Origin of the sequence: Kibdelosporangium persicum, from assembly GCF_013280595.1 — a bacterium.
Classification (GTDB): Bacteria; Actinomycetota; Actinomycetes; order Mycobacteriales; family Pseudonocardiaceae; genus Kibdelosporangium; species Kibdelosporangium persicum.
Map to the genome: position 1 here is coordinate 1 of NZ_JAAATY010000023.1, position 57671 is coordinate 57671.

The 57671-nt window shown below is 69.1% G+C and carries 52 protein-coding genes, 1 tRNA gene and 1 pseudogene (1 of these 54 running past the window's edge); 21 read left to right on the forward strand and 33 right to left on the reverse strand.

Annotated features, from left to right (window positions below; all coding sequences use genetic code 11):
* Positions 1–220: 220 nt before the first annotated feature.
* Positions 221–625 carry a LapA family protein gene (locus tag GC106_RS32175; protein ID WP_246367350.1) on the forward strand — a complete coding sequence of 135 codons (405 nt, stop codon included), beginning with the start codon at positions 221–223 and terminating at the stop codon, positions 623–625.
* Positions 626–644: 19 nt separating this feature from the next.
* Here GC106_RS32175 and GC106_RS32180 read toward each other — a convergent pair.
* Positions 645–2336: pseudogene (locus tag GC106_RS32180) on the reverse strand (glycoside hydrolase family 2 protein); the annotation flags it as partial.
* Positions 2337–2518: 182 nt separating this feature from the next.
* On the opposite strand from GC106_RS32180, the gene GC106_RS32185 reads away from it, so the two are divergent.
* From GC106_RS32185 to GC106_RS32195, 3 genes are all read left to right on the forward strand, one after another.
* Positions 2519–3178: a CPBP family intramembrane glutamic endopeptidase gene (locus GC106_RS32185; protein ID WP_173138417.1), complete on the forward strand. Its 660-nt coding sequence runs from the start codon at positions 2519–2521 to the stop codon at positions 3176–3178.
* Between the two features lie 67 nt (positions 3179–3245).
* A complete protein-coding gene (locus tag GC106_RS32190) occupies positions 3246–4118 on the forward strand; it encodes an alpha/beta fold hydrolase (RefSeq protein WP_217281257.1) in 873 nt (290 codons plus the stop codon).
* A 44-nt stretch (positions 4119–4162) separates the two neighbouring features.
* The gene (locus GC106_RS32195) at positions 4163–5245 is read left to right on the forward strand and encodes an aldo/keto reductase (RefSeq protein WP_173138419.1); all 1083 of its coding nucleotides are present in this window, start codon (positions 4163–4165) and stop codon (positions 5243–5245) included.
* Here the strand turns inward: GC106_RS32195 and GC106_RS32200 are convergent.
* Both GC106_RS32200 and GC106_RS32205 read right to left on the reverse strand, forming a co-directional pair.
* The gene (locus tag GC106_RS32200; protein ID WP_173138421.1) at positions 5238–6239 is read right to left on the reverse strand and encodes an LCP family protein; all 1002 of its coding nucleotides are present in this window, start codon (positions 6237–6239) and stop codon (positions 5238–5240) included. The genes GC106_RS32195 and GC106_RS32200 overlap by 8 nt on opposite strands.
* A complete protein-coding gene (locus tag GC106_RS32205; RefSeq protein ID WP_173138423.1) occupies positions 6236–6736 on the reverse strand; it encodes a SigE family RNA polymerase sigma factor in 501 nt (166 codons plus the stop codon). Before GC106_RS32205 ends, GC106_RS32200 begins: the two co-directional genes overlap by 4 nt.
* A gap of 108 nt (positions 6737–6844) precedes the next feature.
* On the opposite strand from GC106_RS32205, the gene GC106_RS32210 reads away from it, so the two are divergent.
* Positions 6845–7465, forward strand: a complete 621-nt coding sequence (locus GC106_RS32210; protein WP_173138425.1) for an AAA family ATPase — start codon at positions 6845–6847, stop codon at positions 7463–7465.
* A gap of 247 nt (positions 7466–7712) precedes the next feature.
* Here the strand turns inward: GC106_RS32210 and GC106_RS32215 are convergent, their stop codons facing one another.
* Entirely contained in the window at positions 7713–8468 is a 756-nt protein-coding gene (locus GC106_RS32215) for an AfsR/SARP family transcriptional regulator (protein ID WP_173138427.1), read from the reverse strand.
* A 145-nt stretch (positions 8469–8613) separates the two neighbouring features.
* Here GC106_RS32215 and GC106_RS49505 point away from each other — a divergent pair, with 145 nt between their 5' ends.
* Positions 8614–10482, forward strand: coding sequence for an N-6 DNA methylase (locus GC106_RS49505; RefSeq protein ID WP_312873037.1), 1869 nt, complete (start codon positions 8614–8616; stop codon positions 10480–10482).
* A gap of 4 nt (positions 10483–10486) precedes the next feature.
* Positions 10487–11971 (forward strand): serine/threonine-protein kinase, encoded by a 1485-nt coding sequence (locus GC106_RS32225; protein WP_173138431.1) that lies wholly within the window; start codon positions 10487–10489, stop codon positions 11969–11971.
* Between the two features lie 32 nt (positions 11972–12003).
* On the opposite strand, the gene pdxR is transcribed toward GC106_RS32225, so the two are convergent.
* Entirely contained in the window at positions 12004–13374 is a 1371-nt protein-coding gene (gene pdxR / locus GC106_RS32230) for a MocR-like pyridoxine biosynthesis transcription factor PdxR (RefSeq protein ID WP_173138434.1), read from the reverse strand.
* On the opposite strand from pdxR, the gene GC106_RS32235 reads away from it, so the two are divergent.
* Both GC106_RS32235 and GC106_RS48220 read left to right on the forward strand, forming a co-directional pair.
* Positions 13373–13864, forward strand: coding sequence for a hypothetical protein (locus tag GC106_RS32235; protein ID WP_173138436.1), 492 nt, complete (start codon positions 13373–13375; stop codon positions 13862–13864). The two genes, pdxR and GC106_RS32235, sit on opposite strands and share 2 nt — an antisense overlap.
* Positions 13865–13878: 14 nt before the next feature.
* On the forward strand, positions 13879–14544 hold the full coding sequence (locus GC106_RS48220; RefSeq protein WP_173138438.1) for a hypothetical protein: 666 nt from the start codon (positions 13879–13881) through the stop codon (positions 14542–14544).
* On the opposite strand, the gene GC106_RS32245 is transcribed toward GC106_RS48220, so the two are convergent.
* From GC106_RS32245 to GC106_RS32255, 3 genes are all read right to left on the reverse strand, one after another.
* Positions 14545–16566 carry an ABC transporter ATP-binding protein gene (locus tag GC106_RS32245; RefSeq protein ID WP_173138440.1) on the reverse strand — a complete coding sequence of 674 codons (2022 nt, stop codon included), beginning with the start codon at positions 16564–16566 and terminating at the stop codon, positions 14545–14547. It abuts the gene before it with no gap.
* On the reverse strand, positions 16563–17105 hold the full coding sequence (locus GC106_RS32250; RefSeq protein ID WP_173138682.1) for a TetR/AcrR family transcriptional regulator: 543 nt from the start codon (positions 17103–17105) through the stop codon (positions 16563–16565). The genes GC106_RS32245 and GC106_RS32250 overlap by 4 nt, the downstream gene beginning before the upstream one ends.
* A gap of 328 nt (positions 17106–17433) precedes the next feature.
* Positions 17434–18246 carry an SAM-dependent methyltransferase gene (locus tag GC106_RS32255; protein ID WP_173138442.1) on the reverse strand — a complete coding sequence of 271 codons (813 nt, stop codon included), beginning with the start codon at positions 18244–18246 and terminating at the stop codon, positions 17434–17436.
* Positions 18247–18320: 74 nt separating this feature from the next.
* Here GC106_RS32255 and GC106_RS32260 point away from each other — a divergent pair, with 74 nt between their 5' ends.
* The 5 genes from GC106_RS32260 to GC106_RS32280 all read left to right on the forward strand — a co-directional run bounded on the left by GC106_RS32260 (position 18321) and on the right by GC106_RS32280 (position 21909).
* Positions 18321–19265, forward strand: a complete 945-nt coding sequence (locus GC106_RS32260) for a phosphotransferase (RefSeq protein WP_173138444.1) — start codon at positions 18321–18323, stop codon at positions 19263–19265.
* Positions 19262–20200 carry a DNA polymerase domain-containing protein gene (locus GC106_RS32265; RefSeq protein ID WP_173138446.1) on the forward strand — a complete coding sequence of 313 codons (939 nt, stop codon included), beginning with the start codon at positions 19262–19264 and terminating at the stop codon, positions 20198–20200. Before GC106_RS32260 ends, GC106_RS32265 begins: the two co-directional genes overlap by 4 nt.
* 212 nt (positions 20201–20412) lie before the next feature.
* Positions 20413–21042: a nucleotidyltransferase family protein gene (locus GC106_RS32270; protein ID WP_312873040.1), complete on the forward strand. Its 630-nt coding sequence runs from the start codon at positions 20413–20415 to the stop codon at positions 21040–21042.
* Complete coding sequence (locus tag GC106_RS32275; RefSeq protein ID WP_312873041.1) at positions 21026–21193, forward strand: hypothetical protein; 168 nt, start codon at positions 21026–21028, stop codon at positions 21191–21193. Before GC106_RS32270 ends, GC106_RS32275 begins: the two co-directional genes overlap by 17 nt.
* Entirely contained in the window at positions 21190–21909 is a 720-nt protein-coding gene (locus GC106_RS32280; protein ID WP_173138453.1) for a metallophosphoesterase family protein, read from the forward strand. The genes GC106_RS32275 and GC106_RS32280 overlap by 4 nt, the downstream gene beginning before the upstream one ends.
* Here the strand turns inward: GC106_RS32280 and GC106_RS32285 are convergent.
* Complete coding sequence (locus tag GC106_RS32285; protein ID WP_173138455.1) at positions 21871–22845, reverse strand: TIGR03557 family F420-dependent LLM class oxidoreductase; 975 nt, start codon at positions 22843–22845, stop codon at positions 21871–21873. The two genes, GC106_RS32280 and GC106_RS32285, sit on opposite strands and share 39 nt — an antisense overlap.
* 54 nt (positions 22846–22899) lie before the next feature.
* Here GC106_RS32285 and GC106_RS32290 point away from each other — a divergent pair, with 54 nt between their 5' ends.
* On the forward strand, positions 22900–23319 hold the full coding sequence (locus tag GC106_RS32290) for a CBS domain-containing protein (protein ID WP_173138457.1): 420 nt from the start codon (positions 22900–22902) through the stop codon (positions 23317–23319).
* Entirely contained in the window at positions 23319–25100 is a 1782-nt protein-coding gene (locus tag GC106_RS32295) for a thiamine pyrophosphate-requiring protein (RefSeq protein ID WP_173138459.1), read from the forward strand. Before GC106_RS32290 ends, GC106_RS32295 begins: the two co-directional genes overlap by 1 nt.
* Here GC106_RS32295 and nrfD read toward each other — a convergent pair.
* The 6 genes from nrfD to GC106_RS32325 all read right to left on the reverse strand — a co-directional run bounded on the left by nrfD (position 25092) and on the right by GC106_RS32325 (position 32925).
* Positions 25092–25862 (reverse strand): NrfD/PsrC family molybdoenzyme membrane anchor subunit, encoded by a 771-nt coding sequence (gene nrfD / locus GC106_RS32300; RefSeq protein WP_312873042.1) that lies wholly within the window; start codon positions 25860–25862, stop codon positions 25092–25094. The genes GC106_RS32295 and nrfD overlap by 9 nt on opposite strands.
* Positions 25863–25897: 35 nt before the next feature.
* Positions 25898–26656, reverse strand: a complete 759-nt coding sequence (locus GC106_RS32305) for a 4Fe-4S dicluster domain-containing protein (protein ID WP_173138463.1) — start codon at positions 26654–26656, stop codon at positions 25898–25900.
* Positions 26653–29841 carry a formate dehydrogenase gene (gene fdh, locus GC106_RS32310; RefSeq protein WP_173138465.1) on the reverse strand — a complete coding sequence of 1063 codons (3189 nt, stop codon included), beginning with the start codon at positions 29839–29841 and terminating at the stop codon, positions 26653–26655. Before fdh ends, GC106_RS32305 begins: the two co-directional genes overlap by 4 nt.
* A 14-nt stretch (positions 29842–29855) precedes the next feature.
* Positions 29856–31553 carry a SelB domain-containing protein gene (locus GC106_RS32315; protein WP_173138467.1) on the reverse strand — a complete coding sequence of 566 codons (1698 nt, stop codon included), beginning with the start codon at positions 31551–31553 and terminating at the stop codon, positions 29856–29858.
* Positions 31544–32815, reverse strand: coding sequence for an L-seryl-tRNA(Sec) selenium transferase (selA, locus tag GC106_RS32320; protein ID WP_173138469.1), 1272 nt, complete (start codon positions 32813–32815; stop codon positions 31544–31546). Before selA ends, GC106_RS32315 begins: the two co-directional genes overlap by 10 nt.
* Before the next feature lie 15 nt (positions 32816–32830).
* Positions 32831–32925 (reverse strand) — tRNA-Sec (locus GC106_RS32325).
* Between the two features lie 53 nt (positions 32926–32978).
* Between GC106_RS32325 and selD the strand changes: the two genes are divergently transcribed.
* On the forward strand, positions 32979–33974 hold the full coding sequence (gene selD / locus GC106_RS32330) for a selenide, water dikinase SelD (protein WP_376777779.1): 996 nt from the start codon (positions 32979–32981) through the stop codon (positions 33972–33974).
* Between the two features lie 45 nt (positions 33975–34019).
* Here selD and GC106_RS32335 read toward each other — a convergent pair whose 3' ends face one another.
* A complete protein-coding gene (locus GC106_RS32335) occupies positions 34020–34391 on the reverse strand; it encodes a winged helix-turn-helix transcriptional regulator (RefSeq protein WP_312873043.1) in 372 nt (123 codons plus the stop codon).
* 93 nt (positions 34392–34484) lie between these two features.
* Between GC106_RS32335 and GC106_RS32340 the strand changes: the two genes are divergently transcribed.
* Positions 34485–35255: an SDR family NAD(P)-dependent oxidoreductase gene (locus GC106_RS32340; protein WP_217281259.1), complete on the forward strand. Its 771-nt coding sequence runs from the start codon at positions 34485–34487 to the stop codon at positions 35253–35255.
* On the opposite strand, the gene GC106_RS32345 is transcribed toward GC106_RS32340, so the two are convergent.
* The 4 genes from GC106_RS32345 to GC106_RS32360 all read right to left on the reverse strand — a co-directional run bounded on the left by GC106_RS32345 (position 35143) and on the right by GC106_RS32360 (position 38018).
* On the reverse strand, positions 35143–36384 hold the full coding sequence (locus GC106_RS32345; protein ID WP_173138473.1) for an MFS transporter: 1242 nt from the start codon (positions 36382–36384) through the stop codon (positions 35143–35145). The two genes, GC106_RS32340 and GC106_RS32345, sit on opposite strands and share 113 nt — an antisense overlap.
* Positions 36381–36968, reverse strand: coding sequence for an ArsR/SmtB family transcription factor (locus GC106_RS32350; protein WP_173138475.1), 588 nt, complete (start codon positions 36966–36968; stop codon positions 36381–36383). The genes GC106_RS32345 and GC106_RS32350 overlap by 4 nt, the downstream gene beginning before the upstream one ends.
* A 61-nt stretch (positions 36969–37029) precedes the next feature.
* Positions 37030–37341: an AzlD domain-containing protein gene (locus tag GC106_RS32355; protein WP_173138477.1), complete on the reverse strand. Its 312-nt coding sequence runs from the start codon at positions 37339–37341 to the stop codon at positions 37030–37032.
* The gene (locus tag GC106_RS32360; RefSeq protein WP_173138479.1) at positions 37338–38018 is read right to left on the reverse strand and encodes an AzlC family ABC transporter permease; all 681 of its coding nucleotides are present in this window, start codon (positions 38016–38018) and stop codon (positions 37338–37340) included. The genes GC106_RS32355 and GC106_RS32360 overlap by 4 nt, the downstream gene beginning before the upstream one ends.
* A gap of 67 nt (positions 38019–38085) precedes the next feature.
* Here GC106_RS32360 and GC106_RS32365 point away from each other — a divergent pair, with 67 nt between their 5' ends.
* A complete protein-coding gene (locus GC106_RS32365) occupies positions 38086–38652 on the forward strand; it encodes a helix-turn-helix domain-containing protein (protein WP_173138481.1) in 567 nt (188 codons plus the stop codon).
* A 54-nt stretch (positions 38653–38706) separates the two neighbouring features.
* Complete coding sequence (locus GC106_RS32370) at positions 38707–39504, forward strand: TetR/AcrR family transcriptional regulator (RefSeq protein ID WP_173138483.1); 798 nt, start codon at positions 38707–38709, stop codon at positions 39502–39504.
* A 52-nt stretch (positions 39505–39556) separates the two neighbouring features.
* On the opposite strand, the gene GC106_RS32375 is transcribed toward GC106_RS32370, so the two are convergent.
* From GC106_RS32375 to GC106_RS32400, 6 genes are all read right to left on the reverse strand, one after another.
* Positions 39557–43378 (reverse strand): ThuA domain-containing protein, encoded by a 3822-nt coding sequence (locus GC106_RS32375; RefSeq protein ID WP_173138485.1) that lies wholly within the window; start codon positions 43376–43378, stop codon positions 39557–39559.
* A 10-nt stretch (positions 43379–43388) separates the two neighbouring features.
* Positions 43389–44246 (reverse strand): sugar phosphate isomerase/epimerase family protein, encoded by an 858-nt coding sequence (locus tag GC106_RS32380; protein ID WP_173138487.1) that lies wholly within the window; start codon positions 44244–44246, stop codon positions 43389–43391.
* 5 nt (positions 44247–44251) lie between these two features.
* Complete coding sequence (locus tag GC106_RS32385; protein ID WP_173138688.1) at positions 44252–45400, reverse strand: substrate-binding domain-containing protein; 1149 nt, start codon at positions 45398–45400, stop codon at positions 44252–44254.
* A gap of 8 nt (positions 45401–45408) precedes the next feature.
* Positions 45409–46392 (reverse strand): ABC transporter permease, encoded by a 984-nt coding sequence (locus GC106_RS32390; RefSeq protein WP_173138489.1) that lies wholly within the window; start codon positions 46390–46392, stop codon positions 45409–45411.
* Entirely contained in the window at positions 46389–47321 is a 933-nt protein-coding gene (locus GC106_RS32395; RefSeq protein ID WP_246367381.1) for an ABC transporter permease, read from the reverse strand. The genes GC106_RS32390 and GC106_RS32395 overlap by 4 nt, the downstream gene beginning before the upstream one ends.
* A 65-nt stretch (positions 47322–47386) precedes the next feature.
* Positions 47387–48847 (reverse strand): sugar ABC transporter ATP-binding protein, encoded by a 1461-nt coding sequence (locus GC106_RS32400; RefSeq protein WP_173138493.1) that lies wholly within the window; start codon positions 48845–48847, stop codon positions 47387–47389.
* A 312-nt stretch (positions 48848–49159) separates the two neighbouring features.
* Between GC106_RS32400 and GC106_RS32405 the strand changes: the two genes are divergently transcribed.
* Positions 49160–52144 carry an AfsR/SARP family transcriptional regulator gene (locus GC106_RS32405; protein WP_173138495.1) on the forward strand — a complete coding sequence of 995 codons (2985 nt, stop codon included), beginning with the start codon at positions 49160–49162 and terminating at the stop codon, positions 52142–52144.
* On the opposite strand, the gene GC106_RS32410 is transcribed toward GC106_RS32405, so the two are convergent.
* From GC106_RS32410 to GC106_RS32440, 7 genes are all read right to left on the reverse strand, one after another.
* Positions 52141–52539: a hypothetical protein gene (locus GC106_RS32410; RefSeq protein WP_173138497.1), complete on the reverse strand. Its 399-nt coding sequence runs from the start codon at positions 52537–52539 to the stop codon at positions 52141–52143. The two genes, GC106_RS32405 and GC106_RS32410, sit on opposite strands and share 4 nt — an antisense overlap.
* Positions 52536–53432, reverse strand: coding sequence for an STM4011 family radical SAM protein (locus GC106_RS32415; RefSeq protein ID WP_173138499.1), 897 nt, complete (start codon positions 53430–53432; stop codon positions 52536–52538). Before GC106_RS32415 ends, GC106_RS32410 begins: the two co-directional genes overlap by 4 nt.
* A 2-nt stretch (positions 53433–53434) precedes the next feature.
* On the reverse strand, positions 53435–54718 hold the full coding sequence (locus GC106_RS32420; protein ID WP_173138501.1) for an STM4012 family radical SAM protein: 1284 nt from the start codon (positions 54716–54718) through the stop codon (positions 53435–53437).
* Complete coding sequence (locus tag GC106_RS32425; RefSeq protein ID WP_173138503.1) at positions 54715–55515, reverse strand: STM4013/SEN3800 family hydrolase; 801 nt, start codon at positions 55513–55515, stop codon at positions 54715–54717. The genes GC106_RS32420 and GC106_RS32425 overlap by 4 nt, the downstream gene beginning before the upstream one ends.
* Complete coding sequence (locus GC106_RS32430) at positions 55512–56585, reverse strand: STM4014 family protein (RefSeq protein ID WP_173138506.1); 1074 nt, start codon at positions 56583–56585, stop codon at positions 55512–55514. The genes GC106_RS32425 and GC106_RS32430 overlap by 4 nt, the downstream gene beginning before the upstream one ends.
* Positions 56582–57508 (reverse strand): STM4015 family protein, encoded by a 927-nt coding sequence (locus tag GC106_RS32435; RefSeq protein ID WP_173138508.1) that lies wholly within the window; start codon positions 57506–57508, stop codon positions 56582–56584. The genes GC106_RS32430 and GC106_RS32435 overlap by 4 nt, the downstream gene beginning before the upstream one ends.
* Before the next feature lie 150 nt (positions 57509–57658).
* Positions 57659–57671: the 3' portion of a metallophosphoesterase gene (locus tag GC106_RS32440; protein WP_173138690.1), read on the reverse strand. The gene runs 1064 nt beyond the window's last position; 13 of the gene's 1077 nt are visible here — the last part of the coding sequence; its start codon lies off the right edge, out of view — the gene reads right to left on this strand; it ends in the stop codon at positions 57659–57661.

The window sequence follows — 57671 nt, forward strand, 5'->3', positions numbered from 1 at the left end:
TCGTGTTTCGAATGTCCCGGTCGATGAGAGTCGGGATCGGGGCGGTTCCTGGCGTCGCCGCGGGATCGCCGCGAATACTGGTTGTCTTTGGGCGGTCCCGCGGTGGCGTCAGGGGCCGCATCCGGCCCGGCTATCGCGATCGGGCATTTGAAACACGGCCTAACCCGAACGAGTGAACCGCGACCTGCGATCACTCCGGTCAAGCGGGATGATTCCGGGCATGACGAACCCCGAAACCCCGCCGACCGACGAGTTCCCGGTGCAGCAACCCCACCCGACCGGCACGGACAGCCCCGTGCGGGTGACCAAGGCGACCAGGACCAGCGGGACGTGGATCGCGGTCATCGTCGCCACGGTCCTGCTCGTCTTCCTGTTGATCTTCATCCTGGAGAACCTGACCACGGTCACGGTCAGTTTCCTCGGCATGTCCGGCGGGCTGCCGCTCGGCGTGGCGCTGCTGTTCGCCGCGATCTCCGGCGCGTTGCTCGTCGCCCTGATCGGGGGCGCGCGGATCATGCAGCTCAGGCACCGCGTCCGGCGGGCGGCCAGGGTTTCCGCGACGCGGCCCGCCGAGCGGCCGACCGGCCCTGCCGGGCCCGCTGGATCTGCCGGGCCCGTGACGTAACGGCTGGTCAGCCGCGGTCGCGGACGATCTCGTCGTTGATCGCGCGCACCTCCGCGAAGTCCATCTTGGCCACCTGGCGGTCGTAGGTGAAGAAGCCGTTCAGCTCGTGCTCCACGTCGGTGATCTGGGTGTAGATCGCGCCGCTGAGCCCGTTGCTCCTGGCCACTTCCAGCACGTCCCGCTGGTTCTCGACGTAGCGCTTGGTCAGCGTGGGGATGTCCGGGGCCATCTCGTACGCGTCGCCCTTGCCGAACCACATGTGGCCGTCGACTTCGAGGCCGATGCCGCCGTGCTCGCCGTCGATCGCGATCCGGGTGTCGTCGGGCACGGGCTTGGCGGGGCCGACGTAGTCGTGCAGGTCGATCACGTCACCGCGGCCGGAGTCGCCGAACGAGTCGGTCAGGTTGTAGCCGCTGTGCGCGTTGACAAGGCGCGTCGGGTCGAGGGCCTTGACGTCGTCGGCGATCCGGCCGGTGTCCTCCAGCGACCATTCGCCCCAGCCCTCGTTGAACGGAATCCAGCCGACGACACACGTCCAGTTCTTCTTCTGCGCCACCATTTCGTGCAGTTCGGCCTCGAACTGGCGCTGAGCGTCGGCGGGTGGTCGGCCCAGTCTGGTCGACGGCATGTCCTGCCAGACGAGCAGGCCCAGCCGGTCGGCGTGGTGGTACCAGCGGTCCGGCTCGGTCTTGATGTGCTTGCGGACGGTGTTGAAGCCCAGCACCTTGTGCTGCTCCAGGTCGAACCGCAGCGCCTCGTCGGTCGGCGCGGTGTAGATGCCGTCCGGCCAGTAGCCCTGGTCGAGCGTGGACAGCAGGAACAGGAACTCGCCGTTCAGGGTGAACCGCAGCCTGCCGTCCTCGTCCGGCTTCATGCCGAACTCCCGCATCCCGAAGTACGACGTGACGCGGTCACCCTCGTCGAGGATCACTTCGAGGTCGTACAGGAAAGGCGAGGTTGGCGACCAGAGCTTCGGCGCCGGCACCGGGACGTCCACAGTGCCCTGGCCGGACTGGCGGCTGACGATCGTGTCGCCGTCCCGCACGATGGCCTCGAAGGACCCGGCGCTGTGGACGGTGAGGCGCAGCGACTCGTCGCGCACGGAGGGAACCATGTCCAGCGCCGCGATGTGCGTTTCGGGCACCGGCTCGATCCACACGGTCTGCCAGATGCCGGACGCGCCTTCGTAGAAGATGCCGCGGTCGGGAACCAGACGCTGCTTGCCGATCGGCTGCCACGTGGCGTCGGCACGGTCTTCGACCCCGACGATGATCTCCTGTGGCCCGTCGGCGTTCAGCGCGTCGGTGACGTCGAACGAGAAGGACCCGTAACCGCCCTGGTGCCCGCCGACCTCCCGGCCGTTGACGTACACGGTCGCGCGGTAGTCGACGGCCCCGAAGTGCAGCAGGACGTGCTCGTCCCAGCCGGGCGGCACGTCGAACATGCGGCGATACCACATGAAGTCCTCATGCCGGGCGATCCCGGACAAAGCGGACTCGATGGGGTAGGGGACAAGCACACGCTCGGGTAACGTCCGGCCGAACGGAGGCTGGTCGCCGGGTGTCGCGGGGCTGAACTCCCAGACACCGTTGAGGGAGAGCCAGTCCGGCCGGACCAGTTGTGGTCTGGGGTACTCGGGCAGGGCGTTGGCGGGGGAGACCGAGTCGGTCCAGGGAGTGGGCAGCTTGGGTTCGGCCATTGTCCAGTCCATCACGCCCGAAGTTACCAGTGATCACCCCGCCCCCCACCCCACCGGCCCCCCTCGTGAGTGTTTATCGGTGTTCTAACCCTGATAAACACTCACGAGGGGGACCGGGGGTGGAGTGGGGCTGAGAAGATCGTCAGGCTGGCGTTCGTAGGTTTGACGATGTGGCTGTGCGGACGGTGCCGAAGATGACGGTAGGTGCGGAGATCACCACCGGCCGGCGGGCTTACCTGCTCGCCGAGTTCGTCGTGCTGTTCTTCGGCACGATCGCGGCCTTCGCCGCGTTCGCCCAAGGGGTGAGCCCGATCCCTTTCCTCGTCGTGCTCGGCGTCGTCTCGGTGCTGTACCTGGTGCGGCAGAAGTCGTTCGACCGTAAGGACTTCCTGCGGCCTGAGGCGGTACGCGGCCAGTTGCGCCCGATGCTGGCGCTGTGGGTGCTCGCCGCCGTTGTCGCGGTCGCCGCGGTCGCGATCCTGCTGCCGGACGACCTGTTCGGGCTGCCCGCGAGTAATCCGTGGCTGTGGCTGGCGATCGCCATCGGTTATCCGTTGCTGAGCGTGTACCCGCAGGAACTGATCTACCGGGCGTTCATGTTCCACCGCTATTCGGCCGTGTTCGGCACGGGTGCGGGCATGGTGGTGGCGAGCGCGGCCGCGTTCGGGTTCGCGCACATCATCTTCGGCAACTGGTTCGCCGTGGTCGCGACCACTGTGGGCGGTCTGCTGTTCGCCTCGCGGTACGCCCGCAGCCGGTCGCTGCTCGCGGTGTCCATCGAGCACGGGCTCTACGGCGTGCTCATCTTCACCGTCGGCCTCGGGCAGTTCGTGTACCACGGAGCAGGTTCCTGACGCACCCCACAGCTTGTTGATCAACTAGCCACGGTTCGCTCGCGCGCTGTCTGGGTACATGCGTCGCATGGGGATATTCGCCGGATTCGACCTCGACCGGATCGAAGGCGCTGGGGTGAAGCTGAGGGTCCGTCACGGCGGTTCCGGCTCGCCTGTGGTGCTGCTGCACGGTCATCCGCGCACACACACGACGTGGTACCAAGTGGCGCCCGAGCTGGCTCGTGACCATTACGTCGTCTGCCCTGACCTGCGGGGATACGGCCAGTCGGACAAGCCGGCGAGCACTGAGGACCACGTGCCCTACGCCAAGCGCGCGATGGCCGCGGACATCGTCGCGGTCATGCGGGAACTCGGGCACTCGCAGTTCGCCGTCGTCGGGCACGACCGTGGCGCGGGCGTGGCGTACCGAACCGCGCTCGACCACCCGGACGTCGTGACCAAGCTGGTCGTGATCGACGCCGTTCCCACGGTCGAAGCGCTCGAACGGTGTGACGCCACCTTCGCGCGCGAGTGGTGGCACTGGTTCTTCTTCGGCCAGACCGCCAAGCCGGCCGAGCGGGTGATCACCGCGGACCCGGAGACCTGGTACAACGCGTGGACGGTGAACTCGCCGGACCGGCTCGGGCCGGAGAACCACGCCGACTTCCTCGCCGCGATCCGCGATCCCGCCACGGTCCACGCGATGGTCGAGGACTACCGCGCCAACCTCGGTGTCGACCGCGTCCACGACGAGGTGGACCGTGCCTCGGGCAGGCAGATCACCTGTCCGACGATGATGCTGTGGTCGCTGCGTGACGACATGGAACAGCTCTACGGCGATCCGCTGGAGATCTGGAAGCCGTGGTGCCCGCACATCGTCGGGCACGGCATCGACTCCGGCCACCACGTCGCCGAGGAGGCCCCCGCGGAACTCGCTCAGGCCCTGGGCGACTTCCTCTGAAGTCTGGACTTGCTGGTCCATTTTTGGCTCGGCACCCTGGGCTCATGGCACTTGACCAGTACTACCTGCTCGGCAAGTCGGGTCTGCGGGTCAGCAGGCTCGCGCTGGGCACGATGAACTTCGGCACGGCCGGATTCCACGCGGCCTACGGCAAGACGCGGGACGAAGCCCGGCCGATCCTGCGCGCCTACCTCGACGCGGGCGGCAACTTCGTCGACACGGCCGACTTCTACACCGCGGGCCAGAGCGAGATCATCATCGGCGATCTGCTGGCGGAAGCCGGTGTACGGGACCGCGTCGTGCTGACGACCAAGTTCACGAACACCCTCGACCCCAGTGATCCCAACGCGGGCGGCAACGGCCGCAAGCACATGATCAAGGCAGTCGAGGATTCACTGCGGCGGCTGCGCACCGACTACATCGACCTGTTCCTGCTGCACATCTGGGACCGGATGACCCCGGCTGAGGAAGTCGTCCGCACCTTCGACGATCTCGTGCGAGCGGGCAAGATCCGGTACGCGGGCCTGTCGGATGTGCCCAGTTGGTACGCCGCGCGTGCGCAGACGTACGCCGAGGCGCACAACCTGACGCCGATGATCGGGTTGCAGCTGCCGTATTCCTTGGTGGCACGCGAGATCGAGCTCGAATACGTCTCACTGGCACGGAACCTGGGCATGGGCATCACCGGCTTCGGGCCGGTCGCGGGCGGCCTGCTGTCCGGCAAGTACCGGCCGTCGGAGAACGGGCTGAGCGGCGACGGACGCCTGATCGACAGTCCTGGCTACCGGCCGGTCGGCGAGCGCGAGTGGCAGATCATCGCCGCTGTCGAGAAGGTCGCCGACGGACTCGGCCGCAGCATGGCGCAGGTCGCGATCAACTGGGTGGCCACCCGGCCCGGCGTCGCGGCGGCACTGATCGGGGCGAGCGGCGCCACCCAGGTGACGAGCAACATCGGCGCGCTGGACTTCGAGATCCCGGCAGACGCCCGCGCACTGCTGGACGAAGCCAGTGCGCCGGCGGTGCCGGGACCGTACGCGCTGTTCCAGCCGGCTGCTCAGGCACAGTTCGTCGGGCGGAACGTCGGCGACAAGCCCACCGGGTACTCGCCGCCGCTGTGGGTCAGTTGACGCAGCCGTCGCCGCCCGCGCCGTTCGCGGGCTCGCCGGGCGTGCCGGGCTTGCCGGCGAAGAGGTCGGCGGTGAACTGCCGTGCCGCGGCCGGATCCACGATGACAAAACCAGTGGTCCCGCCCGTCGGTTCCGACCACGGCACGGTCGCGATCGCCACGCTGGGCCGCTTGGCCAGCCGGCGGGCGATGTCGATCAGGTCGAGACCGGGATCGGTGCGGACGTGCTGACGCAGCAACGGGGCGAGCGTCGCGAGCCGCGTCGCGTCCTCAGTGGACACCTTGCCGATCAAGGCACGCAGGAAGGCCTGGTGACGCGCGATCCTGTCGAGGTCACCCATGGGCAAGTGGTGCCGTTGCCGCAGGAACGCCAACGCCTGCTCACCGGACACGACCTGCTTGCCCGCCTTGAAGTCCGCCTTCGCGTACGGGTCCTTCGTCGGCGCTTTGAGGCAGACCTCGACGCCGCCGACAGCCGAGCTGAGCGCCGCGAACCCGGCCATGTCCACCATCGCGTAGTGCTGGGCCCGGACGCCGGTGAGCTTCTCGACCTCCGTCACGGTCGCCTGCGCACCGGCGTCACCGCCGCCGTTGGTGCTGAACACGGCGTTGAGGCGAAGGTCCGAGCTGACCCGGCTGTCCCGCGGCAACGACACTGCCCGGAACGAACCGTCCACACCGAACCGGGCGAGCACGAGCGAATCCGGGCGTTCGTCGCTGGCGTCCATCCCCATCAGCAGAATCGTTTGGTCGGCCGCGGGCGAGGGAGCGACCTCCTGTGCGGCGGGCGGTGCCTGCTCCCGTGCGGCGGTCAGGGGGACGACCACGGCCACGATGCCTGCGGCCACCGCGAGTCCCGCCACCGCGACGACCATGGTCCTGGTGCGCCGGGGCTTGCGGCCGCGCCGCAGGGTGGCCAGCACGACGCCGGGATCGACCGCCTGCTCGGCCTCCGTGGCGATCGCCTGGCGGATCAGCAGTTCGTCGTTGGTCATCGCTGCACCTCCATGACCCGGTTGTCCGCGCGCAGTGCCTTGAGCGCGAGCGAGATGTGACTGCGCACGGTGCCTTCCGTGCAGTTCAGAACCGTGGCGATCTCCGCGTCGGTGCAGTCCTCGTAGTACCGCATCACGAGCGCTGCCCGCTGTTTTCGCGGCAGCATGGCGATTCTGCCGCGCATCGCGTCCCGTTCGGCGTGGTGCACAGCCGGATCCGCGACCGGCGGGGTGAGCCGGTCGAGTGTCCTGGTCGAGGACGAGATGTCCCTGGCGGCCTTGCGGTGGCGCCAGGACAGGTACTCGTTCGTCACCATCCGCTTGACGTAGAGGTATGGCGCGTCCATCGCCGCGATCCGTGCCCACCTGCGCTGCGCCCGCAGCAGCACCTCCTGCACGATGTCCTGGGCCAGGTACCGGTCACAGGTCATCGCGGTGGCGTAGCGCAACAGCCGATCGAGACGATCAGTGACGAACTGGTCGAAGCCGTCCGGCACCGCCGCTCCCTTCTGCTCGAGTGTCGAGTGCGGCAGGGAAACCCCGGAACACCCGCCCGGTGTTGAACGCCGCCGCTGTGACGTGTGTCACTGTGAGAAGGTTGGCGGATGTTGATCTGGATCAACGGCCCCTTCGGCGGTGGCAAAACGCAGACAGCGTACGAAATACGGCGCAGGCTGCCGGGCAGTGTGGTCTGTGACCCCGAAGAGGTCGGTTTCGGGCTGCACCGGATGACCCCGCGCGCGTTACGTTCGGACTTCCAGGACATGCCCGCCTGGCGGCAGGGTGTGCTCGAAGTGCTCGACCTGGTGCTGACCAGGCACGACGGCCCGGTGATCGCGCCGATGACCCTGATCAACGCCGGCTATTTCGGCGAGATCGTCGGCCGGCTGCGCGACAGCGGCCACGACGTGCGCCACTTCGCCCTGCTGGCGCACCGGGAAACCGTGCTGCGCCGGCTTTCCGGCCGCGGCTTGGGTTTGCTCGTGGGCAGGCAACGGGCCCTGCGCCTGGAGAGTTTTGCCGTGTCGAAGCTCGACGCCTGCCTGGAACGACTCAGCACGCCGGAGTTCGCCGAGCAGATCTGGACCGACTCGCTGACCGTCCCGCAGGTCGCCGACCACATCGCGACCTCGGTAGGAGCGCGGCTCGCCCCGGACACCGACAGCCCGCTGCGGGGCCGGTTGCGCCGCACGTGGACACAGGTCCGCCACGTCCGGTTCGGCTGACTGGCGTGTTCATGCCACAGGCCGTCATCTTCGGCGTCCACGTGGCACCGTTACCGCCGTCACCGGCCAGTGGACGGCCCGACACTGCGACGGCCGTCCGCGGCACCTGGACGGTGACGCCGAAGCCCTCGTGGGCGGTATCGGCGCCAGGCCGGAAACCCCCAGCAACCGGCGCCGCCGCCCATGGGGGCGACTACGGCATCCGTGGGCCGTACGGGTTCGGCGAGAGGTCCATGCCGGTGCCGTCTCACTGTCCGTTGAGAACCATCTCGTGCACCTCCCGCAGGTGCCTGCCGGGTTCGATGCCGAGCTGGTCGACCAGTGTGTGCCGGGTCCGCTGGTAGACCCGCAACGCCTCGGCCCGGCGGCCGGTCGCGGCCAATGCCCGCATCAACTGCGCGGCGAACCGTTCGCGTAACGGGTACTGCCGCACCAACGTGTCGAGCTCGCCGAGCAGCTGCCCGGCTTTGCCGCACGCCAGCTCGGCGTCGACGCAGTCCTCGACCACGCAGATGCGCTCGGTCTCCAGCCGTGCCGCTTCCAGTTCCAGGTGCGGCTGGTCGATCGCGCACGCGTCCGTGCCGCGCCACTGGTCGAGCGCCCGCCGCAAGTGGTGTGCGGCAATCTCGTACTCCCCGACGCGCGCGGCCCGTCTGCCGGCGTCGGCTTCGGCGTGGAAGGTCAGCAGGTCCAGATCGGTGACGTCCACCCTGATCCGGTAGCCGCCGTCGCTCTGCTCGATCGGGATGCCGCGGCCCCGCAGCCGGTGGATGTACGTGTGCAGGTTCGACATGTGCGACTTGGGCGGGTTGTCGCCCCACAGGACCGCCACGAGCCGTCGTGCCGGCACCCAGCGGTTGGCGTGGAACAACAACTCGGTGAGCAACGCCGGCAGCCGGTTGCCACGCAGCGCTACCCGTGATCCGTCGTCCGCCGACACGGTCAGTGGACCCAGCACGCCGAACCTCGGCTCGTCCCGGACCGCCATCCCGATGGTGATCATGCCCCACCCCTGTCACTGCTCGGTCGTTGGTTGCGGTGTTGCGACGAAATCGGACCATGAGCGTGTGAACTCTGTCAACACGCATATCGATGATGCGGTATGTTTCCCTCGATCAATGCGGGTGCACGGGGAAGGGGCGAGCCGGGTGTCGAACGAGGCTGCCGTCACGGCGGCGGACATCGCCAGGCTGTTCGGGCTCAGCCGGGCCACGGTGAGCAACTGGCGCCGCCGCTACGAGGACTTCCCCGAGCCCGTCGGCGGCACGCCCAACAGTCCGCTCTTCCTGCTCGCCGAAGTCGAGCAGTGGCTCCGGGACCAGGGCAAACTCATGCCGTCCTCGCCATGGGAGCGGCTGTGGCAGCTGCTGGAGGCCCACCGCGGCGACCAGGAGGCCGCGGACGTCCTCGCCGCGATCGGATCGTTCCTGCTGCGTCGCTCGGACGGCCGCCCGGTCGCACCCGCCGTGCTGAACCAGGTCGCGACGCTCGCGAACGAACACGGCGCCCTCGCCGTGGAAGAGGCGCTCTGGGAACGGTTCGTCCAGGCCAACGCGCGGTGGATGGCGGTGACCACGCCGGACATGGCTCGGCTGGTGGCTGAGCTGACCGGGCTGTCCTCGGGCACGGTCCTCGACCCGGCCTGCGGCGCCGGAACCCTGCTGGCCGCGGTCGCCGGGCGCACCGGCGGACCGGTGCGCTGCGTCGGCCAGGAGCTCGACCCCGGCCTGGCGTCGCTCGCGCAGGTCCGGCTGGAACTGCGCAACGTCCCCGCGGAAGTCCACGCGGCGGACTCATTGCTGCACGACGCGTACCGCGGGCGGCTCGTGGACGCGGTCGTCTGCGACCCGCCCGTCGGGGAACGCCAATGGGGACACGAAGAACTCCTGCACGACGAGCGCTGGGAGTACGGCATCCCGCCGCGGATGGAATCCGAACTGGCCTGGGTGCAGCACGCCTTGGCGCACGTGAAGCCAGGCGGCCTCGTCACGATGGTGATGCCGCCGTCGGTGGCGTCTCGCCGATCCGGCCGTCGCATCCGCGCCGAGTTGCTGCGGCGCGGCGCGCTGCGAGCCGTGCTCGCCCTGCCGGGCCCCGTTCACCTGTGGATGTTGCGTAAGCCGGGCCAGCCCGCGGATCCGCATGTGCTCGTGCTTGAGACCACGACCACGGACTGGGACCAGGCGGCGGCCCGCGCGGTCGCGGCGTGGCGTGCGTTCGACGCACCGGACGGCACGGCCGAGGACGAGCCGGGCGTGTCCCGGATGATCCCGGTGCTGGACCTGCTGGGCGAGGAAGTGGACCTCACCCCGGCCCGTAACCTGCCGATCTCCGCCGCGCCGGACACCGCGGAGAAACTCCTCGCCGGGCACCGCGAGCTGGCCGCCAGGCTCAGCGCGCTGCCGCCGTTGCTGCCGGCCCTCGACTGGACCGGGCAGGCCGGGCGGCACCGGGTCATGACGACGATCGCCGAGCTGATCAAGACCGGCGCGTTGACGTTGTTCACCTCCGACGCGCCCGCGACGCCTGCCGGCGACGCGCTCCCGTTGCTCGACTTGGCCGACGTGCTCGCGGACCGGCCTGCGTCCCGCCGGATCTCCCGTGACCTCGCCGCGTCGACCGTGCGCGTGCAACCTGGTGACGTCGTCATGCCCACGGCCGGGCACAAGCTCGTCGCGCGCGTCGCGAACGACACGGGCGCGGTGCTCGGACGCGGGCTGTGCCTGTTGCGTCCCAACCCTGACGTGCTCGATTCGTGGTACCTGGCGGGGTTCCTCAACGGCTCGGCCAACTCCCGGCAAGCGGGCACGCACGTGTCCACCGCGGCCCGCCTGGACGTACGGCGATGTGAGATCCCGAGAATGCCACTGGCCGAACAGCGCGGGTATGCGGCAGTCTTCTCCGCGCTGGGGACGTTCGGCACGGCGGTCGGCCGCGCCGGGGCCTTGGCCGAACGGGTCATCCAGGCCACAGTGGACGGCTTGGTGGACGGGCTGGTGGCACCCGAGAGGAACTAGTCAGGTGCAGCGCGTTGTGGGTGATCGCTACGAGCTCGTCCGGCCGCTCGGCCGCGGCGGGATGGGTGAGGTGTGGCTCGGCCGCGACCACCGGCTGGACCGTGACGTCGCGGTGAAGCTGCTGCGCCCGAGCTCCTTGCCGGCGGGCGCCGACGTGGACGCGTTGATCAGCCGGTTCGACCGGGAGGCACGGCTGACCGCGAGACTGGAGAACCCGGGAGTGCCCGCGGTCTACGACACCGGCACCGACGAGGACGACCTCTACCTGGTCATGCAGGTGATCGGCGGCGCGGACCTGGCGGAGTTCCAGGCGGAGAACGAACCCGTACCGGTCGGCTGGGTGGCGGCGGCGGGCGCGCAGATCGCCGCGGTCCTCGCGGCGGCCCACGCGGCCGGGCTCGTGCACCGGGACCTCAAGCCCCGCAACGTGATGATCACCGAAACCGGCGAGGTGAAGGTCCTCGACTTCGGCATCGCGGTGCTGCGTGACGTCGACATGACCCGGATCACCCGCACGGCGGAAACCGTCGGCACGCCCGCCTACATGGCGCCGGAGCAGGCCATGCACGGGCAGACTAGCCCCAGCAGCGACCTGTACTCCCTGGGTTGTGTGCTCTACGAACTGGTGACCGGGCGCGCGGTGTTCGAAGCCGGCACGGCGCTGGCGATGATGCACCGGCACTTCAACGACACCCCGGAGCCGGTGCTGTCCCTGCGGCCGGACGCCGGCCCGGTGCTGGCCGAGGTGATCACCCGGCTGCTCGCCAAACGAGCCGACCTGAGACCGGCCTCGGCCACCGAGGTCTACGAAATCCTGCTGCCGCTCGTGCCGCCGCCCACCGGTCCGCTCATCCCGATGGATCCGACCCGGCCGTTCCGCGACAAGCTCTCGGCGCCGCGCCCGCCGGCCGGCTCGGCCGCCACCGTGTCGGTCCTCGACACGCCGACCATGCCGGTCGGGTTGCCCGCGCCGGCCCCGGAGACGACGGTCGCGCCGGTCCCGAGGGCGGAGCCTGCCGACAGCGGGCCCCGGCGGATCGGCGAAGCGTTCCTGTTGATGTTCGGAATCCTGGGAATCCTGACCTATGTCGACGACCTGGCCACCGGCGTACCGGTGCCTGACGCGGGGTTCACGTTCACCGTCGTGTCGACTCCGGTGCTGATCGGGCTGTGGATGCGCAAGCGCCGGATGCGGCTGCGCCACGTGTGGTCGCTGGGGCCGTTCGGCAGCCGCGTCGGCCCGCCGAGGGCGACCGGGCTGGGGGAGCGGATTCTCGAACGGGTGCTGCTGGCCGTCGGCGGGCTGGGCAGCGCCGTCTACATCGGCCAGTTGATCGCCGGAACGGTCAACGGGAACCCTTTGCTGTACATTGATTCCCCGATCAGGGGCCTCACCATCTGCCTGGCGTTGCTCGTACCCGGGCTGCTGATGCGGCAACGCCGGCTCGGGCGGCCCTACCCGTGGTCCCGTTCCAGCGTCCGCTCGTGAGCGTTTATCCGGGTTAGAACACGGATAAACACTCACGAGGGGGAGGGGGCGACTTCCTGCAGGACGGCGAGGAGAGCGGCCAGGGCTCCGCCGAAGGAAGTCCGGGACGGTGCCCCGTAACCCACGATGAGGCCGTGCCGCATCTCGTTCACGCACATGGGCCGCACAGTCGCCAAGGCCACGGAGTTCCGACGGGCCACAGTGCCCACCTCCGCCTCGGCCTCGGCGGACAACGGGACCATCAAATGCAACCCGGCCGAAATCCCCTGTGGAACGAGATGGTGCGGTAGCGCGGCAGCCAGCCGGTCACGCCGGGACCGGTACTCGATCCGGCACCGCCGGACGTGCCGATCGTAAGCCCCGGTACTGATCATGTCGGCGAGAACCAGTTGATCCACCGAGGACGGCTGAGCCCCGCTGATCTCCAACGCGGCCACGACAGGATCGACCAGCGACCGGGGAAGCACCAGCCACCCCAACCGCAACGAGGGAGCCAAGGTCTTGCTGGCCGTGCCGGCGTAGATCACCCGCTCCGGAGCCAACGCCTGCAACGCCCCGACCTGCTGCCGGTCGTAGCGGAACTCGCCGTCGTAGTCGTCCTCCACGATCACCGCGCCTGTCTGGGTCAGCGCGTTGCGGCGGTCAGGCGACAAGGTCACGCCGATCGGGGACTGGTGCGCCGGAGTGACGACCACAGCGGGACTGGCCAGTTCGGACACCCGCATCCCGTTCCCGTCCACCGGGACACCGGCGATCCGCTGCCCGGTCGACGCCGCCAGATCCCGGAACCGGTGGAACGAGGGGTCCTCGAAAGCCATCTCGTTGATCCCGATGCTTTGCAGCGCATGGCCGAGCACGATCATCGCGTGGGAGAACCCGGCGCAGATCACGATCCTGGCCGGATCGGCCAGCACGCCACGACTGCGGCCCAGGTACGCCGACAAAGTCGCGCGCAGCACCGAAGACCCTTGCGGCTCGCCGTAGCCGAACGTCGCGTTGTGCGTGTGCTGCAGAACCCGTTTGGTCGACGCCAACCAGCTGTCCCTGGGGAACAACGCGGAATCCGGCTTCCCCGGCCGCAGATCCCACCGCATCACCTGCTCCCGGGACGGGACCGGGCGCGGCTGCGTCAACGGTCGCGCGCCCGCCGTGGCGACCCGGGTCGGCGCTCCCTGGCTGGTCCGCAGGTAACCCTCGGCCGCGAGGTCGGAGTAGACACGCGTGACCGTTCCCCTCGCCACGCCCAGGTCGTGGGCCAGTGCACGTGTTGAGGGCACGACTGATCCGGGAGCCCAACGGCCTTCCCGGATCGCCTTGCGGACGGCCTTCGCCAACCCCTTGCGGCCGCTTCCGGGCGTCCAGTCCAGGTGTACGTCGAGCGAACTGGACCACTGCTCTGCCATGGAAAAGCACTCTACCCGTGGGCAAGTCGCGGTCAGGTGGCAACTGGGAACGGCCCCGTACGAATACCGCAGGTATGACGCTTCAGGGAGTCTGACGGTCCGGCTGCCGAAAGGCAGGTACTTCCTGGAAGCCCAGCTGGTCCAGGACGGCCACCCGATGGCGGTCATCGCCGAGCCGGGACTGGATCTGGCCAAGGACGTCTCGCTGCGGCTGTCCGGCCACGACGCCAGGCCGGTCGGCGTGACCGTCGACCGGTCCGGGCTGCGCACGGCGGAGACCTTTGTCGAGCTGAGCCGGAAGATGGCCTGGGGAACACTGGACAGCGCCGTGCGTACCGATTTCGCCGACGTGGTGGTGAGGCCGTCCACGACCACAGCTCCCGCTGAGTTCCGGTACTCCGTGGGTGGTCGCTTCTCCGGAGAGTCGTTGCTGTACAACGTCCGTGGGACGTCGACGGCAAGGTGCCCGCGAATCCCGTTGTCCGTGTGAAGGACCGTGACCTGGTGAAGGTCAAGTCAGTGCACGGCGCGACCAAACCGGGCACGGTGGGCGACCGTGAGGGCCTGTTCGAGAGACCACTTCCGTACACTTTGGACGAGATGTACTCGCCTGGAGTCGGGTGGCACGGTTCGTTCGCGGAGCGGGACGCCGACGGGATGCCCGTGCAGACCACCTTCACGAGTGCGCCGAGGAGTTTCACCCGGACCGGCGCGGCCGGCGGACTTTTCGAGGTGCCCGCCGGTAAGGCCGCCTACCGGCTGCACATCGAGTCCACACGCGACTGTGCGCTGAGCAGCAAGGTCGTCGCGGACTTCACCTTCACGTCGGACACGGTGCCGGGCGAGCTGTACGAGCCCCTGCCGCTGATGACGGTCAGGTTCACACCCCAGTTGGACGAGTTCAGCCGGGCGTCACGCGTGATCCCGGCGATCGTGCCGGTGTCGGTCGGGCACAACACCAAGGCGGCCGCGCGGCCGGCCCGTGTCGAGGTGTCCCACGACAAGGGCGCGACCTGGCGGCCGGTGCCCCTGGTGTCGTTCGCCGGCAAGTGGTACACCGTGATCGGTCATCCGCGGGACGCGGCTTCGGTCTCGCTGCGGGCGTCCGCGCGCGACTCCGCGGGCAACTCGGTGTCGCAGACGATCATCGAGGCGTTCCGGCTGACGTGATCACGCGTCGAGGTACGCGGAAGCCTGCAACGTGAACAGCTCCGCGTACCCGCCGTCCAGGTCCATCAGGTCGGCGTGGGTGCCCTGCTCGACCAGTTTCCCGTGCTCCAGCAGGATGATCCGGTCGGCCTGCCGGACGGTGGAGAACCGGTGCGAGATGTACAGGGTCGTGCGGCCCTCGGCGAGCTGACGCAGCCGGACGAACAGGTCGTGCTCGGCCTGGGCGTCCAGTGCCGACGTCGGCTCGTCGAGCACCAGGATCGGCGCTTCGCGCAGGAAGGCCCTGGCGAGCGCGATCTTCTGCCATTCCCCGCCGGACAGGCTGACTCCTTCGTCGAACCACCGGCCCAGCGGGCTGTCGTAGCCGCGCGGCAGGCGTTCGATGCGGTTGGCGATGCCAGCGCGGTCGGCGGCCCGGGCGATGCTCGGCCGGTCGGTCAGGTGTTCCAGGTCGCCAAGCCCGATGTTCTCCGACGCGGTGGCCTGGTAGCTGACGTGGTCCTGGAACACCGCGCTGATCCGGCGTTGCAGCTCGTCCGGGTCCAGGGTGCGGATGTCCACGCCGTCCAACAGGATTCGGCCGTCTGTCGGGTCGTACAGCCGGCAGAGCAATTTGATCAATGTGGACTTGCCCGCGCCGTTCTTGCCGACGACGGCGACGGTCTCGCCCGGCTGGATGTCGAAGCTGACGTCCTTCAGCGCCGGTTCCTCCGCGCCCGGGTAGGCGAAGGAGACGTGGTCGAACGTGATGTGCCCGCGTAACGGTTCCGGTACCGCCGCGGGATTCTCCGGCCGGTCGATCTCCGGTTTGGTGCCGAGGAAGCGGTACAGCGTGTCCAGGTAGAGGTTGTTCTCGTACATCCCGGAGAAACCGTTGAACAGGCCGCCGATCGAACTCTGCACCGAGGTCGCGGCCGCGGTGTACAAGGCGAGGTCACCGAGCGTCAGCTCGCCGGAGACGGCCCTGAGCGCGATGTAGAGGTAGATCGCCGAGCCGGCGACGGTGCTGATCAGGCCCCACAACGTGCCGGCCACGTTCTTCCTGCGGATCATCCCGCGCTGCCGGTCGTAGTAGACCTTGCCCAGCCGTTCGAACCGGTCGACGAGGTACGGGCCGAGGCCGAAGAGCTTGACCTCCTTGGCATAGCTGTCGGTGGTGACCAATGAGGACAGATAGTCCATCCGCCGCCGGATGGGGGAGACCATGTAGTTGAGGATGAACGTCTGCGCGCCGTACTTCGACTGCGAGATGAACAGCGGCACCGGCGCGAGCAACGCCACGATGGCCAGCAACGGGCTCACCGCGATCAGCAGGGCGATCATGCTGGTGAACGTGATCGCCATCCGGCCGAGCCCGAGCGCGGAGCTCATCATGGACATCGGGCGCATCGGTGCCTCGCGGTCGGCCTGGCGCAGCAGGTCGTAGGACGCGGAGTCCTCGAAGAAGGCCAGATGCATCTTGCTGGCGTGGTCCATCACCTGGTGGCGGATGGTCAGCGTCATCCGTTCCTGCAACAACTGCTGGCTCACCGTGGTGAGCATCGTCGTGATGGACTGCAGGATGAACACGACGAGCTGGAACGCCGCGATACCAACGATCTTGCCGGTCGAGGTGGTGGTGAAGCCGCCGAGCAGCGGAATGTGCAGCACGGCTGCGTCCGGCCGGCCGGACGCGTGGATCTGGATCGCCTCGACGACGGCGTCCATCAGGATCTTGGCGACATAGGCGGTCGCGGTCGGGACCAGTCCACTCACGACGGTGACGACGACGAGCGTGACCGTCAGCGGTCTGCTGGTTTGCCAGGACAACCGGAACACGCGCGGAAGCGCCCGCGCGGTACCGGCGACGGAGGCACGTAACCGCTGATATCTGGACTTCCAGTCGTTCGGCTGGTCCCCGGGCGCCGGGTCCGGGATCTCCACCGGCCCGGTGAGACCGCTGTCGGCGACGGTCGACGGCTGCCGCCTGCCCCGGCGGCGGCGCAGCATCATCGACTCGAAACCACCGCCACCCGGCATCATCGGACGGCCCCGTGCAGCAGAACGTCGATCATGTCGGGGATCGAGGGCTTCTCGTCGCCCATCCGGCCCCGCATCATCAGCAGACCGGTGAACATCGCGGCCAGGTGTGCCGCCGGAACCCGCAACGAGTCCTTCTCCGGCTCGAACAACTCGGCCACAGCTTCCCGGAGCAAGTCGTTGCCAGGACGCCTCTTGTGCGACCCCCGCTCAAGCTTGTACGCGGTACCGCGCAACGACCCGAACAACGCGCCCATCCGCTCCATGTGCGCGGCCAACGCCGAGGCCGCCTCATTGAGCCGGTCAGCCAACGGCGCATCCAACGGAATCGCCTCAATGGCGGCGACGGCGTTGTCAGGCCGCAACGCCTCGGCCACACAGGCCCTGAGCAACTCGTCCTTGTCGGCGAACGCCCGGAAGACGGTCGCTTCCCCGATTCCGGCGGCCCGCGCGATCTGGCTCGTCGTCACCGCGGCCCCATGCTCGACCAGCAGGGGCAGCACCGCCTGCACGATCATCGCCCGGCGCTTCTCCGGGCTCATTCCCGGCGCCCGACGCCGGGTGGAGGTCTCATCCATCCGCCCAGTCTGCGGAGTGAGTACTCACTCCGTCAAACGGTTAGGTCGTGTTTCGAATGTCCCGGTCGATGAGAGTCGGGATCGGGGCGGTTCCTGGCGTCGCCGCGGGATCGCCGCGAATACTGGTTGTCTTTGGGCGGTCCCGCGGTGGCGTCAGGGGCCGCATCCGGCCCGGCTATCGCGATCGGGCATTTGAAACACGGCCTAAGCCCGGCCTGCTGTTTTCAGGCAGGCAGGACCGTGCGCGAGCACAGAGGTGGGGCAAGAGATCGTTCGCGCGCGCAGGCTTCGATCAGGGCTTTCGGGCGACGCCTGTCAGCAGGAGGTAGTCGCCGTCCACCTTGGGCGTGATCAACGGGCCGTCCGGCCACCATTCCCACGGGTGGACCAGGCCCGGTTCGACGATTTCCGTGCCGGTGAAGAACGCCTCGATCTGCTCGCGCGTGCGGAAGACGCACGTGTCCATCAGCGCCTTGAACCGGGACTGGACTTCCTGCGCGAGTTCCGCGCGTGTGCTGCCGTCGGCCGGGTTGTAGAGGTGGGAGATCGCGATGTACGAGCCGGACGGCAGGGCGTCGACGTACTTCGCCATCACGCCTGCCGGATCGTCCTTGTCCGCTACGTGGTGCAACGTGTTGCACTGGATCAGGGCCATCGGCCTGGTCCAGTCGAGGTAGCGGGTGACAGTCGGGTCCTGTAACAGCTCTTCCGGCTGGCGCAGGTCACCGACCACGAAATGGGTCCGGTCGTTCTCCTCCAGCAGGGCCCGTCCGTGCGCCGCCACCATCGGGTCGTTGTCGACGTAGACGACCTGTGCCTCGGCGTTGATCCGTTGCACCGCCTGGTGGGTGTTCTCCGCGGTCGGCAGGCCCGAGCCCAGGTCGAGGAACTGGTCGATGCCCGCCCCGCCCGCCAGGAAGCGCACCGCCCTGATCAGCCAGTACCTGGCCTCCTGGCCCGTTCTGGCGGACTCCGGCGCCACCTGCAGGATCTGCTGGTACACCTGCCGGTCGACCTCGTAGTGGTCCTTCCCGCCGAGGAACGCGTCGTAGACGCGCGCGATGCTCGGCACCGTCGGGTCGATCTCCGGCAGGTTGGTGGCCATGAACCAAGATTATCGGTTCCGGCCGGCCGATGATCCGGGAGGCTCGGTTCAAGATCATCTGAGAGCCTTGACCAGTGACGTCAGCGGAGGTATGGACCACTGCGGCCTGGCGGGAAGTCGTCCAGGCGTGGGTGGACGAGCGGCTGGCCGAGGCAAGCATCCGACGCATAGGCGACCTGACGCAGCCGCGCGTCCGGCCGTGGGGCACGGTGCTGACCGCGCCGACGTCGCAGGGCGTGATCTGGGTCAAGGCGCCGGGGCCACAGACGGTCTTCGAGGTCGCGCTGTACGAGGTGCTGCGCGACGTCGCGCCGGAGTGGGTGCTTGAGCCGATCGCGATCGACGTCCAGCGCGGGTGGCTGGTGCTGCCGGACGGCGGGACCGCGGTGCGCGAGTCCACGGCCGATCCGGTCGAGAGCATGATGAAGATCCTCCCGCAGTACGGCGAACTACAGCGGCGGCTGTCACCGCACGTCGATCGCCTGCTGGCGGCCGGGGTGGCCGACATGCGCGCCGAGACCGTTCCGCGGCGGTTCGACGAGGCGGTGGACGCGGTGCGCGCAAGGCCGCACGACAAGGCACTGGTCGAGCGGATCGTGGACCGGCGCGACCTGGTGGTGGAGCGGGCCGGACAGCTCACGATCGCGCCGAGCCTCGACCACAACGACCTGCACCTCGGGAACGTGTTCCTGCGAGGCGACCGCGCGGTGTTCTACGACTGGGGCGACAGCGTGGTGTCGCACCCGTTCGCCAGCATGCTCGTGGCCATCGGGCACAACGCCGACCAGGCCGTGGTCGCGCGGCTGCGGGACAGCTACCTGGAGGCCTTCACCGACCTCGCGCCGCGCAGGGAGCTGGCCGAGCAGATCGACCTCGCCTGCTGGATCGGCATGATCGCGCGGACGCTGGTCTGGGACCGGGCGCTCGGCGCCGGCCCAGCCCCGGAGAAGTGGGCGACCGCATCACTGGAGACGCTTTCCGGCCTGCTGGACGGAAACTGGCTTAAGGTGGCGCAATGAGCGATGAAGAGCGGGACGGCGTCGCGCTGACCAATCTCGACCAGTCGCTGTTCGAGGGCGCGACCAAACGCGACCTGGTCGACTACCTCGACGCCGTGTCCGGCCGGATCGTCCCGGTGCTGTCCGGCAGGCCGCTGTCGGTGATCCGGATCCTGCGCGGCCAAGGCCCGTTCATGCAGAAGAACGTCCCGAAGTACACGCCGCCGTTCGTGCGCACGGTGAAGCTGTGGGCCGAGTCGTCCAAGCGTGAGGTGTCGTACGCGCTGTGCGACGACCGCAAGACCCTGTTGTGGTTCGGCAATCAGCGTGCGGTGGAGTACCACCCGGGGCTGATGAAAGCGGAGTCGGATCATCCCACGCACATGATCCTCGATCTCGACCCGCCGGAGGGAGACGCGTTCCCGCTCGTCGTGCGGGCGGCGCATCTGGTTCGTCAGGCACTGGCCGACTCCGGCCTGGAGGGAGCCGTGAAAACCAGCGGTGCCAAGGGAGTCCATATCTTCGTGCCGCTGGAACGGCACAACATAGAGGACGTCGCCGCCGCGACCCGTGCGCTCGCCGCCCGCGCCGAACGGATCGATCCCGGGCTGGCGACGACCGCGTTCATCCGGGACGACCGGCACGGCAAGGTCTTCCTCGACTCCACCCGTGCGGGCGGCGCGACCGTGGTCGCCGCCTACAGTCCTCGCCTGCGGCCAGGCCTTCCGGTGTCGTTCCCGATCTCGTGGGACGACCTGGAATCCGTGTCACCGCGTGACTTCACCGTGCACAACGTCGCCGGGCTGCTGGGCGACGGCGACCCGTGGGCGGAGAACATGCCTGCGCCGCAAAGCCTTGGCGCGGACCTGATCGAGGAGGGCCACACGATCCCGATCGCCCGCGTGCAGGCCATGCACGAAGGGAAACGCCGCGCCCGTGCCCGGCGTACCGAATGAGTGGCCGGTCGCCCGGTCCGCACCCTGGATGACGGGCATCGTCCGAAGGCGTCAACCGGTTGAGCGGCCGGTGCCCGCCGGGGCGGACGCCTGAGTTGATCCGCAGGTGGTGACCTGGAAAAGCCCTCCGTGGATTCGTCCGCACGGGGTTCGGGTACGTAACGGACATGGGTTCGGATGTCCAAGATGCGTTGATACGGACCGTCACCAAAGTGGCGAGCGCGCTCCGGCCGACCGGAGTGCGTTTCGCGTTGACCGGCGGCTGCGCCGTCTACGCGCGCGGCGGGCCGGAGACCGAGCACGACGTCGACATCCTGATTCTCGAACAGGACGTGCCGACCGCGGTGAAGGCGTTGGTGGATGCGGGTTTCCGGGCAGCCGACCCGCCGGAGGAGTGGCTGACCAAGGTCTACGACGGCGACCGGCTGGTGGACCTGATCTTCCGGGCGAACGAACGTCAGGTGACGCCGGAGATGCTCGACGAGGCCGAGGAGATCCGCGTCGGCCCCACGGTCATGCACGTGCAGAGCGGCACCGACGTGATGATCGGCAAGCTGCTGGCCCTGGAGGTGCATCGCTGTGACCTGGCCGCACTGCTGCCGATCGCCCGTGCGCTGCGGGAGCAGATCGACTGGCCCCGGGTCCGCGCGGAGACCGCGCGGTCGCCGTACGCCGAGGCTTTCCTGTTGCTGTGCGACCGGTTGGCGATCACGGACGACGAAGAAGGAGAAGGGAGGCGGAGCGATGACCCCGCCGCAGTATCTGGTGGCACACCTGCGCACCACGTTGGCCGAGGATCCCAGAACGGCCGAGCAAGGAGTGCGAGTGACCGTGCGGGGTGAGCACATCGTCGTCAGTGGTGACGTGGCCACCGAGCAGCGTCGCGCCGAAATCTCCGAGGTGCTCAGGGACGTGGCGCCGGACATGGTGATTCACAACGACATCCGCGTGGTGTGCGCGGACGAGCCGACCAGGCGGGAGGAGCTGAGGTGATCCGGATCGCGGCGGTGGGTGACGTGCATTTGGGCGAGGACGCGCGTGGCCGCCTGCGTCCCGCGCTGGAGCATCTCGGCGACCACGCCGACGTGCTCCTGCTCGCCGGTGACCTGACCAGGCACGGCGCGCTGGACGAGGCACAGGTGGTGGCGGACGAGTTCGCCGATCTGCCGGTTCCGGTGATCGCCGTGCTCGGCAACCACGACTACCACAGCGACAAGCAGGTCGAGATCACCGACCTGCTGATGGAGCGCGGTATCCGGGTACTGGAGGGCACCAGCGTGACGCTCCGGATCGGCGAGTGCTCGCTCGGCATCGCCGGTGCCAAGGGGTTCGGCGGCGGCTTCGCCGGCAAGTCCGGCAGTGTGTTCGGTGAACCGGAAATGAAGGCATTTGTCCAGCACACGGTCGAGATCTCCGACCGGTTGCGGGCCGCACTGGCCGAACTGGACACCGACATCAAGATCGCGCTGACGCACTACTCGCCGGTCGCCGACACGCTGCGCGGCGAACCGCCGGAGATCTTCCCGTTCCTGGGCTGCTACCAGCTCGCCGAAGCGATCGACGCGACCAATGTGGACCTCGCGATCCACGGGCACGCGCACTTCGGCACGGAACAGGGTGTCACGGCGGGCGGCGTACGCGTGCGCAACGTCGCCCAGCCCGTGATCGGTTCAGCCTTTGCCGTGTACTGCGTCGAGGGCGGGCAGTAGCCTGTCCCTGGCGAACTCGAGGAAGCCGTCCTGGTGATCGCCGCCGATCTGCACGATCGCCAGGTCGGTGAACCCGGCGTCGGCGTACTGCTTGGCGCTCTTCAGGATCGGTTCGACGTCGGGTCCACAGGGGATGGACTCGGCCACGTCCTCGGGGCGGACGAACGAGGTCGCCGCGGCGAAGCTGCTGACGTCCGGCAGTTCGGCGTTGACCTTCCAGCCGCCGCCGAACCAGCGGAACTGCTCGTGCGCGCGCTTGATCGCCGCGTCGCGGTCCGGGTCCCAGCAGACCGGCATCTGGCCGATCTTACGGCCCGGCTCGGACTTCAGGCCGCTCCACCGCTTGCACAGCTCCGCGTCCGGCTGCACCGCGATCATGTGGTCGCCCAGGGGCGCGAGGTGGGTGATCGACTGCTCACCGGAGACCGCGACCCCGACCGGCGTGCGGACGTCCGGCAGGTCCCAGAGTTTCGCGGCGTCCACCCGGAAGTGTGAACCGCTGTAGCTGAAGTACCCGCCGTCGAAGAGCCCGTGGATGATCTGCAGTGCCTCGGCGAGCATCTCGTGCCGGATGTTCACCGGCGGCCAGCCGCGGCCGATGACGTGCTCGTTGAGGTTCTCCCCGGCGCCGACGCCGAGGGTGAATCTGTTGTCCGACAGGATCTGCATGGTCGCGGCCTGCTGGGCGACGACCGCGGGGTGGTACCGCATGATCGGGCACGTCACGTAGGTCATCAACTCGACGCGTTCGGTGCGTTCGGCCACCGCACCGAGCACTGTCCACGCGTTGGGCGCGTGCCCTTGTTCGGCGAGCCACGGGAAGTAGTGGTCGCTGGACACCTCGAACGCGAATCCGGCCGCTTCGGCCCGCACCGCGTGCTCGACCAGCTGTTTGGGACCGGCCTGTTCGGTCATCAGCGTGTATCCGATGCGCATGGGTGTGGGCTTCCCGCTGCCGGGTATCCGGAAACAGCGACGAAAGGAGACGCGATGACGCGCGCACGCGAGATCATGACGCCTGACCCGGCCTGTGTCCGGTCGAGCCAGACGATTCGTGAGGCGGCGCAGCTGATGGCTGACAAGGGCGTTGGCGCGCTGCCGATCTGTGGTGAGGACAACCGTCTCAAAGGGATGATCACCGACCGTGACATCGTGGTGAAGGTGCTGGCCGAGGGCAAGGACCCGCGGTCGGTCACCGCGGGCGAGCTCGCCCAGGGCGAGGCCGTCACGATCGGCGCGGACGACGAGGCCACGGAGATCATGAAGACCATGGCCCAGCACAAGGTGCGCAGGCTGCCGGTGATCGACGGGCACGACCTGGTCGGCATCATCGCCACGGCGGACGTCGCCAGGGCGCTGCCGGAACCCCAGGTGGGTGACCTGGTCGAGGCGCTTTCGGTGGACAGGTGATGGCCGAGACCGTTGGCGACTACATACTGCAACGTCTCCGGGACTGGCACGTGGACCAGGTCTTCGGGTACCCGGGGGACGGCATCAACGGAATCGTGGCCGCGTTCGGCAAGGCGGGGAACCGGCCACGGTTCGTCCAGTCCCGGCACGAGGAGATGTCCGCGTTCCAGGCGGTCGGGTACGCCAAGTTCAGCGACAGTCCCGGAGTCTGCCTGGCGACGTCGGGCCCCGGTGCCGTCCATCTGCTGAACGGCCTGTACGACGCGAAGCTGGACCACGTTCCGGTGGTCGCGATCGTCGGCCAGACCGCCCGCACCGCGCGGGGCGGCAGCTACCAGCAGGAAGTCGACCTGCAGGCGCTGGTGAAGGACGTGGCCAGTGAGTACTCGGTCGAGGTCACGGTGGCCGAGCAACTGCCGAACGCCCTCGACCGTGCCTTCCGCACGGCGATCGCGCGCAGTGCCCCCACCGCGGTGATCATCCCGAACGACGTGCAGGAAGAGGCCTACCAGCCGCCGAAGCACGAGTTCAAGTACGTGCCGTCCAGCAGGCCCGGCCTGGCCTCGCCGGTGCTCACGCCGCCGCCGGGGGAGATCGAGCGGGCGGCTGAGGTGCTCAACGCCGGGCAGAAGGTCGCGATCCTGATCGGGCAGGGTGCCCGGCACGCGACCGCCGAGGTCCGGCAGGTCGCCGAGCTGACCGGTGCCGGTGTCGCGAAGGCCTTGCTGGGCAAGGACGTGCTCGCCGACGACCTGCCGTACGTGACCGGGTCGATCGGGCTGCTGGGCACCAGGCCGAGTTACGAGCTGATGCGCGACTGCGACACGTTGCTGATCATCGGCTCGAACTTCCCGTACAGCCAGTTCCTGCCGGAGTACGGCAAAGCCAGGGCCGTGCAGATCGATGTGGACGGTACGCGGATCGGCATGCGGTACCCGACGGAGGTCAACCTTGTCGGTGACTCGCACGCCACCCTCCGGGCGTTGCTGCCTTTACTGCGGCGCAAGGACGACCGGTCGTGGCGGGACAAGATCGAGAAGGACGTCGTCGCGTGGTGGCGGACCATGGAGCACCAGGCCATGGTCACCGCGGATCCGATCAACCCGATGCGGATCGTGCACGAACTGTCGCTGCGGGCGCCGGACAACCTGATCGTCACCGCCGACTCCGGGTCGTCGACGAACTGGTACGCGCGGAACCTGAGGATGCGCGGCCGGATGCGTGGCTCGTTGTCCGGCACTTTGGCCACCATGGGCGCTGGTGTGCCGTACGCGATCGGTGCGAAGTTCGCGCATCCCGACCGGCCGGTGGTCGCGCTGGTCGGCGACGGCGCCATGCAGATGAACGGCCTCGCCGAGCTGATCACCATCGCCCGGTACCAGGACCTGTGGCCCGACCGCCGGTGCGTGGTCTGCGTGTTCCACAACAACGACCTCAACCAGGTGACGTGGGAACTGCGGGCGATGGGCGGTGCGCCCAAGTTCGAGGAGTCCCAGACGCTGCCGGACGTCAACTACGCGGCCTTCGCGGCTTCGCTGGGCCTGCTCGCGCTCAATGTGGACACTCCGGACGACCTCGGCCCGGCGTGGGACCAGGCGTTGGGCGCGGACCGGCCCACGGTGCTGGACGTGCGATGTGACGCGGAGATCCCGCCGATCCCGCCGCATGCCACGGCCGAGCAGCTGAAGTCGGTGACCGAGGCGATCCTGAAGGGCGACCCGAAGGGCGCCAGGATGGCCTACGAGGGCATCAAGACGAAACTCGCCGAGCTCCTACCGTAGTGACTGCTCCTGCCGAAGGGATGCTGGTCCGGCGCGGTAGATGCCGAACCGGGTGCAGACACCGGCCGCCAGGTAGCTGGCACCGGCCAGCACCGACGCCACCCGGTGGCGAGGCAGGAGGGACAGACCGGCTCCGGCGACTGTGAGCGCCTTCGCGGCGGTGAGCAGTCCGCTGGACCGGTATGTCTCCACCCGCCGTTCCAGCACGGCTTCCGAGGCCAGTTCGAGCCCGCCGCCGAGCAGGCCCAGCCGGACGGCCGGACCGGAAGGGCGGCTGAGCAAGGACGCCCCCGCGGCACTGGCCATGGCGCTGCCCGCGAACACGAACGGCAACTCGGGATAGGCCTGGTGCCAGGCGGGAACCGCGGTGTCGGCGAGCAGAACCGAGGTGTACGTGCACATCGCGGGTCCGAGGATGCCTGCCGCCATCCCGGCCAGCGTGCCGATCCCGCCGAAGCGTCCGGTGACCGAAGTGGCGGCGCTCAAGGCGGTCAGGCCGGAGAACGGCGCGAGGATCCAGGAGCCCACGGACAACGGTGACGTCACCTTGAACACCCGCAGCATGTTCAGAAACCGCGCGGGACGGCCGAGGTCGTGCACGAGCGCGCCCACGCTGGCCAGGGACCCCACGGCGGCGGTGATCCGGGCGGGCCCGACAAGCTCGGAATGCCCGGAAACCTGGGCGGCCACGGCCATCGAGGCGGACGCACCGGCCATCCCGCCGAGGAAGAGATACGCGGGGACGTCAGGAACCTTCCACACGGGCTCCTTGACGATAGGCCTGCCGTAGTAACCCATCAGCGCTTCCCCAGGAACGACGCCGCCACCCCGGCCACCACGGCGACAGCCGCCACCCCGGCCCGTTTCCACATCGCGGGCAGATCCCTCGTCGTCACCACCGGGTTCTCCGGCAGCCCATAGATCTCGGGTTCGTCGAGCAGCAGGAAGAACGCCCCGGCGCCGCCGACGCCGTCGTCCGGTGAACGCCCGTACAGCCGGGCGTCCTTCTCGCCCTTGGCATGCAGCTCCTCCAGGCGCTTGTCGGCCCGTTCGCGGAGCTCGTCCAGCGGGCCGTATTGGATCGACTCGGTGGGACAAGCCGTGGCACACGCCGGCGTCAACCCGTCCCTGATCCGGTCGTAGCACAACGTGCACTTCCACGCGCGGCCGTCGTCCTCGCGCCGGTCGATCACCCCGAACGGACAAGCCGGAACGCAGTACCCACAACCGTTGCACACGTCCGCCTGCACCACGACCGTGTCGAACTCCGTACGGAACAACGCACCCGTCGGGCACACGTCCAGGCATCCGGCCTCCGTGCAGTGCTTGCACACATCGCTGGACATCAGCCAACGCGTGTCGTCCTCGACGGTCTGCTCGATGAACGCGACATGCCGCCACGTGTTGGCGTTGAGCGAACCGGTGTTGTCGTAGGACATGCCGAGCAGGTCCATGCCGTCCGCCGGAACGTCGTTCCACGTCTTGCAGGCCACTTCGCAGGCCTTGCAGCCGATGCACACCGACGTGTCGGTGAAGAACCCCATGCGTTCGCTCATCCCCGCCTCCGGTACTCCTCGACCAGGTCGAGCATGGCCTGCCCGCGTGGCCGTCTGCCCGGCCGGATGTCGCAGGTGGCGGCCTTGGACTCCTGGATGTGCACGTTCGGGTCGGCGGCGACGCCGAGGATGTCGTTGGCGGCGTCGCCCATGGACAGTCCGTTCGGGCCCCAGTGGTACGGCAGGCCGACCTGGTGGACCACCTGCCCGCCCATCCGCAACGGTTTCATCCGCCGCGTGACCAGGACACGGGCCTCGATCGCGGTTCTGGACGTGATGATCGTGGCCCAGCCGAGGTGCTCCAGGCCCCGCTCGGTGGCCAGCTCCGGGGAGACCTCGCAGAAGAACTCCGGCTGGAGTTCCGACAGATACGGCAGAGTCCGGCTCATCCCGCCCGCGGTGTGGTGTTCGGTCAGCCGGTAAGTCGTGACCACGTAAGGGAAGGCCGATCCGTTGTACGGGTTCGCCGGGTGCTCGTACCGCTGCATGGCCGGGTTGACCTGCTGGCTGTACAACGGGTTGGAGTACGGCGACTCCAGCGGTTCGTAGTGCGTGGGCAGTGGCCCGTCGGCGAGACCGGCCGGGGCGAACAGCCACGCCTTGCCGTCGGTCTGCATGATGAACGGGTCGTCACCGGCCAACGCGTGCTGCGCCTTGGCGCCCGGCTCAGGGGTGAAGTCCGGCGGTTTGGTGGGTTCGAAGTCGGGCACGTCCGCACCGGCCCACCTGCCCTCGGACGCGTCCCACCAGATGTACTTCTTGCGTTCGCTCCACGGTCTGCCCGCCGGATCGGCGGAAGCCCGGTTGTAGATGATCCGGCGGTTGGCGGGCCACGCCCAGCCCCATTCCGGCGCCACCCAGGTCTGCTCCTGTCCCGGCTTGCGCCGGGCGGCCTGGTTCACGCCGCCGGCCCGCACTCCGCAGTAGATCCAGCAGCCGCAGGTCGTCGAGCCGTCGGTACGCAGCTCGGTGTACGCCGACAGGGGCCCGTCCGGGCCGTTGCCGTTGATCTCGGCGAGCACCGAGTCCGCAGACGGTTCGCCCAACGGCCCTTCTTCGGCGTAACTCCAGGTCAGGTGCTGCAACGGCAGGTCACGCGGGTCCGGGCTGGCACGGACCTTGTGCCGGACCAGCTTGCCCAGGTGGTAGTAGAACCACAGGTCGCTGCGGGCGTCCCCGGGCGGTTCGACCGCCTTGTGGTGCCACTGCAACAGGCGCTGGGTGTTGGTGAAGCTGCCGTCCTTCTCGGTGTGCGCGGCCGCCGGGAGGAAGAACACCTCGGTGCCGATCTCCTCGGTGCGCAGCTCCCCGGTCTCGATCTCCGGCCCGTCGCGCCAGAACGTGGCGCTCTCGATCATCTGCAGGTCCCGGACCACCAGCCAGTCGAGGTTGGCCAGGCCGAGGCGTTGCAGCTTGCCGTTGGCCGACCCGACCGCCGGGTTCTCGCCGACCAGGAAGTAGCCCTTGCACTCGCCGTTGATCTGCCTCAGCACCGTGTCGTACGTGCCGTGGTCGCCGGTCAGCCGGGGCAGGTAGTCGAAGCAGAAGTCGTTCTCAGCCGTCGCGTGCTCACCCCACCATGCCTTCAACAGGCTGACGGTGTAGGCGTCCATGTTGCCCCAGAACCCGGTCCGGCCCGCGTCCCTGGCGACGAAGGACGCCAGGTCGAGGTGCTGGCGCGCGTGCGGCATCGGGATGTAGCCGGGCAGGATGTTGAACAGCGTCGGGATGTCGGTCGAGCCCTGGATGCTGGCGTGCCCGCGCAACGCGAGGATGCCGCCGCCGGGGCGGCCGATGTTGCCCAGCAAGGTCTGCAGGATCGACGCGGTCCGGATGTACTGCACGCCGACGGTGTGCTGCGTCCAGCCGACGGCGTAGCACAACGCGGTCGTCCGGTCCCGGCCCGAGTTGGCCGTGATCGCCTCGGCGACCTCGAGGAACTTGGGGGCCGGGACGCCGCAGATTTCCTCGACCATCTCGGGCGTGTAGCGGGCGTAGTGCCGCTTGAGGATCTGGAACACACAGCGCGGATGCTCCAGCGTCAGGTCGACGTCCGGTTTCGCGCTGACCGGCGCCCCGCCGCTGCCGCGCTTCTCGGCCTGGGCCGCCTCCTGATGCCGCCGGCCACCGGTCCGGTCCTCCGGGTCACCTGCCAGCGCCTGCGCCTCGGCGCCCTGGTACGCCCAGGACGTGTGGTCGTAGACGTGTCCCTCCGGGTCGTACCCGGAGAACAGGCCGTCGAGGTCCTCGGTGTCCCGGAAGTCCTCGTTGATCAGCGCGGCCGCGTTGGTGTACGCGACCACGTACTCACGGAACTCCTTGCCGTGCCGCAGGACGTAGTTGACCAGCCCGCCGAGGAACGCGATGTCACTGCCCGCGCGGATCGGCACGAACAGGTCGGACACCGCGCTGGTCCGGGTGAACCGCGGGTCGATGTGGATGATCTTGGCGCCGCGGGCCTTGGCCGCCATCACCCACTGGAAGCCGACCGGGTGGCACTCGGCCATGTTCGACCCCTGGATGACGACGCAGTCCGCGTTCGCCAGGTCCTGCTGGAACGTCGTGGCGCCGCCACGGCCGAAGGAGGTCCCCAGACCGGGAACCGTGGCGGAGTGTCAAATCCGGGCCTGGTTCTCGATCTGCACCGCCCCCAGCGCGGTGTAGAGCTTCTTCATCAGGTAGTTCTCTTCGTTGTCCAGCGTCGCGCCGCCCAGGCTGGCGAAGCCCAGGGTCCGGCGCAGCGTCAGGCCGTCCTCGTCCCGCTGCTGCCACGTCGCCGCACGGGTGGCCAGCACCCGCTCGGCGATCATGTCCATCGCCTGGCCGAGGTCCAGTTCCTCCCAGTCGGTGCCGTACGGCCTGCGGTAGAGGACCTTGGTGACTCTCGACGGGCTGGTGACCAACTGCTTGCTCGCTGAGCCCTTCGGGCACAGCCTGCCGCGCGAGATGGGGGAGTCGGGGTCGCCTTCGATCTGCGTGACCCGGCCGTCCTGGACGAACACCCGCTGGCCGCAGCCGACCGCGCAGTAGGGACAGATCGAGCGGGTGACGGAGTCGGCGTGGGCGGTCCGGGGCGCCGTCCGCTCGGTGGCCGCCGAACGGACGGCGTTCCCTCGGCCCGACGGGTCGTCACCGGTGATCTGACGGATCACCGGCCAGCTCCGCAACCACTGGCGCACGCCCATTGCCCTTACGGTACCTACTGGTCAGACGTCTCGCAGATCACGCGCGTGCCGTCCGGGCGGTGCTCGGTCACGCCCAGTGCGTCGAGCCGTTCGAGCAACGGGATGACCACCCGGCGGGTGCTGTCGAGCGCTTGCCCGGCCGAGGCGGGCGTGAACGGGACACCGGTGAGGATCTTCGCCGCCCGGCCGGGCGCGTCCGGCAGCAGCACCACGTTCCCGGCCAGCCTGATCAGCGCCCCGGTCCGGACGGCGGCGGCGATCTCCCTGCGGCCGAGGCCGAGGTCCCGCAGCCGGTCCGCGTCCGGCGGGCGGAACGGGGTTTCCCGCAGGTGCGCCACGACCTGGTCGACCGCCCGCCGGACCCGGGCGGGCAGCCGGTCGCCGGTGTCGACGTGTCCTTCGTGGACCGTGAATCCGGCACGCTCGGCGAAGGCGGCGGCGAGAGCGACGTCCGGCAGGCCGAGCCGCTGCCGGAGCGCTTCCACCGGCATGGGCCGCAGCGGGTCCCAGCCGTCCACCGCGGACTTCACGGCCGCGGTCCGGTCGGCGGCGATGTACCAGCCACCCGCGGTCGGCAGGTCCGGTTCGGGCAATCCGAGCACCCGCAGGTGTTCCGGACGCAGAAATCCCTTCTGGGTCAGGTGGAACATGGTCAGGTCGGCGGCGGAACCGAGATCGGCGCCGCGGCGGCGGGCGTCACCCCGCCGGTGCAACGGTGGCGGGTCGATGTCGAGCACGTCCGCGCCCGCGGCGATCTCGTGCCTGCCGGGGTCCCGCAACACCACACGATCCCCGATGCGCAACGGCAGGGGAACGCTGAGCCGCAGGCGGGCCGCATGCGTCCCGAGTGGACGGACGTGCACGGGCACCGCGGCGGAACCGATGTGCAGCACGAGGCTGCCCGGCAGTTCCGACGACGTGAGCCGGACGTCGGCCAACGCGGTCCTGGCCCACACGGAGGGGGTCAACAGCGCGTCACCTCGGCGGATCGCGGAGCGGTCCAGGCCCCTGAGGTTGACCGCGACCCGGGCGACCCCGCTTGCCGACGGCACCTGTCTGCCCAGCGAGTGAAGACCTTTCACGTGCACCGTCCGCGATCCCAGAACGAGCTCGTCGCCGACCGAGATGGTCCCGGCCGCGAGCGTCCCGGTGACCACGGTGCCCGCGCCGTCGATGGTGAAACTCCGGTCGACCCACAGCCGGACGTCCGCCGCGGGGTCGGGGTGCGGCAGGTCCAGGCCGGTCAGCCGCTCCTTCAGTTCGCCGAGGTCCCGGTCCGGGCTGACGATCACGGACGGGATGTCGCCGAGACTGGTCCGCCGGATGTGCTCCCGGGCCTGACGCAGGGCGGGCCGGGGATCGGCCAGGTCGGCCCGGGTGATCACCAGCAGCCCGTGCCGCACCCGCAAGGCGTCCAGGACCGCGAGGTGCTCGGCCGACTGCGGCATCCAGCCGCCGTCGGCGGCGACCACGAACATCACGGCGGGCACGGGACCGACGCCGGCCATCATCGTGCCGACGAACCGCTCGTGCCCGGGCACGTCGACGAACGCGAACTCGGTGCCGCCGATCGTCGTCCACGCGAAGCCGAGGCCGATGGTCAGGCCACGCCTGCGCTCCTCGGCCCAGCGGTCCGGCTCCATCCCGGTGAGCCTGCGGACCAGCGTGGACTTGCCGTGATCGACGTGCCCGGCCGTCGCGATCACATGCACGCCAGCACCGCCGCGACGAGCGCCTCGTCCTGGTCGGGCCGGACCGTGCGCAGGTCGAGCAGGCACCGGCCGTGTTCCACCCGGCCGGCCACCGGCAGCCGCGACCGGCGCAGCCGGACCGCCAACTCCGCCGGCAGGCTGATCGCCAGGCTGGGCAGCCGGACTCCGGGGGCACCGCCGCCACCCACCGCGGCTGCCGACTCCACGATCCGCGCTCCGGGAATCCTGCGCTGGATCTCCCGCGCCCGCCGGATGTCCACTTCAGTGTCCAAAGCGGACACCACGGGCGGCGGTGGGCCTTGCAGCGTCGCCTCAAGGGCGGCCAGCGTCAGCTTGTCCACTCGAAGTGCCCGGGCGGCCGGATGCCGTCGCAGCTGCTCGATCAGGTCGTGGTCGCCCAGGAGCAGTCCTGCCTGGGGACCGCCGAGCAGTTTGTCGCCGCTGGCCGTGACCAGGTTCGCCTTGTTCCGCAGCACGGTGGTGGCGTCCGGTTCGTCCGGCATGAGCGGATGCGGGCGCAGCAGGCCCGAGCCGATGTCCACGACCAGCGGCACGCCAAGGCCCGCGAGCGCGCGCACGGGCACGTCCGAGGTGAAGCCGCTGACCACGAAGTTCGACGGGTGCACCTTGAGCACGAAGCCCGTCTGGTCGTTGATCGCGTCCTGGTAGTCGCGCAGGTGGGTCCGGTTCGTCGTGCCGACCTCCCGCAGCCGGGCACCGGTGGACGCCAGCAGGCCGGGAATCCGGAACCCGTCGCCGATCTCGACCAGTTCGCCCCGGCTGATCACGATTTCCTTGCCCGGCGCCAGGGCCATCGCCGTGAGCAGCAGCGCGGCGGCGTTGTTGTTCACGATGTGCACGCCGCCCGCGTCCGCGACGGCCTCCCGCAACGCGGCCAACGCCCCTCGGCCGCGTGTGGCCCGTTTGCCGGTCTCCAGGTCGAACTCGACGTCCGCGGTCCCGGCGGCCATCAGCAACGCGTCCCTCGCCGCCTGGGAGAGCGGCGCCCGGCCCAGATTGGTGTGCACGAGCACGCCGGTCGCGTTGATCACCGGCTGCATGCTGGTCGCGCTCATCGGCAGGGCGGCGATCGCCTCGTCGATGACGCTTTCGGGCTTGATCTCGCCGGTGCGGGCCTTGTGCTGGGCGGCCAGCACGCACTTCTTCACCAGCGGTCGGCCGAGCAGGTCGATCGCCTTGGCCAGGCGGGGGTCGGCCAGCGCGGCGTCGGTCGCGGGGATGTCCCGCCGGGGGTCGGTCACCGGGCACGTCCAGGGTGGCGGAGGCGGACGGGAATCGAACCCGCCAGCGACAGGTCCTGCCGCTCGACGGTTTTGAAGACCGGGCCGGTCACCAGACCGGATACGCCTCCCTGGGGCATGCGTTCATCCTGCCAACCCGGGCCGCGCTCGGCAGGATGAACGCATGCCCCAGAGGTTGACCCAGAGGTTGACGCAGTACGCGCACGGCGGCGGGTGCGCGTGCAAGATCCCGCCGGGTGAGCTGGAGCGGATCGTCGCGGGACTGCACTCCTCCGGGGATCATCGGGACCTCCTGGTCGGGCTGGAGACCGGCGACGACGCCGCGGCCGTGCGGATCGACGGGGGAGTTGCCCTGATCGCGACGACCGACTTCTTCACCCCGGTGGTGGACGATCCGTACGACTGGGGCCGGATCGCCGCCGCGAACGCGCTTTCGGACGTGTACGCGATGGGCGGCCGCCCGGTGGTCGCGCTGAATCTGCTGTGCTGGCCCCGGGACGTCCTGCCGCTGGAAGTGGCCCGCGAGGTGCTGCGCGGCGGACTGGACGTGGCGGCCAAGGCCGGGTGCCCGGTCGCCGGTGGACACAGCGTGGACGACCCGGAACCCAAGTACGGCATGTCGGTCAGCGGGATCGCCGACCCGTCCCGGCTGCTGCGCAACGACGCCGGAGTGCCGGGAGTGCCACTGTCGTTGACCAAGCCGTTGGGCATCGGCGTGCTCAATTCCCGGCACAAGGCGACCGGCGAGGTCTTCCCTCAGGCCGTCGAGGCGATGACCACCCTCAACCGGGACGCCTCGGAGGCGGCCTTGGCCCACGGGATCACAGCGGCCACGGACGTCACGGGATTCGGCTTGCTGGGGCACGCGTACAAACTCGCCCGCGCCAGCGGAGTCACCGCCGTGATCGATTCGTCGGCTGTGCCGTATCTCGACGGCGCTCGTGAGGCACTGCGCGACGGGTACCTCAGCGGCGGCACGCGCCGCAACCTCGACTGGGTCCGGCCGCACACCGATCTGTCCATAGTGGACGAATTCGAGGCCCTGCTGCTCGCCGACGCCCAGACGTCGGGCGGATTGCTGCTGGCCGGGGCCATTCCCGGAGCGACGGTGATCGGCGAGCTGATCCCTGCGGGCGAGCACACGGTGGTCGTGCGCTGAGTTCCCGCTCGCCACAGTCGTCCGTCGCCGTTCACCCCGACCGGATCAAGGCCGTGGCGCCGCCGTCACAGGACTGTTGCGCACCGCCCATTCGGCGAGCGCCGACAACGGCTCGAGCAGGCTTTCGCCCAGCGGCGTGAGGCTGTACTCGACGCTCGGCGGGACGGTCGGGAACACCTCGCGCCGTACGAGTCCGTCGTTTTCCAGATCGCGCAACGTGCGCGTCAGCATGCGCTGGCTGATGCCCTCGATCGACCGGTGCAGCTCGTTGTACCGGTAGCGCCGCTTGCCCAGCATGATCACCAGCAGCATGCTCCACTTGTCGCCGATCCGCCGGAACAGATCGTTCACCGGGCAGGCGGCGAGTTCGTCCCGCGGCACCGGGTTCGGCAGCTCATGCGCCAGTACAGCAGGCACATGGGTGTTCGTACCGGACATGGAACTGCCTTCTTTCGCTTGTCTCACCCCGTCACCCACGATGGGCGCACATTCCCCAGCTTAGGAGAGAGCGTGCGCAAGACCGTGGTGATCAGTGGCGGGACGAACGGTATGGGCCGTGCGACGGCACTTGCGCGGATCGCGCGCGGCGACCGTGTCATCGTGATCGGCAGTGATCCCGCCAAAACCGTGGAGGGCGCCAGGTTTCTGCAAGCCGATCTCTCCTCGGTGCCGGAGGTTGTGCGCGTCGCGGGCGAGATCGACGGACCGGTCGACGCCCTTGCCCTGTTCGCCAACCGGATCCAGCCCAAGCGCGTCGAGACCGCCGAAGGACTGGAGTACACGTTCGCGCTGTACTACCTGAGCCGCTACCTGCTCGGCGAGCTGCTCACGCCCCAGTTGGAGGCCAGCCCGGCGCCGGTGATCATCAACGTGGCCGGGGTGGGCACCAAGGCGGGCCGGATCCACTGGGACGACCTGCACCTGGAACGCAAGTACAGCGTGGTCCGGGCGCAGTTGCAGGCCGGGCGGGCGAACGACCTGCTGGGGGTGTCGTTCGCCGCGGCACAGCGCCGTACCCGGTACGTGCTCTACCACCCGGGATTCACCCGCAGCGGCAGTGACAACCCGGTGATCAAGCTGCTCGCCCGGTTCTTCGGCCGGCCGGTCGCCCAGTCCGTCCAGCCCGTCGTCGACTGGATCTCGAAGCCGCCCGCGGAGCCGTTGACGGCTAGAGATCGAGAAAAGCCTGTTCCGTTGTCGTTGCGGACGTTGTCGCCTGACGACGCCGCTCGTCTCGCCGCGCGTACCAGCGGCTTACCAGCGCTGTCAGGCCTGACGTGACCATGGCGGCGGCCTGCAGGTCGAGCAGCGCGGTCAGGCTCCACGCGTCGGCCAGCGGGCCCGCCACCAGCATGCCGACCACCTGGCACGCGGCCATCAGCGCGATCGAGGTGGCCACGATCCGGCCGGACCGTTCCGGCCCGCCGACGGTCTGCAGAATCGTGAACGTGCCGGACATGACGAAGACACTCGGCGCGCCCGCGACGCCGAACAGGACGAAGTAGACCGTCAGGCCGGTGGTCAGCGCGGGCATGTTCCAGACCGCGAACAGCAGCAGACCGATGCCGATCCCGCCGAACGCGCACATGCTCTCCGGCGCCATCCGCCGGGCCACGGACGCGATCACCAGGCCCGCCACCAGCCCGCCGATCGCCTGGACGCCCCGCAACAGCCCGACCGCCGCCTCGCCGTGGGCCAGCGGGCCGGTCACGAACAGCACGAACAGAACCAGGAACATGCCCTGTGCGAAGGAGGACACGACCAGCATCAGCCCGACCAACCGCAATCGCCGGGCACGCCAGAACTCCCTGAGCCCGTCCAGCCACGCCCGCACGATCGGCTCCCGCGCCACGGCCTGCCCGTTCACCACGTCGAACCGCCGCACCAGGAACGCCGCCGCGATCGCCATCGCGGCCAGGTAGACGAGAAGCACCGCGGACAGACCACCGGTCGCCAGCACTATCCCGCCGAGGGAACTGCCGACCAGTCGTGCGGCGCTGGCGTTGAATCCCGTCAGCCCGTTCGCGGCGACGATCCGGTCCCGGTCGACCAGTTGCGGCAGCAACGCGGTCCGCGCGGGTTCGAACAGGGTCGCGGCGGAGGACTGGGCCACCATCACGGTGAAGACCAACCAGATCGGCGGCCCAGGCAGCAGCAGCGGCACCACGCTGACCGCCTGCCCGAGACAGACCAGCCATAACGTCCGGCGCCGGTCCCATCGGTCGGCCACGAACCCCGCCAGCGGGCTGAGCAGGACGATCGGCAGGACACCCGCCGCCATGGTCACCGAGGTCGACCCGGCCGAGCCCGTCGCCTGGTAGATGTGGACGGGCAACGCGATCTGCAGCATCCACTCGGCGATCTCGGAGAACAGGCTCGCGAGCCACAGCCGAGCGAATGCCCTGGTCATGAGCTGGGTTTCGGGTCGGCCTCGATCCTGGGGAACGCGCGCCACGAGGCATGCACCGGCCGGGCGTCCGGGGGCGCCTCCTTTCTGATGGCCGCCACGTACGGCCTGATCAGCGCGTCCATCGCGGCGGTCAGCTCGGACAGCTCGGCCGCCGTGACGCGCAGGGTGTACGTGTTCATGCCCGAGACCTGCTGCCAGTCCCGTTCGAGCGCATCGACGGATTCGACGAACCGCTGGGTGAGCGACTGCTCGTGCGCGATGGTCGTGCCCAGCACCGCCAGCTGTGCGGCTCTGGTCGTGGCGTCGCCGTCGAACTCGCCGAGATCGAGCCCGACTTGGGTGGCCCGCCAGGGCTTGTCCCGGCCGTTGCCACCCTCAGCACGTTCGACGAGGCCGAGGCTCGCGAGGTGGCGCAGGTGCCAGCTGCAGTTGGAGGCGGTCGATCCCACTGCCGTCGCGCATTCACTCGCCGTGCGTGGGCCGACTGCCATCAGGTAGTTCAGCAGCTCGGCGCGCAGCGGATGGGCCAACGCCCGCATCAGCTCGACGTCACGCACTCGCATCCGGGGAGGCAGTTCGGCCATCACACCTCACTTGAAAGGATTCTTTCGAAAGTGTCCTTTCACGTCGGCGGGAAGTCAACCCTCACGGCACGCCGAGCAGGCGGAGCATTGCCGCGGTGCCTGCCGCGGCGAGGACGACGAGGACAAACGGTGCCTTGCGCCACGCGAGAATCCCGCCGACCAGAACGCCCGCGGTCCTGGCGTACCCGGCGAAGCCGTGGTTCTCGATCAAGGTCGAGGTCGCGACGAGCGCTGCGAAGAGCACGGCCACGCCGATGACCATGAGCGTCTCGACTCGGGGGGAGATCTCCACACGGGCCCGCAGGGCCGGTCCGGCGACACGGAAGGCGAACGTGCCCGCGCCGAGCACGACAACAGCCAGGACCAACATCATGAGGCGACCTTCTCTCCACCGAGGCTGGCCACGACGCCCACCAGCGCCAGCAGCACCGGGACACCCGGGGTGACGAACGGCGCCGTCGCCAGCGCGATGGCCACGCCGACAGCGGCGGCCCGGCGTGTCGGCCCGTCCTTCAACGACGGCAGGACAAGCGCGAGCAGGACGGCGGGAAAGGCCGCGTCGAGCCCGAAGGCGTCGGTGTCGCCGATGACCGTTCCGCCGAACGCGCCGAGCAGGGTGCCGATGTTCCAGCACACGAACAAGCCGATGCCGCACATCCAGAACACCGCTCGTCGCTTGCCCGGGTCCTGTTGTGCCATCGCGAACGCCGCGGTTTCGTCGGTGGTCACGTGGCTGCCGAGCAGGCGCCGCGGCCAGCCGTCGCCGAAGACGTCGCCCACGGCGAAACCGAGGGGGAGCAGCCGGGTGTTCACCAGCAGACCGGTGAGCACGGCCGCGAAGAGGTTGCCGCCCGAGACGATGATCGCCACGAACATGAACTGGGCGGCGCCGGCGAACACGACCACCGACATGAGCATCGGCAGCCACACCGGCAGGCCCGAGCTGACCGTGATCGCGCCGAACGACGCGCCGACAAAAGCGCAGGCCACGCAGACCAGCGCGACATCTCGCGCCAGTTCTCGATCCAGGGTTCTCCATAACGAACGCATCGACCGCTATGGTGAACAGGAGGCAAAACGTTTGTCAAGTCGAACGCGCGTACCGATGGAGCGAACGATGGACCAGAATCCGGCCCCGCTGTCGGTGATCTCCGTGATCGCGACGTCCCTGCAGCGCGAACGCCGCCGCGCGGGACTGTCCCTGGCGGAGCTCGCGCGCCGGGCCGGCGTGGCCAAGTCGACCCTGTCCCAGCTGGAGTCCGGCACCGGCAACCCGAGCATCGAAACCCTGTGGGCGCTGTGCGTCGCTCTCGACGTGACGTTCGCGCAACTGGTCGAACCGCCGGAGCCGAAGGTGCACGTGATCCGCGCGGACGAAGGGTCGACCATCGCGGCCGAGCACGCCGAGTACGTCGCCAAGGTTCTCTCGGCCTCGCCGCCGAACGCGCGGCGCGACCTGTACCTGATCACCGCGCAGCCCGGCACGGTCCGGGAAGCGGCGCCGCACCGCTCGGGTACGTACGAGCACGTCGTGCTCAGCGTCGGCCGTGCCCTCGTCGGCGTGCAGGGCAATCCTGTGGAGATCGGGCCCGGTGACTACATCGGTTACCCGGCGGACGTTCCGCACGTCTTCGAGGCGCTTGAACCCGACACTGTGGCGGTCATGGTCTCCGAGCACGTCTGAGGCCGCCTGGACGCCGTGTTAACGTTTTACGGCGTAATGCGTTAGGAGTGGCGAGTGGTTGTCTACGCGGGGCAGGGCGAGAACAAGCGGACCATGGCCCTGCTGTGGCGGGCGCACGGGGTGATCGAGGAGAAGGTCAGCCCGGGGCCGAAACAGCAGCTGAGCGTGGACGAGATCGTCGAGGCGGCGATCGAACTCGCCGACTCCGAAGGCATGCCCGCGGTGTCCATGCGTACGGTCGGCAAGCTGCTCGGCCGTAGCGGAATGGCGTTGTACACCTACGTGCCCAGCAAGAGCGAACTCGTCGACCTGATGTACGACCACGCGCTCGGTGAACTGCCGACCGAGTACGACTTGTCCGTGGGCTGGCGGCAGGCGGTCGTCGCCTGGGCGCACGACTACTGGGCCTTCTTCCTGCGGCATCCCTGGGTGTTGCAGGTCTCGTCGGCCCGTCCGGTGCTGGGGCCCAACGAGTTCGCGTCCGTCGACACGCTGGTGCGCCTGCTCGACGGCATTGGCCTGCCGGCGCTGCGGCAGCGCCGGATCGTCGGCACGTTGACCAACTTCGTCCGTGGGGCCGCGCGGATGATCGCGGAATCCCGGCAGGCTCCGGGAGCGACCGGGGTGTCCGACGACGAATGGTGGTACGCGCGGTCGGCCGCGCTCCAGGAGGTCGTGCCCGACCTGGCCGAGCGCTTCCCGTCGGTGATCCGGGTGGAGAGCGAGGGCGCGACGCCGTCCGACGAGGACGACGACACCCCGTACCTGGAACGTGAGGCGACAGCGACGTTCAAGGCCGGCCTGACGGTACTGCTCGACGGCATCGAAACCGCCATCACCCAATCCTCGTGAGTGTTTATCCGTGTTCTAACCCGGATAAACACTCACGAGGGGGATGGGGCTGTTATGAGCGCCAGTGCTCGGCCAACGCCCTGGCATCACGATCCAGCAGCGCGGCGACTTCCTTGTCGGACACGGTCAACCGGACGTCGATGCGGAACCCGGTGAGGACCACCGAGGCCGCGTGTTTGTGTCCCGCCGCCGCCAGTTGCTCGGCGCGGTCGACCAACGGAACCAGGTCCGCCTCGCGTTCCGGCGCGAACCGCCGGATCAGGGACCGCAGATCATCGGCCGATGTCCGTACCGTGAAAGCGATCCGGTACAGCGACGTACGTCCGGCCTTGTCGACGGCACTGACCTCGATGACGTGCGCACCGAGCGCCAGCTTGTGCAGCGACAACGTCCCGGCCTCCAGCGGCGCCCCGTCCAGCGTGGCCTTGCCGTACACCAGGCCCGATCCGGCGTCCGTGGCGTTCCACGTGACCGGGATCTGTTGGGAGGAGCCGTACACGCCACCCGGATCGATCCCGGTGAAGGACAACGCGGGCGACGACGTGTCGACCTTGATCTCCGCCGTGCGTTCTCCTTCGACGTTGCCCGAGATGTCCGTCGACCGGTACCGCACGACATGCGCCCCGTCACCGGACACCGCGAACGGTGCGGTGTAGGCAGTCCACGCGCCACCGTCCACACTGTACTCGGTGGACGCGACAGCCGAGTCGTCGTCGGCCGTGAGGCTGACGGTCGGAGCGGTCAGGTACCAGCCGTCCTTGCCGTCCGGCGCGGCCACCGAGTGCGAGGTCCGCGGCGCCTGCTTGTCGACGATCCCGTTGCCCACGAACGTCATCGAGTCCAGGTCGAACGGGCTCGGCTGGCTGCCGCGGAACACCATGAACAGCTCGGTGGTCCCGGCCGGCCTGGTGATGTCCACGGCGGGCAGCAGCACGTAGTTGTCCCAGCCGCCGGTGCTCGGCACGGGCACGTTCGCGATCAGCTGACCCGTGGCCGACCCGGCCCGCAGTTCGACCGAACCGCCGCCGGTCGGCGACGAGACCCGCAGCCGGACCTGGTCGATGCCGGTGAAGTTGACCGGCGTGAACGAGATCCAGTCGCCGTCGGAGATGTCGCCGATCCGCCGCCCGGACTCGGCTCCGGCCTGCGAGACGATCCGGATGCCCGACGAGTTGGTGTAGTACTCGGCCTGCTTGTGCTTGGGCTGCAACACATGCGTGGCCCTGGAGGTCAACGGCGGCACGCCCTGGCTGCCGTTGTCGGTGTAGGACGCGTCCACCGAGTAGAAGATGTTCGCGTCGGCGTGCCCGGAGTCCAGCACGGTCGGGAACGATCCCTGACACGCCTTGATCGGGTCCGTCGGGTGGGCGTGCGAATCATGGCCCAGAGCCGGGCTGACGGTGACCTTGGCGCAGTCGATCCGGTCGTCCTCGGGGTCGGTGACCTTGATGTCGAACGGGATCCGGTCGCCGAAGTCGAAGAACCCGCCGTGCAACGGCTTGGTGATCGCCACGGTCGGTGCCGTGTTGCCGACCGACACGGTGACGTTGGTCGACCCGGACTTCCCGGTCGCGTCCGTCACCTCCAAGTGCACGTTGTGCGCGCCCCGTGCGGTGAAGGTGTGCGTGGGGTTGGCCTCGGTCGACGTGCCGCCGTCGCCGAACGTCCACTTGTACGTCACGGCCGTGCCCTCCGGGTCGGTCGACCCGGCGCTGGAGAACTTCACCTCCAGCGGCACGCCACCCGATGAGGGCGTCGCCGTGGCCTTGGCGATGGGCCGGCGGTTGCCCTGCGAGTAGTCGATCCGGTAGAGGCCGGAGTCGGGGTTGTCACGGCCGTAACCGCCGCCCCATTCCAGCAGGTACATCGCGCCGTCCGGACCGAACCGCATGTCCATCGGCGCCAGCGTGGTCTGGCTGGTGTACCACGGGTCGATCTTCAGCAGCGACCCGGCGGAGTCCAGGTTGAAGGTGAAGATCCTGTTGCGGGCCCATTCGTAGAAGAACGGCTTGCCGTCGTAGTACACCGGGAACTTGCGCTCCGACTGCAGGTTCGGGTCGAACCGGTAGACCGGCCCGGCCATCGGCGCGCCGCCACCGGTCGCCAGCTCGGGGAACTCCGGCGAGGCGCCGTAGCCGTACCAGACGTCGGCCGCGATCGCCGCGGGCAGATCGGTCAGCCCGGTGTTGTTCGGCGAGTCGTTCTTCAACGCCGCACAGTCGAACTTCGCGCCGGATGTGCTGGTGGCGAAGTCGAAGTCGTTGTACGGGATGTTGTTCGCCACGCAGTACGGCCAGCCGTAGAAGCCGGGGGAGCGGATGACGTTCCACTCCACCTTGCCGTCCGGACCGCGGGTCTCGTCGGCCGTGCGGGCGTCGGGCCCGTAGTCGGCCATGTAGAGGGTGCCGTCGGTGTCCACGGTGAACCGGAACGGGTTGCGGAAGCCCATCGCGTAGATCTCCGGCCGGGTCTTCGCGGTGCCCGGCGCGAACATGTTGCCCGCCGGGATGGAGTAGCCACCGGCTGCTTCCGGCTTGACGCGCAGGATCTTGCCGCGCAGGTCGTTGGTGTTGGCCGATGTCCGCTGCGCGTCGAACAGGTCCCGGCCGGGCCGCTCGTCGATCGGCGCGTACCCGCTGGACTGGAACGGGTTGGTGTCGTCGCCGACGCCGATGTACAGGTTGCCGTTCGGCCCGAACGTCAGGTACCCGCCGGTGTGCCCCGGTTCCTCCTTGCGGGACGCGGGCACCTCGATGATCTTCACCTCGGACGCCGGGTCGATGTGGTTGCCGTGCGCGGTGAACCGCGACACCCGGTTGATCTCCTCGGTGCCCGGTGGCGAGTAGTAGACGTAGAGCCAGTTGTTGGTGGCGAACGCCGGGTCGACCGTGATGCCGACGATGCCGTCCTCACCGCCCGAGTACACCGGCAGTTCCAGGGCGACCGGCGTGGTCCCGGTGGCCGGGTCGAAGACCTTGATCTGGCCGAGGATCTCGGTGTAGTACACCCGGCCGTCCGGAGCCACGGTCAACGCGGTCGGCGCCTTGGTGTTGGTGTCCAGCGGAACCTTCTCGAACGCACTGTCCACAGTGGCCGAGCAGTCGGACGGCACGGCCTTCGCCGCGGTCCGGACGCCGCCGAGCAGGTGCTGGGCGAACAACGGTTCGCTGTACGCGCCCTGCGGGTGGCCCATCGCGGTGGACCAGACCTTGCTCAGGCCGACGTCCCGGCACCACGAGATCGGGTGGTCGGCGCCCATCGCGTCCGGGCCCGGGTTGTACGTCCGCTCGTCCGCGGTCACCAGGACATGGGCCTTGCCGCGGATGTTCTGGTCGAAGTTGTACCACTCCTCGGCCCGCTGCCAGCGGTCCGGCAGGCCCGCGGTCGACGCGTGCTGCTTGTCGGCGACCTTGGCCGTTCCCTGCAGCACGCCGGGGGAGTGGCTGGGCATGTGGGCGCCCGCGTTGACCAGTTCGTCCCACCACGGGAAGGTCGACTCGATGCCCATGTCGGTGGCGTTGTGGATGGCCGCGATCCCGCCGCCGTTGGCCACGTACTTCTGGACGGCCTGCCGCTGCGCCTCGGTGTCCCAGACCATGCCCGAGGTCTGGAACATGATCACGACCTGGAAGCCCGCGAGGTTCGCGTCGGTGAACGCCGAGGCGTCCTCGGTGTGCACCACTTCGAAGTTGTTGTCGGCGGCGAGCTGTTTGAACAGCGCCACACCGGCCGGGATGGAGTCGTGCCGGTAGCCGGCGGTCTTGGTGAACAACAGGGCCCGGAACTCCGGTGCGGCCTGTGCTTGTGCCATCACGGGGAGAAGACCGAGTGCCAGTAACACCGCGGCCAGGACCGCGGTCACGCGTCTGCGCATGTGGGTGTCCTTACAGCAGGGATTTCAGGAAAGCGAGGCCGTCCGCGGCCAGGTCGTCCTGGCTGGTGGCAAGCGGGCGCCAGATCGACGCGGCCGTGGCGATGCTCGCGTTGTGCGCGGTGAACGATTCGATACACAGTGGACCGTCGTAACCGGCGTCGTCGAGCGCGGTGAGCATGCCGCGCCAGTCGAGGTGGTCACGGCCGGGGGTGCCACGGTCGTTGGCACAGACCTGGACGTGCGCGATCCGGCCGGTCGCCGCCCGGATCGCCGCCGGGATGTCGCTCTCCTCGATGTTCTGGTGGTAGAAGTCCAGTGCCACCCCGCAGGACGGCAGGCCGGCCAGCGCTTCGAGGGTCTGGTTGACCGTGTTGAGCAGGCTGGTCTCGTACCGGTTGAGCGGTTCGACGGCGACCGTCACGCCTGCCTGCTTGGCGTGGTCGAGCACGGGGCCGAGGTTCTCCCGCAGCTCGATGATGTCGTGCTTGCGTTCCACGTCGGTCGCCCGCCAGGTCCGGCCGACCGACGTGTACGCGGGGCCCGCGACGACCGCGGAGCCGACCCGGGTGGCGACGTCCACACAGGACCGCAGGTAATCCTGTGTGGACGTCACCGTGCCGGGATCGGCCCGGACGAGCTCACGCCCTGGTGGCATGACGAGCACCACGGTCGCGGTCAGGCCGAGGTCGTCCAGCAGGGCCTTCGCCGCGTCCGGTGCCCAGTCGCCCGGGTTCTCCACCGGCATCTCGATCGTGTCGAACCCCCACCCGGCGATCTTCGGCGCGAGCACGCGCAGCGCCTCGTCGTCGAGCGGGGACGTCCACACCCACGTGTTCACTCCGATGCTGTGCCGCCTGTTTCCGGACACGGGGCCTACTTCCACTTGTCCGGATAGCCGGGCATCTGCTGGCAGCCGCACAACGCGTAGTGCAACGGCGGCATGCCCTGGCTGCGGTACTGGTCCAGCGTCTGGTCGGTGATCACCGGCTGGGGCAGGATCCACTCCTGCGGCACCTGCTCGCCCTTGAGGATCTTCAGCGCCGCGATCACCGGCGTACGCCACTGGTAGGTCGGGTACGTCGGCGCCTGGGCGGTCAGGCCCTCGGTCTTCCACTTGTCCAGGAACTGCTGCTGGTCCTCGCCGGAGATCGCCGGTGCCTTCTTGCCCGCGTCCTCGAACGCCTCCAGCACCGGGACCGCGGCCGTGCCGTCGTCCATCCAGATCCCGTTGATGTCGCCGCGCTGCAGGTAGTCCGACACGATGCTCTTGGCCTTGGCGCCGTCGTTGCCGGTGAACTCGACCCCGGCGACCTGGACGCCCTTGGCCGCCAGGATCCGCTCGGCCGCGGCCCAGCGGTGCTCCAGCACGTCGACGCCCGGCAGCACACGCAGGGCGAGCACCTTGCCGCCCTGGCCGACCTTCGAGGCCAGGAACTCCGCGGCGGTCGCGCCGAACGCGTAGCCGCCGATCGGGTGGATGAACGTGACCGGGCACTTGGTGTTCACGCCCCGGTCGAACACGATCACCGGAATCCCCTTGGCACAGGCCGCTTCCACGGCGGGGGTGAGGGTCGCGGTGGTGTTCGGCGAGACGATCAGCGCGTGGCAGCCGCCGGAGGTCAGCTGCTGGATGTCGCTGATCTGCTTGTCGTCCTTGGCTTCCGCGTCCAGCACGGTGAACTTCGAGATCTCCGGGTGCAGGGTGGCCTCGACCTGCATGGTCTTCCAGCCGACCTGCCGCCACGGGTTGTCGACCGACGCGTTGGAGAAGCAGATCTCGTACGGTCCCGGCTTGGCGTACTTGCCGGTGTCGACCATGGTGGGGTTCAGCGCCTGCTCCCACGGCTTGTCCGCGGGGCCCTGGGGTGCGGCGTCCCGTAAGGACAGTTGCCGGTCGTGCTCCGCCTGGTCGAAGAACTCCGATTTGGTCGCCGACGGCGCCGAGGAGACGGTGGGCGGAGCCTCCGGTAAGTCGGAGGAGCATCCGGTGAGGGCGAGCAGACCGGCGACGCCGACGGTCATCAACCGTTTCACGGTTTTTTCCTCCTCCAGTTGACGGCCGCGTACGCCACGGCCGCGATGATGATCACGCCCTGCACGGTGGACTCCAGCCCACCGGCCACACCGAGCAGGTTCAGCAGCGAGAACAGCGACTCCAGGGTCAGCGCGCCCGCCATCGCCGCGACCACGGACCCACGGCCGCCGCCGAGCACCACACCGCCGAGCACGACCGCGGTGATCACCCGGAACTCCAGGCCGTCGCCGACCTGCGCGGACACCCCGGCGAACCCGCCGAGCAGGATCGCGGCCACCGCCGCCGACAGCCCGGAGAGCACGAACGCGAGCGTGCGCAACCGTTCCACCCGGCCACCGCCGAGCCACACCGCGGTTTCGTTGTCGCCGACCGCGAGCAGCGTGCGGCCGGTCGGGCTGCGCATGAACAACACGGCCAGCACGACGATGACCGCGAGCACCACCACCGACCACGGCAGCTGGCCGATCACCGGGACGCCGTCGATCCCCTGCCTGCCAACGGTCCGGAACGAGTCGGACAGCGCTCCCCGTGGTGCGCCGCCCGTCCACAGGAACACCGCGCCGTCGAGCACGAGCAGCATGCCCAGCGTGACGATGAACGACGGCACCAGCAGCCGGGTGGTGATCGCACCGTTGACGAGGCCGACGAACGCGCCGATCCCCAGCATCAGCAACATCACCCACAGCGTGGCGGACTCGTCACCGTCGATCAGCCGGGCCGCGATCACCACCTCGGCGGTGACCAGCGAGCCGACCGACAGGTCGAACCCGCCGCTGACGATCACGAAGTACTGGCCGATCGCCAGGATCATCAACGGCGCCGCCCGCTTGAGCAACGCCAGGTATCCCGCTGGTTCCTGGTACGCCGACCCGGCGAAGGCCAGCGCGACGAGCAGAACCGCCAGCACCGCGAGCACCGGAATGGTGCTGGAGGCCAGTTTCGGGCGCCGGCTCTGGGACTGGGTCTCGGTCTGGGTCATCGTGCCCTCCTCGCGAGCTGGCTGCGGGCGTAGAGGGCGACCGCGACGATCAGGACCGCGCCGCGGACCACGTCCTTGAGGAACGGGGTCACGCCGAGGTCGTCGAAGATCGTGTCGAGGGTGGCCAGGATCAGCACACCGCCGATGGTTCCGGCGACACCGCCGCGGCCGCCGGACAGCAGCGTGCCGCCGAGCACCACGGCCGCGATCGACTCCAGGTCGTAGCCGGCGTCCGTGCCGACGTAGGGAGCGCCCGAGCCCAGCCTGCTGACCAGGAACAACGCCGCGAGCCCGGCCATCACCGAGCACAGCACGTGCATCGTCACGATGGTGCGGCCGGTCCTGATCCCGGACAGCCTGGCCACTTCCTCGTCGCCGCCGACCGCGTAGACGTGGTAGCCGCCCTTGGTCCTGGTGAGGTACCACCACACGATCACCGCGAGGACCAACATGACCACTGTGGACACCGGGATCGGCCCGATCCGGTCGTAGCCCAGGTGCTGGAAACCACGCGGCACCGACCCGGCCGGACCGGTGTAGGTGTTCTCCAGGTAGCCCCGGATGATCAGCGCGACGCCGAGGGTGGCGATGAAGGCGTTCACCTTCAGCGCGGTGATCACCAGGCCGTTCACCAGGCCGACGACCGCGGCGAACCCGATGGTCAGCAGGACCGCGGGCACGATCATGCCCGGATCGCCCGCCATGGTCTCGGCCGCGATCAGTGAGCACAGGCCGATCAGGTAGGCCACCGAGAGGTCGAGGGAACCGGTCAGGATCACCATGGTCTGGCCGATCGCCACCAGGCCGAGCACGGTGCCGCGGGTGAGGATGTTGAGGATGCCGCCGTGGTCGAGCAGCACCCCGCCCCGCATCCCGACCAGGACACTGCCGGCGACGAGGAGAACGACGAGTGCGATGTAGACGGACATGGTCGGCGTGAGCCGGAACTTGCGCGTTCCGTGGCGCCGCACGGGTTGCCTCGTCGCCGTCGCCGTCATGCCTGACCTCCGGTCGCGAGCGACATCACGGCTTCCTCGGACGAGCCGGCGGGTAACTCGCCCGCCAGCCGTCCGTCGTGCATGACCAGGATCCGGTCGCTCATGCCGATCAGCTCCGGCAGTTCGCTGGAGATCATCAGGATCGCCACGCCGCTGTCGGCGAGCTCGCGCAGCAGCTCGTAGACGGTCTTCTTCGCGCCGACGTCGATGCCGCGGGTCGGCTCGTCGGCGACCAGGACCTTGGGGTTGACCGCGAGCCACTTGGCCAGCACGACTTTCTGCTGGTTGCCGCCGGAGAGGTACCGCACCTCCTGGTCGGTGCCCCTGGACACCAGCCGGACCGACCGCAGCAGCCGCTCGACGTCGATCCTTCGCCGGCCGAAGGCCGCGTTGCGCACCAGCATGGTGTTATCGTGAACACTCTGTCGCAGGGCGAGCCCTTCCCCTTTGCGATCCTCGGTGACGTGCGCGATCCCGTGCCGGATCGCCGCGCGCGGGGACCGGACGCGCACCGGTTGACCGTCCACTTCGAACTCGCCGGTGGTCAGCGGGTCGACTCCGCAGAGGGCGCGGGCCACCGCGGACCGGCCCGCGCCCTGCAGACCGGCCAGCCCGACGATCTCACCGGCGGAGAGTTCGAGCGAGATGTCGTGCAGCCGGCTGTTGCCGCCGCCCCGGACCGCCAGCCGGACCGTGCCACGGGTTTTCGCGCGGTCCGGGAACATGGTGTCCAGCGGGCGGCCGACCATGGCCCGGACCACCTGGTCCTGGGTGATCTGGTTCGTCCGCGTCGAGGTGACGAGGGTGCCGTCCTTCAGCACGGTGATGCGTTGACTGAGATCGAAGACCTCGCGCATGCGGTGCGACACGTACAGCACGGCGATGCCACTGGATCGCAACCGGTCCACGAGGTCGTACAGCAACTCGACCTCGTGGTCGGCCAATGCCGCTGTCGGCTCGTCCATCGCGATCACGCGGGCGTCCATCGACAGTGCCTTGACGATCTCGACGACCTGTTGCTGTGCCACGGGTAACCGGCGGACCTGGGTGCGTGGCGCGATGCCGTGCTCGCCCAGCCGGTCGAGCAGGTCCGCGGTGTCGGCTTCCATCCGCCTGCGGTCCACCTGGCCCCGCCGGACCGGTTCCCGGCCGAGGTGGACGTTCTCCGCGACGCTCCGGTCGGGCAGCAGCGTCAGCTCCTGGTGCACGATGGCGATCCCGGCCCGTTGCGCGTCGCGCGGTGACGCGAAGGACACCTCTTGTCCATTGAGGACGATGGAGCCGGTGTCCGGCCGGTGTGCCCCGGCCAGTACCTTCATCAGGGTGGACTTGCCCGCGCCGTTCTCGCCGACGAGGGCGTGCACCTCGCCGCCGTGCAGGTCGAGGTCGACGTCCTTGAGCACGGTGACACCGAGGAACTGCTTGCTGATCCCGCTCATCCGGACGATCGGTGCCATGCCCCACCCCAGTCCCCGGCCAACTGCCCGACAGGCCTCAGACTGTGAGGCCGCTCACAGTCATGATCGAGAACTTAATGGAGCACTTACGTCGCCGTCAAACAAAAGTTCGGTCGTATCAGGCAAAACTGCTCAAAGTCCCTCGAATGCAGTAGCCGTCGCCGAGCTGCGCGTAGCCGAATTCTCCGGACGGCCACCCGGGCGGAGGCAACCGGTACGGCGCCCGGAGCGAGTGTTTGTGTGTTGTTAGTGGCGTGTGGTCAGGTGGCGGACGCTTGATGTGACTGGGCACAAGGGGTTGGGGAGGTACCCGTGGAGTTTCAACTGCTGGGGCCGGTCCGGGCGTGGAACGACGGCAGGCCGATCGACCTGGGGGTACGCAAGCAGCGCTTCGTGCTGGCGATGATGTTGCTCGACGCGAACAAACTGGTGCCGGCGCAACGGCTGGTCGAGCTGACGTGGCCGGAGGAGGCGCCGCGCAGCGCCCGAGGCGTCATCCACACGCATATCAGCAGGTTGCGGTCGGTGCTCAACGCCGCGGACGCCGAGCGGCACGGCGTCGCGTTGATCAGCAACGGGCCGGGGTACATGCTCCGGTGCGACCCGAAGCGCATCGACGTCAACAAGTTCATGGAGCTGTGCGCCGAGGCGCGCGGCAGCGCCGACGACGAGACCCGCATCCGGATCCTGGACGAAGCACTGGCGCTCTGGGAGGGCCCGGCGCTCGCGTCGGTCGCCGCCGAGGAGGTCCGGACCCGGCTGACCCGGCACCTCGACGAGGCCCGGCTGCTGGCCATGGAGCAACGGATCGACGCGCACCTGCGGCTGGGACGGCACGCCGAAGTGATCCACGAGCTCACCGAACTCGAGGCACAGCACCCGTACCGCCAGCAGATCGTGGCCCAGTTGATGCTCGCCCTGCACCGCAGCGACCGTGGGCCGGACGCGCTGACCGCCTACCAGAAGCTGTACCACCGGCTTGACAACGAACTCGGGGTGGAACCGGCGCCCGCGTTGCGCGACCTGCAGACCCGCATCCTTCGTGACGACCCGTCGCTGAACCTCAACCCGAAGGAGAAGCTCAAGGCCGGACCCCGCCAGCTGCCGCCGGACGTGGACCACTACACCGGCCGGGCGCGGTACATCGAGCAGATCTGTGAGCTGCTCACCCCGCAGCCGGGCGGCGTGCTGCCGGTCGTCGCGATCACCGGCAAACCGGGACTGGGCAAGACCGCGCTGGCGGTACGGGCCGGGCGCAGGCTCGTCGCCGAGTTCCCGGACGGCCAGTTGTTCATCGACCTGCAGGGCAACGGCCCACGCCCCCGGGACCCGAGCGAGGTACTGGCCCGGTTCCTGCGCGACCTCGGCGTCGACGGTGCCGACGTGCCGACCACTCTGGAAGAACGGGTCGGGCTGTTCCGCGACCGCACCGCGGGCAGGCGGATTCTCGTCGTCCTGGACAACGCGGCCACCGAACAACAGGTGCGGCCGCTGATCCCCGGCAACTCCGAATGCGCGGTGCTGATCACCAGCAGACGCCGGCTGACCGGCCTGGACATGCGCCAACTCGTCGACCTGGACGTGCTGGACCAGGCCGACGCGCTGGCGTTGCTGCGCGACCTGATCGGCGAGGACCGGCTGGCGAGCGCGGACGCCAGCGCGCGCCGGATCGCCGACCTGTGCGGCGGCCTGCCGCTGGCCCTGCGGATCGTCGGCACCAAACTGCGGTCCCGGCCGCACCTGACCGTCGAGACGCTGGCCGAACGCCTGGAGGACGAACGGACCCGGCTGGACGAGCTGGTCGGCGGCGACCGGGAGATCCGTGCCAGCTTCCTGCTCAGCTACGACAGCCTGGACGCCGAACACCAGCGGGCGTTCCGGCTGCTGGCGTTGATGCCGGACAACGGGCTGCCGCCGTGGGCGGTCGCGGCCGTGCTCGGCGTGGACCACCGGACCTCGGAACGGCTGGTGGAGGACCTCGTCGACGTCAACCTGGTCGAGGCCGTGCCCGGCCGCTACCGGTTCCACGACCTGATCCGGTTGTACGCCCAGGAGAAACTGGCGGCCGACCAGGAACGGGACGCCGCGCGCACCAGGATCGTCAACGCCTACCTGTACCTGGGCAAACGCGCCGACGCGTTGCTGGAGTTCGGTGGGCTGTACCAGTTCGAGCCGCCACCGTTCACGCCGGACACGCCCGGTGTCCTCGCCGAGATCGACCGGGGCCCGGCCGCCTGGCTGGACCAGGAGTACCCGGCGATCCTCGAGGCCATCGAGTACGCCGCCGCCCACGGCCAGGACGAACTGACCTGCCGGCTGTCCGCGACGGTCGCGGCCTTCTTCGAACTGCGGGCACAGTGGGCCGACCTGAAGCGCGTGGCCGAGCTGAGCCTGGCCGCGGCCGAACGCTTCTCCAGTCCTTATTGGACGGCGTACGCGCTGTTCGCGGCCGGTCTCGCGGCCAGGGAGACCAGGGACTTCCGCCGGGCCGAGGAGTCGTTCCGGGCGGGGTTGAAGATCCTGCCGCAGGCCGACGACCCCTTGCTGGAGGTCGTCACGCTGCTGTCGGTCGGTGTGGCCGAACGGTTGCAGGGCCGGTGGGACGAGGCCGCCAAGTACTTCGACGGGTGCCTGTCCGTGCTCGACGCACTCGACAAACCCCGCTGGCGGGCCTACACACTGCGGGAATCCGGCGTGCTCGACCGGTATCGCGGCAACTGGGAACGGGCCGAGCAGCGGTTGCTCGCGGCGGTCGACACCTTCGAGCGGCTGGGCGACCAGCGCTGGATCGGGGCGTCCCTGCGGGAACTCGGGATCGTCCGCCGTCACGTCGGCGATCTCACCGGCTCGCTGGAGATCCTGATCAGGAGCCGTGACGAGCTGCGTGCCGCCGGCGACCCGCGGCGCGAAGGCGCGGCCCTGCGCTGCCTGGCCGAGACGCACCGCGCGGTCGGATCGCTCGACGAAGCACGCGCGTGTGCCGAGCGTGGCCTCGATGTCCTTGAGCTGACACTGGATTCGCACGGTCTCGCGTGCACCCGGATCGTGCTCGCGGACGTCCTGATCGACCTCGGTGACCTGGACGGTGCCCGTGCGCAGCTCGACAAGGGCCTTCAGGCGCTCAGTGTCAGCCGCGACCCGAGGTGGCACGGCAAAGCCCTGATCACCCAAGGCCGGTACCTGGCGGCCACCGGCGACACCACCGGCGCCGAGGCGGCCTGGGACACCGCACATCGGTTGTTGTCCGGCGTCGGTGCGGTCGAGGCCAGGCAGGTCAGCGAGTTGCTTGGTCGTTAGTGCCGCTGCGGCGGTTGCGGGTGCCATCCCTGGTGCGGCGCTTGCTGGTAGTAGGGATGAGGCTGCTGCGGGCCTTGCGGACCGGGCTGGGCCGGCGCCGCCTGGGCGGTCGCGCGGTTACGCAGGCCGATCCGCAGGTTCTGGGCGCCGATGACGATGACCAGCAGCCCGAACCCGATGCCGATGACACCGCCGACCGTCTCCGAGGTCCTGGTCTCCGCGAGACTGTCCTCGGAGACGACTGTGCCGCTCCGGTTCTCCCGGACGCAGACCTGGCCTTCGCTCATCGTCTCGCCGCCGCAGTCGACCTTGTCGTCGAGCAGGGCGAACGTGGCGGAGACGATGAAGAGCACGCCGAGCGCCATTCCCGCGCACGACCAGACGATTCGCTTCACGGACCGGGATGCTGCCAGCCGCTGCTTTCGGTTTTCTTCCGATCCGGCCGGCCCCGGCTCAGCGGGATGCGTTCCAGGATACCGCCCGCGAACACGTCGTACAGGCCGGTCTCTGCCAAGTGGACATAGCCGATGTGACAGTCGCACGTGGCCAGCGGGCACGGTCGCGGTCGCAACGCGGCACGGAACGAGTCGTCATAGAGGTTGCCGATCGTCTGCGGGACGAAGTGGCACCGCTTCACCGTGCCGTCGCCGAGCACCGAGATCACGGTGTCGCCCGTGCGGCATGGCAGTCCTTTGCTCACGTGCGCGTGTCTGCTGTAGTGGAACAACGGGTCGATGTCCTGCCACAGCGCGGCTTCCGCGTCGGTGTAGGTGTGGCCCTCCGCCGCGTTCACCCAGACGTAAACGCTGTCCGGTAACGCCTCCCGCAGGCGACGAGCGCCATCGAGGTGTTCGGGGACACCGACGATCCCCACGCTGAAGCGGGCACCGAGCCGCATCAGCTCCTCGCACTTATGGACGAACCGGTCATGCGTCACCTGCGTCGGGTGATAGGTGACCCAGAACGCCGCGGTGTCCAGGTCGCAGTCGGCGATCCAGCCGAGCCGGCAACTCAGGTTGGTCTGGATCGCCACCCGCCGGACATGCGGCATCCGGCTCAGCGCGACCATCGCGTCCCGGTACCACGACCGGACCAGCCCTTCACCCCACGGCGTGAACAGCACGGACACCTCGTCCGAGGTTCCGCCCACCCAGCCGGTGAACCGCTGCAACGCGGCACGATCGGCCCGCAGTTGCTCTCGGCTGTCCCTTCTTTTCGCGAACGGGCAGTATCCGCAGTCGTAGTCGCACGACGCCAACGGACCGCGGTACAGCATGGTCAGATGCACGGCTATCTCCGGTCGTACGCGGCCATGGCGGCACGGACGGCGGGCGAGAACAGCGCCGGGCCGATCGCGTCCGACCAGGCCAGGCCTTCGGGCGTGAGCTGTAACCGGTCTCCGCTGTCGACGAGCCAGCCACGGTCGGCCAACGCGGCCAGTTCGCCGAAGTCCTCGGTCACGTCCGTGCCGAAACGTTTGCGGTACCAGGCTTTCTCCAGGCCGTCGGCCTGGAGGACGGACTGCAGCAGATGCCTGCGGCGCTGTTCCGCGGCGTCCAGCGGAATCCCGACCTCGGCTCTGGTGAAGTCGGACAGGGGCCGCGACACGTAGTCGTCGATGATCCCGCGCACGGTGCCGGGACTCACCGCGTAGTCGAACGAATAGTGCAGGCCGCGGGTGTAGGACCGTGCGCCACAGCCCAGCCCGACCATGCCGTCGGACTGACACGAGTAGTCGTCACCGCCCAGTGCGGGGGCGTCGGCGCGCCGGAACATCCGCATGGACTGCTGCTCGTATCCCCGCGCCAGCAGATGATCGCGGCCCAGTGTGTACAGTCGCATCCGCTGCTCGTCCCACTCCTGCGGGGTTTCGCGCCCGGCGAGACCGGTCAACGGCCGCACATACAGCGGGTACAGGTACAGCTCTTCCGGCTGCCACGCGAGCGCGGCGTCGAGCGACGCCAGCCACGTGACGTCAGTCTGACCGGTGATGCCGTAGATCAGGTCGATGTTCAGCACCGGGAACCCGGCTGCCCGGATCGCGTCCAACGCCGCCTCGACCGCGGCTCGTTTCTGCGGCCGCACGGCCGCTCGGGCCTCCTTGTCGTCGAAACTCTGCACCCCGCAGCTGATTCGCGTGACGCCCCGCCCGGCCAGCACGGCGAGGCGATCGGGCGTCGCGGTGTCCGGCGAGGTCTCCACCGACACCGGAATCCCGTCGAGGCCGACGATGTCGAACAGCCGATCGAGTTCCCCCGGCTCGAGGTAGGTCGGTGTACCGCCACCTATCGCGGCTTGGACGAACGTCGCTCGTCCGTCGAGCTCCTCGCGGACCGCGTTCGCCTGGCGCCGCACCGCGTCGAGATACCGCGTGACCAGCTCGGCCGGTGCGCCTGTCCGGGTGAAGAGGTTGCAGAAGCCGCAGCGGATTTCACAGAACGGGATGTGTACATAGTGGAACAACGCGTCCCGAGGCTCGTTCGCCCAGACATCCCGCAGTCTCGGTCGTGGTTCGAGCGGCCGGTACGCGGTCTTGTGCGGGTACGCGTACACATAGTCCTGGTAGGGCCTCATGTGGTCGCCTCCAGGAAGAACTCCGCGTACGGGACCGTCCAGACAACTTCGTGACCGAGACGGTGGCCGGTGTATCCGTCCTCGCCGTACGCGGTGCCGTGGTCGGAGCAGACGATCACGAAGCTCGGTCGCCGCAACGCCGCGAACAGCGGAGCCAGTTCGCTGTCGACGTACTCCAGCGCGGCGGCATGGCTGGCCAAGGTGTCGCCGTCCTGGCGGGTCCCGCCGGGCAGGTGGAACCAGTTCGGCTGGTGCAACGCGGAGACGTTCAGGAACAGGAACAGCCGCCGATCCGCGGGCTGGGCCTCGACGACCTCCCTCGCTCGGTCGACCTGGGACCGTGTCGAGGTCGGTGACGTCACGCCGAAGCCGGGCGACCAGTGGCTCTCCGCGAACATCCCCGGCAGCACAGATCCCAGCGCGCCCTGCTTGTTGAAGAACCCGACACCGCCGACGCACACCGTGTGGTAGCCCGCTTCGGCCAGGCCACTGACCATGTCCGGTGCGTCGAAGACCCACGTGCCGCCGGCCGTGGTCGCACTGCCGGCGAACCGGGCCGCGAACAACCGCGGGTGCGGGCCCTGGCCGTCCGGGGTCGGCAGGAACCCGGCGAACATCGCGGCGTGCGAGGCGAAGGTGAAGTTGCCCGGCGCGTGCCGTCGCTCCCACCGCCCGCCGGGGATCAGCCCGGCCAGCACGGGGGTTCTGCCTTCGTCGGCCAACGAGCACGCGACGTCGTAGCGCAGGGTGTCGATCGTGATCAGGACCAGGTCGTGGCTGCCGATCACGCTGTTCATGTCCGGCATGGCACACCCGTACAGGCAGCGACCTGGGCGGCGTACGTGTCCAGCCCCGCCGCCGGGCCGTCCGGCAGCCCGGTGAGCCGCGGCAGGAGATCGCCGAACGCGTTCACCTCACCGATCACGTGCCGCCGCCAGCCGATCCCGGGCAGCAGATCCACGCCGACCATCAGCGTCCGGCCGAACCGCGCCGCGGCCTTCTCGCACGTGTCCAGCCATTCGCGCCAGCGCGGCTCGCCGATGACCGCGCGCAGGCCGGCCACGTCCATCCGGGTGCCGCCCAAGTGCAGGTTGGTGATCGGATGACGGCTGGCCCGGACCACGGCGTGCGTCGCCTGGCCGGCGATGACGACCACACGCAGGTCGATGGTCCGGCCGTTGAGCGACGCCTTGGGAAACCAGCGTTCCACGTGCACCGGATCCACGCACAGGCGGTCCACCAGGTCGGCGACCTCGTCATCGCGATACGTGTGCACGCGCAGGCTGTTCATCAGCCCTTCCGGCGTCATCGCGACCGATGTCGTCGCGGCTGCCCGCGAACCATGCGCCGTCAACGCGACCACGCCCGAGGCCGACGACCCGTGCGCGGGTTTGAGGAACACCTTCGTCCACCCCCGCTCACGCATCTTCTCCCGCAACGTCGCGTAGCCATCGACACCGTCGATCGTCGGCGGCACCGGGCAACCAGCCTGCCGCAGGACCTCGTGACACCGTCTTTTGTCGAACATGACGGCGATATCGTCCACGTCGTTGAGCAGCCGTGCGCCCGGAGTACCCGCCACGGTCTCGCGCAACCGTTGTAAACCCTTGGTGAACGCGGAGTACCACGCGCCACTACCGTCCACTCGGTACGGATGCGCTTTCGCTCCACGCAGGAGCCGGTCCACATACGGGTCCTCACCCGGCGAGTCCACGCGGACGAGGGAATCGGTCGGGATCGCACACGTTCCGGCGAGAATCTCCCGCCAGGCCACCACTTTCGCCGGTGGCAGGCCGGCCGCGCGGACAGCGTCGGCGAACATCGCCACGCGCCTGTTCCCCGGGTTGCCGACGACGACGAACTTCATTCCGACACTGCCGTGTAGTAGTACGGCCGGCCGTTGTAGTGCTCCGGCTCCAGTGCTTCATCGAGGTTGAGCAGAACACCCTTGGACTCAAGCGCTTCGCGCAGCCGCTCGCGCATCCGTTCGGAGAGGAAATGGTGGTGCAGGTCGAGGTTTCGCAAGTGCGTCAGGGAAAGCAGGTGCTGACCACCCTCGTCGGTCAGGATGCCCATGGACAAGTCCAGCGTCTCCAGCCTGCGCACGATGGCGGACTGGGCGACGAGCTCGCAGACGTGGTCCTGCCTGTCACTGTTCTGCAGGCCGAGCACCCGCAGGCTGGGCAGCCTGTCGCCGGCCAGCAGCGGTTCCAGGTCCTCGGGCCGCCAGTCGCCGCCGTACTCGTCGACACCGAGCCAGAGCCGCAGTTCCCGCAGCGCGGGCAGGTCCGACTGGGCCACCCCGGCGACCGCCTCGCTCGGCATGCCGCCGGTCTCGATGCGCAGGACCTGCAGATTCTCGTGCCGCACCGGGTGCAGCTCCAGCTCGTTGCCGCCACGGACAGCCAGTTCGGTCAACGCCGGGAAGGTCCGCAGCAGCGGGGTGATGTCGTCCTGCTCGATCCAGGAGATCTCGTTCTCCTCGCCGATGATGTCGCCGAGGAAGAGCCCGGTCAGCGCGGGGAACCGGTCCTTCTCGGCCAGCAGGAGGTCGATGACGGTGCCCGACCGGGTTCCGCTGCCCGCCTCACCCCAGTTGCCGATGACCAGCGCCCTGACCGCCGAAGTGTCCACTGTGGTGAGAAACCGCCGCCACAGTTGCTCGAACGTCTCGTCACTGTCCCACGTCTCGACGCCCAGGAACCACGTGGGCGTGCCCGGGACGTCCGCCGAGGTGAACTCGGTGACGCCCGAGCCGTGGAAGGTGCTGAGGTGTTCGTGGATCTGCATCGTGCCCCCTTGATCGGCGTCGTCGGGAGCATCATGCACCGGGCCACCGACAGTTTTTCACGGGTGGCCGCTGACCAGCCGATTCGGTGCGAGGGCGGCCCGGCGGCATCGCCATCCCGGCATGTGACGCCGGAGCGACTCCATGTCCGCTCAGGCTCGGAGC

Excerpts from the sequence above, each read along its gene's own strand:
- selD (WP_376777779.1), top strand. The coding sequence starts at position 32,979 with ATGCCCCAGAGGTTGACCCAGAGGTTGACGCAGTACGCGCACGGCGGC.
- GC106_RS32400 (WP_173138493.1), bottom strand. The coding sequence starts at position 48,847 with ATGGCACCGATCGTCCGGATGAGCGGGATCAGCAAGCAGTTCCTCGGT.
- GC106_RS32210 (WP_173138425.1), top strand. The coding sequence starts at position 6,845 with ATGTTGATCTGGATCAACGGCCCCTTCGGCGGTGGCAAAACGCAGACA.
- GC106_RS32245 (WP_173138440.1), bottom strand. The coding sequence starts at position 16,566 with ATGATGCCGGGTGGCGGTGGTTTCGAGTCGATGATGCTGCGCCGCCGC.
- GC106_RS32385 (WP_173138688.1), bottom strand. The coding sequence starts at position 45,400 with ATGACCGTCGGCGTCGCCGGTCTGCTCGCCCTCACCGGATGCTCCTCC.
- GC106_RS32295 (WP_173138459.1), top strand. The coding sequence starts at position 23,319 with ATGGCCGAGACCGTTGGCGACTACATACTGCAACGTCTCCGGGACTGG.
- GC106_RS32345 (WP_173138473.1), bottom strand. The coding sequence starts at position 36,384 with ATGACCAGGGCATTCGCTCGGCTGTGGCTCGCGAGCCTGTTCTCCGAG.
- GC106_RS32215 (WP_173138427.1), bottom strand. The coding sequence starts at position 8,468 with ATGATCACCATCGGGATGGCGGTCCGGGACGAGCCGAGGTTCGGCGTG.
- GC106_RS32285 (WP_173138455.1), bottom strand. The coding sequence starts at position 22,845 with ATGCGCATCGGATACACGCTGATGACCGAACAGGCCGGTCCCAAACAG.
- GC106_RS32190 (WP_217281257.1), top strand. The coding sequence starts at position 3,246 with ATGGGGATATTCGCCGGATTCGACCTCGACCGGATCGAAGGCGCTGGG.
- GC106_RS32395 (WP_246367381.1), bottom strand. The coding sequence starts at position 47,321 with ATGTCCGTCTACATCGCACTCGTCGTTCTCCTCGTCGCCGGCAGTGTC.
- GC106_RS32175 (WP_246367350.1), top strand. The coding sequence starts at position 221 with ATGACGAACCCCGAAACCCCGCCGACCGACGAGTTCCCGGTGCAGCAA.
- GC106_RS32305 (WP_173138463.1), bottom strand. The coding sequence starts at position 26,656 with ATGAGCGAACGCATGGGGTTCTTCACCGACACGTCGGTGTGCATCGGC.
- GC106_RS32195 (WP_173138419.1), top strand. The coding sequence starts at position 4,163 with ATGGCACTTGACCAGTACTACCTGCTCGGCAAGTCGGGTCTGCGGGTC.
- GC106_RS32360 (WP_173138479.1), bottom strand. The coding sequence starts at position 38,018 with ATGCGTTCGTTATGGAGAACCCTGGATCGAGAACTGGCGCGAGATGTC.
- GC106_RS32350 (WP_173138475.1), bottom strand. The coding sequence starts at position 36,968 with ATGGCCGAACTGCCTCCCCGGATGCGAGTGCGTGACGTCGAGCTGATG.
- GC106_RS32425 (WP_173138503.1), bottom strand. The coding sequence starts at position 55,515 with ATGAACAGCGTGATCGGCAGCCACGACCTGGTCCTGATCACGATCGAC.
- GC106_RS32250 (WP_173138682.1), bottom strand. The coding sequence starts at position 17,105 with ATGAGCCCGGAGAAGCGCCGGGCGATGATCGTGCAGGCGGTGCTGCCC.
- GC106_RS32235 (WP_173138436.1), top strand. The coding sequence starts at position 13,373 with ATGGAAAAGCACTCTACCCGTGGGCAAGTCGCGGTCAGGTGGCAACTG.
- GC106_RS32435 (WP_173138508.1), bottom strand. The coding sequence starts at position 57,508 with ATGCAGATCCACGAACACCTCAGCACCTTCCACGGCTCGGGCGTCACC.
- GC106_RS32355 (WP_173138477.1), bottom strand. The coding sequence starts at position 37,341 with ATGATGTTGGTCCTGGCTGTTGTCGTGCTCGGCGCGGGCACGTTCGCC.
- GC106_RS32390 (WP_173138489.1), bottom strand. The coding sequence starts at position 46,392 with ATGACCCAGACCGAGACCCAGTCCCAGAGCCGGCGCCCGAAACTGGCC.
- pdxR (WP_173138434.1), bottom strand. The coding sequence starts at position 13,374 with ATGGCAGAGCAGTGGTCCAGTTCGCTCGACGTACACCTGGACTGGACG.
- GC106_RS32200 (WP_173138421.1), bottom strand. The coding sequence starts at position 6,239 with ATGACCAACGACGAACTGCTGATCCGCCAGGCGATCGCCACGGAGGCC.
- GC106_RS32185 (WP_173138417.1), top strand. The coding sequence starts at position 2,519 with ATGACGGTAGGTGCGGAGATCACCACCGGCCGGCGGGCTTACCTGCTC.
- GC106_RS32375 (WP_173138485.1), bottom strand. The coding sequence starts at position 43,378 with ATGCGCAGACGCGTGACCGCGGTCCTGGCCGCGGTGTTACTGGCACTC.
- GC106_RS32420 (WP_173138501.1), bottom strand. The coding sequence starts at position 54,718 with ATGAGGCCCTACCAGGACTATGTGTACGCGTACCCGCACAAGACCGCG.
- GC106_RS32290 (WP_173138457.1), top strand. The coding sequence starts at position 22,900 with ATGACGCGCGCACGCGAGATCATGACGCCTGACCCGGCCTGTGTCCGG.
- GC106_RS32365 (WP_173138481.1), top strand. The coding sequence starts at position 38,086 with ATGGACCAGAATCCGGCCCCGCTGTCGGTGATCTCCGTGATCGCGACG.
- GC106_RS32265 (WP_173138446.1), top strand. The coding sequence starts at position 19,262 with ATGAGCGATGAAGAGCGGGACGGCGTCGCGCTGACCAATCTCGACCAG.
- GC106_RS32430 (WP_173138506.1), bottom strand. The coding sequence starts at position 56,585 with ATGAAGTTCGTCGTCGTCGGCAACCCGGGGAACAGGCGCGTGGCGATG.
- GC106_RS32255 (WP_173138442.1), bottom strand. The coding sequence starts at position 18,246 with ATGGCCACCAACCTGCCGGAGATCGACCCGACGGTGCCGAGCATCGCG.